The sequence below is a fragment of the Haladaptatus caseinilyticus genome, from assembly GCF_026248685.1.
Lineage (GTDB): Archaea > Halobacteriota > Halobacteria > Halobacteriales > Haladaptataceae > Haladaptatus > Haladaptatus caseinilyticus.
This window is the reverse complement of sequence record NZ_CP111036.1, coordinates 440,212-495,617: the sequence shown is the minus strand read 5'-3', so window position 1 is coordinate 495,617 and position 55,406 is coordinate 440,212. Positions and strand designations below refer to the sequence as shown.

Sequence of the window (55,406 nt, the reverse complement as noted above, 5' to 3'; positions counted from 1 at the left end):
CCGTTCTGTGCGACGAAGTTCTTCGCAGCCTCCGATCCGGAGAGTCCGGCCTGTTGAGCGAGGAATTCGAGGAACTCCCCGTTGTTGACGGCCAGCACGATGACGACCACAACCAGCGCGTAGATGACCGTAACGAAGCCCATGCTGATGAAGATGGCACGGGGGATGTTCTCGCTCGGCTTCTCGATTTCCTCGGCGTTGGTTGCGATAGCTTCGAAGCCGAAGAAGGTGATGAACACCAGTGCGGTCGTCAGGCCGAGTTGGCGCAGGTCGTTCAGGTTATCCGTCATGGACGATGTGACGACGGAGGCATCGAACCCTTGGAGGCCACCGTAGAGGAAGAGGATAATGAGGGCGACCTTCAGCCCGGTGACGACGATTTGGAAGAGACCCGTCTCCTCGGTCCCTTTGAGGTTCACCCCGACGAGCAGGGCGAGGACGACGAGTCCCGCAATCCAGTAGGGTATCGCCTGTGGAATCGACAGCGCCGGGTAGATGAACCGGTAGAACCAGTCGGAGAAGCTAGCGAGATAGAAGGCGGCGCTCGCGGGATAGCCGAGGATCATCGACCACCCGACGATGTAGGTCAGATCGGTATCGAACACGTTGGCAACGTACATGTAGCCGCCACCGCTTTCGGGATAGATGGCCGCGAACTCCGCGTAGGCGAACGCGGTGAAACTCGCCACCAGCGCGGCCGCGAGAAACGAGACGATGGCGGCCGCGCCGACGTTGCTCACCGCCAACCCGGAGAGGACGAAGATGCCCGCCGCGATCATCGTCCCGACGCCGAGCGCAACCGCGCCGACGAGACCGATGTCGCGGTCGAGTTCGGTCTGAATATCCGCAGAGTCGGTCGTAGTTTCGGTAGAACTGTCAGTCATCATCCGAGCTAAAGGATGGGTGTACGAAAGGTTTGGTGGCCCGCGATAGCTATTGGAAATTTGTCGGTCGCACCGTTGCTTGCACATTCAGCCCCAACGTTTCTTTAACCCGATACGGTACGCTTCCGGATATGGTAGAACATACCCGTACGTTGGGATTCCGTGTCGCCTTCGCGATAGGACTGGGGACGATGATTGCCGCGGGTATTTTCTCGCTTTCCGGAACTGCTGTCGCGGCGATCGGCAGTAACGCTATCATCTCGTTCGTCATCGCGGCGGCCATCGCGGGGGTGACGGCGGCCTCGTATTCCGAGTTCGCCTCCATCTACGCCGAAAACGGCGGTGGATACCTGTTTTCGTCGCGCACGTTCGAGGACGACCGCCTGCTCTTCGCGGTCGGCGCCTCCCTGTTTTTGGGGTATTCCGCGACGACCGCGTTCTACCTCGCCACGATGGGCGAGTGGTTTCACCAGTTCATCATCCCGCATGGAATCTCGATTCCGCACGGGACGGTTGCCATCGCCACCGCAATCCTCCTCGGGGTGTTGAACGCCCGTGGAACCGAGGAGAGCGGGACGTTTCAGGTACTCGTCACGGGCGCGAAAGTCGCCGTCCTGCTCGCGTTCATCGGTGGTGCGCTCGCCTATCAAGCACCGGCCGAAACGGTCGATACCTTCGTCGGTGGCTTCGCGAAGGGGAGTCCGACGGGAATCGTCTCCATCGCCGCCGTCGCGTTCATCACGTTCTTCGGGTTCTCGGCCATCGCGGCCAGCGCGGGTGAGATCATCGATCCAAAGGAGACGGTGCCGAAAGCGATCGGCGCGAGCATTGTGACCGTCACCGTGCTGTACATCTTCGTCATCGTGGCGATGATGAACTCGCCGACGGATCCGCAGATCATCGCCAATCAGGGCGAAACCGCGATGGGGAAGGTCGCGGCGGATTTCCTCGGTTCGTTCGGAAAATGGCTCATCGTTGCTGGAGCCATCTTCAGCATGGTTAGCGCCTCGAACGCCTCGATTCTCGCGGCCAGCGGAATCGGGTCACTGATGGGGCGACAGGGACAGGCACCTCGGAAGTTCTCGCGCATCCATCCCGAGTACGGGACGCCGCTTTGGAGCGTCGCCGCCTGTACGGGGACTATCGTCGCGCTCGTGCTGACGTTCATCGCGCTGTTTCCGGCCGACGGTGGATTCGGTCCACTCCATCTGGGTCTCGAAGCACTGACCGGATTTGCCAACCTGAACCTGCTCGCGCCGCTTGCGGTCGTCAACGTCGCGCTCATCCTCTCCCGGCGTCGGTTCCCGGAGATGGAACGACCGCTCGAAGTGCCGTTCGTCCCGTGGTTGCCGATACTCGGCGTGTTGGCGAACCTCGCGCTCATCACGAACCTTCCGCCTCGCGGAATTGCGGTCGGCATCGCCATCGAGGCGCTCCTCGTCGTGGCGTATCTCGCCTGGGGCGGCGCGCCGAACGTGGACGAGATGATCTCGCGAACCGTTCCCGCGCGTTCGCCGACGACGAACGGCGGGGAATCCGACGACGACAGATATCGCGTTCTCGTCCCCGTCGAGCGAATGCACCGTGCGCCCGAACACGTGCGTTTGGCCGGACGAGTCGGGTCCCTCCGCGGCGAGAACCCCGTCGTTCAAATCGTCAACGTCACGCAAATCCCCGAACAGACCCCGGGCGAGAGCGTCGAGGACGTCGCCGACGCACGGGCGGACCGACTGCTCGAAATCATGGACGACGCCGACGTGGACGTGGAGTACACCGTCGAAGGGCACATCTGTCGGAGCGTCTCCTTCGACATCCTCCACACTGCCCGCGAGGACGACGCCGACCTGATTCTGATGGGATATCCGGACGAACACGAGGACATCGCCGAGGAAGTCGAGTACGATTCGCCCTGCGACGTGCTGTTCGTGGACGGGTTCACGGCCGAGTCGTCGCTCGACACCGTCACCGTCGGTGCTGGCGGTGGTCCACACCACAGCACGGCGCTTTCCCTCGTTAACGAACTCGGACGAAGCGGGTCCGACGTTCACGTCGTCAGCGTCACGCCTGGTGGAGAAGGTGGCACTGCGGAGGACATCGAGGAGACGCTCTCGGAACTCGGAGACGTTCCGTCGGTACACAGTCACGAAACGTCGTCCGATACGGTTGCGGAAGGACTCGTCGCGGAAACCGCGGAGCGCGGCGGCGTCCTCGTTATCGGGGCGTCACGCACCCGCCTACTGAAACGATGGGTCTTCGGCAGTACGCCCGACCGCGTCGTCTCGTACGCCAAACTCGCGGGTGTTCCCGTTATCGTCTGCTCGCACCCGACTGGCGTCTCCGGACGGTTGGAAGATGCGCTGTTTCCACTCTACCGGACGCTCCGTAAGTTCGGACGCGATCGCACAAAAGAAGCCGAGCCGAGTTCGAGTTAAATCTCCTCGTGAATCCAGTAGTGGGCGATATGGTTCGCGTCCACCCAGTGGATTTCGTCGTCGGCCTCGATTTTGATGTACGGTTCTTCCTCGAACTCGACGTTGTGGGTGTGGAGTTCGAGTTCCTCGCCACCAGCCGTCTTCACCATGATTTCGCCTTTCTTCTCCAACTCCGCTTCCAGTCGCTGGTAGATTTCCGTCATCGGTCTGTCCTCCATCGGAAGGAACCGTGGGAACGACGAAAAATTTTGTTGCCAACGCCGTCAGGAAATCGATACAAAAGACGAACGAAAGGGGAGATGGGAATCGGTTGGGATGGACCGCGGCTGCTGCGGTGGGGCGACGGTCGTATCGGAGTCGGCAGTCCCCACCGACGACACCGTATCGGTATCGAACCACGATTTTCGCTCCTCGTGTCGATGGCGAAGGTTGATTAATGGCGGATTCCAAAACCCACCTAATGGCACGGACAGCGCAGAAAGTGGAATCGCTCATCGCCGAGGACGCGGCGATGGCCGACGCCCTCTCGGTCGTGTACGAACACACCGACGAAGGATCGGACGAGGTCGAGTGGAGCGACGTGAGCGACGACATCACGAGCGGCCAGTGGGGTCGCATGATAGAGAAGGGTATCCTCGTGGATGGCGACCGCGGATTCGAACTCGCCGACCCCGACGCGGTCGGAAGCGCGCTCGACGGTTCGAGCGGGGGTACCACGTCCACGTCATCCACCGACGTGGACGACGTGGAAGGGACGACGTGGTCGAAATGGGACAAACTCGCGGCGGTGGCCAGTATCGGCCTGTTCGCGGGCTACTCCATCAATTCGGTTCGGAACGTCGTCGGCGGTGCGGTCGATGTCTTCTTGGGTCCGGTCGAGTCGACGCTTCCGTTCTACGTCGTCATCATGATCCTCGCCATGCTGACTGGACTCTACTCCACGCTCTTGCAGGACAACCTGATGAACATGGAGAAGATGGGCGCGTACCAGGAACGGATGAAGGACATCCAAAAGCGCCAGAAGGAGGCCAAAGAGCGCGGCGACGAGCAGGCGATGGAGCGCATCCGCGAGGAGCAGATGGAAGCCATGGGCGACCAGGCGGGCATGTTCAAGGAGCAGTTCCGCCCGATGGTCTGGACGATGTTCATCACCATCCCCGTCTTCCTCTGGATGTACTGGCGGATCAGCGACAAGACGGGGTCGGTCCTCCCGACGAAGATCGTTCTTCCATTCGTAGGCGAAGCAGGGTGGCAAACCGGCGTCATCGGCCCGATGCAGGCGTGGATCGTCTGGTACTTCCTCTGCTCGATGGCGTTCACGCAACTCATCCGCAAGGCGTTGAACATCCAGACGACGCCGACGTAAGTTCAAAACCTCTTTCTTGGTTCCCGTTCGAGAGGGAATATGCTACTGACAGTCTCCGGTCCACCGGGGAGTGGGAAGAGTACGACCGCCGAGGGACTCGCCGAGATTTTCGGACTCGAACACGTGAGCGGCGGCGATATCTTTCGCGAACTCGCCGCGGAGCGCGACCTCACGCCGCTGGAGTTCAACAAACTCGCCGAAGAAGACGAGGAGATCGACCGCGATTTGGACAGACGACTCCGCGAAATCGCCGTCGAACGCGACGATGTCGTCCTCGAATCCCGCCTCGCGGGATGGCTCGCCGGGGAGCACGCCGATTTCCGGATCTGGCTGGACGCTCCGCTCGACGTTCGTGCGGCTCGAATCGCCGACCGAGAGGAGAAAGCCGTCGAACAGGCGGCGACCGAAACCCGTGCTCGTGCGGGCAGTGAGGCACAGCGATACGATGAGTATTACAACATCGACATCACCGACCTCACCATCTACGACCTGAGTATCAACACCGCGCGGTGGGACCCCGAGGACGTGCTCGACATGCTGACGACCGCCGTCGAGGATTACGACCCGTCGGCAGACGAAGGCAAGTACCCGATTACCGGCGTCTCGTACGACTTCTAATGACGCTTCGCGCCCCACCAGACGACCGTTCGCCCGAGGAACTCCTCGAATTCGGCGTCATCAACCTCGACAAATCGCCCGGTCCGTCCGCCCATCAGGTCGCGGCATGGGTTCGTGACCGCTGTGACGTGGAGCAGGCGGCCCACGCCGGGACCCTCGACCCCAAGGTAACGGGTTGTTTGCCGGTGCTGACCGGCGTCGCAACTCGTGTCTCACAGGTGTTTCTCGAAGGGGCGAAGGAGTACGTCTCCGTGCTCGAACTGCACGACGAACCGCCGGGCGACATCGAAGCCATCGTCGAAGAGTTCGAAGCCCCGCTGTATCAGAAACCACCGCGAAAGAGCGCCGTCTCCCGCCGACTTCGCGTGCGCGAGATTTACGAACTGGACGTGCTCGAAGTCCGCGACAGACAGGCGCTCTTGCGGATTCGCTGTGAAAGTGGTACCTACATCCGAAAGCTCAGTCACGACATCGGACTCGCGCTTGGTACCGGCGCACACATGGGGCATCTCCGCCGAACCGGAACCGACCCCTTCGACGACACCGACCTCGTTACCCTACACGACCTCTCGGACGCCCTCGAACGATGGCGGGAAACGGGGAAGGACGACTGGCTGCGCGAAATCGTCCACCCGGCGGAGCGCGCGCTGACACACCTCCCGTCGGTAACCATCGCTCCGAACGCGGCCGTCCAGGTCGCAAACGGCGCACCGGTGTACGCACCCGGCGTAATCGACGCGGACGATGCGGAACGCGACCAACTCGTCGCCTGTTTTACGCCGAACGGCACGGCAGTCTGTCTCGGACGGATGGTCGGCGATGCCGACGCGGAGACGGACGAAGTCGTCGCGCTGGAGCGCGTGCTGGTGTGATCACCCCGGGTTCCATACTGTCGAAAAATCATCGTTTGTCTAACTATTTTGTCAATAAATGCCCCATGGCTTCCACAAAAGGGGTTTATCTATATATCTTCTCAGTGATGCTATGGACCGGCGGACGTCCTTCGCTGGATTTTCTTCCGTGAATATGGCGACCGTCGGCTTGCGCAGCATCGGTGCGCTCACGACGGTGACGTCCGAGAACCGAGGGCCACCGATTTCGAGGGAAAACCTCGACGCGTACGATTCGGTATTCGGTCGGACTTTTTCACGACACGGAACGGGTGTGATACATCGACGGTGGAAACGACGTCGGAGGGGTCGAGTTAAGGACGACGTCGACGGTCCCCTCAATCCGTGCTGTCGAACTCCTCCCGGGGGTGTCAAAAACCTGGGCACATCACCGGTTCGTTTCCCTCTCACTGCCGCTACACGCGATTTTTTACTTCCGGCCGAGAACCTCCGGGTATGAAAATCGGCACCGCGGAATCCTCCCCCGGCGAACTCGCCACCGGATGGTTCGACGTTACCGACCTCCCGACCGGCACTCCGGAACGACTCCCCGTACTCATCGCGGAGGGCGAAGAGGACGGCCCAACGCTCTGGATTACGGCTTCGATTCACGGCAACGAAGTGACCGCACTCGCCACCGCACAGGACGTGATGAAAGAGCGCCTCGAATCCCGGATTCGAGGCACTGTCGTCTGTCTTCCGAACCTCAACCCCGCCGGTCTGCGGCAGACGTCCCGAACGTCCCCCTATCACGGTGACGACCCGAACAGATACTTTCCGGACCCGGACGCCGATAGCTCACGCCCACCGCGCGTACAGGAACTCATCGACGGGCGGATTTACGACGCGTTCGAGGATTCCGCCGACGTGCTTATCGACCTCCACACAGCCCAAGTCGGGTCGATTCCGTTCGTGATTCGGGACCGGGTTCTCCACGGCAGCGAGCGAACCGAGGACGAAGCAAATCGACTCGTCGACGAACTCGAACGGCTGGTAGACGCCTACGACTTCCCGGTCATCAACGAGTACGCCGCCGAGGAGTACGTCGAACAGAATCTCCAGCGCTCGACAGCGGGGGCCGCCCTCAACAACGCCGGAATCCCGGCCTTCACCGTCGAACTCGGCGGGTTCGAGGTTGTAGCGGAGGATATCCGCGAACACGGCGTGACTGGGCTACTGAACGTCATGCGCGAACTCGACATGCTCCCGGGTGGTCCGGATCCGACCGGTCTCGACGCGCCCGTCGATTACCCGGTCAAGCGGGCGGTCCATCCTCACACCGACACGGCCGGAATCGTCCGCCATCGTGTCGAGGCGGGTGATTCCTTCGAGCAGGGTGACGTTATCGCGGACATCGTAACGCCCCACGGCGACACGAAAACGTCGATAGAGAGCGACCACGACGGCTACGTCGTTGGCCGATATCACGGCGTTTCGGCCTACGAAAACGACCCCGTAGCCAGTCTTGCGGTGCGTGACGATGGTGACCTCGTCGTTCCGAGAGAGCAGGAGTGAAGCGAAGGGCTTAACTCACGCACTCGCCTTTTCCGAAATGCCGCGGGACCGTGGGGTAGTGGTATCCTCTGCGGATGGGGTCCGTAGGACTCGAGTTCGACTCTCGGCGGTCCCACTTTTTGCGAAACACGGACGTAAGGGAAAAATCCAACCGAATGCCGAGTGCCGCATAGCGCAACGCACATGAACGAAGTGGGCGGAAGCGTCCCGGATACCGACCATCTCCTTCGGCGCACACCACTCCCGAACGACGAACAACGACCCGTACTGGGCGAACGTCGGTATCTCGTACCATCGATTTGGCTTCGTTCGAACGGCAATAAGCGAACCATCGTCGTTTCGGGGTTACCGAATCTTACGAACGTTACTGATGTCCAATCCGTCGTCTTGAATCTCGATTTCGAAGCGAATGATATCTTCCTCTTCGATTCGAGAGAGGACGCCCCGGAACTCACGAACGAACATCGTTCGCGCGCGTTCGTTGCCGCCGCGCTCCCATTCGAAACTGATGGTTCCATCGGTCGCACCCATCAGTTCGCCTATCTGCGTGCTCGTCAGACTTTCCTGGTCGAGAAGCACGAGAATCAGGCCGTTCCACGACTGCGAGGCCTTTTTCATTCCCTTCAACAGCATCGGAATCTCGTGCCAGTCAACCTGCTCGTCAGGGAGGGACACGAGATCGGTAAGCGAGTCGATGACGACGAGGTTGTCGGATGCGTGCTTCGTGAGATACTCACCGAGGGCTTCGAGGATGTCCCGGCGGTCGTGGCTCCTCCCGAGGTCGGCGATGGTACGTCGCCGTTCGACGTACCAGTCGTGGGGAATCGGACTCAGCTGAAAATATTCGGTCGAGAGATCTTCGAACCGAACCGCCTCGAACGCGGGCGACACGAGTTCCTCGTCGATGGTATGCGTGACCTCTGCGTGAATCTCCCTAGAGCTGGCGGTAAATGAAATATAATGGACCGCTCGTGGAAGCGTGGCACGCGAATCGACTGCTCCGTAATGAAGGTCGAAAAGGGTCGAGTTCGCGTGTCCGAGGGCGTTCATCATCGCGCTGGTGTACGCGAACTCGCGCGCACCCGCCCCGGCATCACCTGCCAAGAGAACGACGCTTCCAGGTGGGGACCCCCCGCCGACGAGCGAATCGAACTGTGAAACGCCGAACGGAATTCTGTTCATGTGGGTGACAATCGGGCCTACTGCTTACCGTTTACGCTCGCGCCGCTGTTCCGTGGCCGAGCAACCAGCACGTCGCCGCCGACCCCCGCCGAATCGAGCGCCAGTTGTGCGACTTCGACCGCTCTGTCCGCCCGATTTCGCGTCGTCACGCCGTATACGGCAGGTCCCCACGAGGACTGACCCGCACCGAAAATCGCGGGGGATTCTTCCATCAGCGTCACGAGTTCACCGACCGGCGGACGATAGACACCACCCTGTTCGTCGGCGTACCAAGCACCGTTCAACCGGCCGATTTCGGCCACTGCATTCCCGAATTCCACGGGGTCGTCGCGTGCGATTGCCGGAAGCGCTCGCCGAAGGAGCACTACGGAAATGTCGTTCGCGATGGTGGGGTCCGCCCGCTCGACGACGGTACGCATGCTCTCGTCCTCCTCGTCGCCGCTTCTCCCCGGTTCGGACTCGGGAAGCACGATGACGAATCGCCACTCCGGGGGAATCGGTCGACGGGCCACGATTGGTGGCACTGACCACTCGCCGCGACGAGGGCGGGCAGTCGTGAACCGCTCCGTCGGATGGCCCGCATCGACGACGAACCCGCCTCGCTCGAACGTCGAAACGCCGACGCCGCTTCTCCCGCCACGGTCGAGTTCGGGTGCGTTCTCGTGGATCATCGGCTGGCGGTCGTACGCCCGCGCAACTGCGGCGAGGACCGTGAGCGCGAGCTGTGTTCCACTACCGAGTCCGACGTGGCTTGGCAGGGTTTCGTGCACTCGCAGATTCACGCCCGGAACGCCCAAAATATCCGTGGCACAGCGAGCGTACTCCCGTGCGCGGGAATCGTCGCATCGTAGCTCGTTTGCTGGATTTGCCTCGACTGAGACGATCGGTGATTCGAGCGCGACTCCAAGCCCGCCGTACAGTCGCTCGTGGGCGAGCGAGAGGTTCTGGAATCCGAAGTGGAGTCGCGCCCCGACCGTCACCTGTACCATACGTACACGTCAGTGGAAGGGAAAAAGCCGATTTCGGCAGTGGCAAATTACCGTGGTATCGCGTGTTTGCTACTCCATGTGGTTGAGCACGAACTCCGCGGCCCGCTTCGCACCGTTTTCGTGACTGGGTGCTTCCGGTGGATGGCGCACCGCCCGCAGGATGTGTGGAGTCGAGTGTTCGACCTGGAAGCCGCGAAGGCCTCTGCGTTCGATGACCCGTGAGACACCGTGTTGTTCGTCGGTGAAGGGGTAGATGATACACGGCGTTCCGGCGACGGCGGCCTCCATGACCGTGGAGTAGCCCGAACAGACGACCATGTCTGCTGACCGAATCCACGGAAGGAGCGACGCAGCACATTCCCAGTCGTCGTCGCCGACGAGCGTCACTGTGTGGCCCTCTTCCCGGAGCATTCGCGCGAGCTCACCGAAGTTCGTGGAGTAGGTACTCGGAACCACGAGAACGCCGACGTCGTCCGGCGCTTGTGCGCCGTTGGGTTCGAGTGCGATCGGTGGGATATGAACGACGCCTGGCGGGTCACCCTGGTCCGGCGGCCAGACGGCAGGATAGAGGAACGCACGGGCGACCGAGAGTTGATACTGATTCAACAACCACGTGAACGCTTCTTGGATCGCGGCGTCGTAGTAGGACGCGGCGTTGTGCGTGAGCACGTACAGTGGCGTGGCAGTGAACTGGGCCGCCATCGCGGCGAACATGTCGTCGGTAACGAGCGCTGCGGGGTCTTCCCGACGAAGCCATCGAGCAAAATCGAACACCCGTTTGAGACTGTTTGGAACGCTCCTCGTGACGACATCGAGAATCGACCCACCTTGATAGTCGCCGATATAATCGACTGTCGCCGGGCGGTACACTTCGTATCCGTTGTACTCGATAAACCGTGACCCGGGGCCACCACCGGCGAGAACGACGTCGGTTTCCGGCCCTTCCAGTGCCTGTGCCACGGCGAGCATCCGGGTCGCGTGACCAGCACCCTCCGGATAATGTGCGACGGCGACGGTCCGACTCATGGGGAACTCTCTACGGTGCCGCGGCAAGTATATTTGGATTTTGTGTTTGTAGTGGATAAATAGCAGACAGTAGAACACGACTGAATCCGAACGACGAGAGGTAACGTGCACCCCGAACGTAATGAATCGGTTGGAGGAGTCCGTACTGGGAGCGGTTTGTCAGCAGCGAACGAACCGGGTACCAGTTGCAATCAGGCGCAATCGATGACGAGGATGTCGCTGGCACCGCGTTGGAACTCGAACGGAACTGCCTTGATTTCGACGCCGTGGCCGTCTTCCTCTAACGCATCGAGAATTTCGTCCAATCGCGCGTACGGTGTTCCTTCGAAATCCGCAAGCGGGTAAACTCGAACCTCGTTTTCGGTTACCCGTGCGAGCTCACGGAGGGATTCGACGTGGAATTCGTGGCTCAGTCGGTCGGCGTAGAGCAACAGCAAATGCGCCGAGAGTGTGAGGGTGAACTCGTCATCCTCGAACGGAAGGCTCGGGAGTTTGGCGGGAACGTACCGTTCGGAGGCAAGACCGGCGGGGTAATCGTCGATGAACGTTTCGTATGCGTTCGTCCAGCGTTCTCGGACGCCGTCCACATTGCCGTAGAACTCCCATTCGAACAGGTCTTCGACGCCGTCGAAACCCTCAAGCGCCATCTCGATATCGACCTCGCCGCGTTCGTCGAGGTCGTCGTAATCCGATCGGTACATCACGTCCGCCCCGACCGCTGAAATTCCACGCTTCGTCGCTTCGGCGACGAAAGCGCAGGCCCCCGATGGACAGTCGAGAATCGAGGCGTCAGCGAGGTCGTCGAGGTCGAGGTCGAACATACGTACGTACTCATCGAGTGTGCGACCGATGAACGCCACATCCTCGATTTCATACGTCTCGGGCGATGAGTCGGGTTTTGTCAGTTTGTCTTCTATATTCATATGATAGTATAAATCATAATATATAATAAGAGTATGGGAAGAACTATACGAGACTCATAGTCCGATGACTGTAATTTCGACAGGGATTTTCGGAAGAAAGAGATCGCTATCGGTTGGTTGATCGAAATGAATCATCTATCCGCATAATTATATAGTTTGATAATAGTAAGATATTTAATATGGCTATCTGAACGGATATTTCATGGCGCAGACAATGACGGCAGATGCAGAAGTAAAGGGTGACTCGCTCTCCTCCATCGTCGAGGGTGTATCTCGACTCTCGGGTGCGTACCGAACCCGTGTTATCGATGTTCTCGAAAGTCACGGTATTCCGGAACCACAACAAGGCGAATGGTATTCGCTCGAAAACGCACTCGCCGCACTCGACGAACTCGTGGACTCTATCGGCCCACAAACGGTGAAGACGATCGGCAAGGAGATTCCGGAAACCGTCGAGTGGCCGCCGGCCATCGACAGCGTCGAAGCCGCATTGAACAGCCTCGATGACGTGTATCAAATGCACCACAAAGGCGATGTCGGCTATTACGAGTTCGAGAAGACCGGCGAGACGGGGGGACGAATGGTGTGTGATACGCCATACCCGTTGTCGATGGACCAGGGTATCGTCGAGGGAATTGCCAAGAAGTTCAACAGTAACGGCGCGTTCGTCGAAGTCGAGGAAGACGAGACGACGAACGAACGGACGTTCGACGTTTCTTGGTAGAACTCGATTCTCCTTCGAATCGTCCGATACTGAACTAACCAAGCGCGGCGTCAGGAAGGTGACCGGATCGGTCTCGTGGATGTACCAAGACAAATCGAATCGATTCCAGTTCCCTATCCGTCGATTCGAGTCGGTGTGTGGACGAGAAATTCCATTCTGGGACAGTATCGAACGCGGGGGCTCGCTTCCGGTTCGGTCAGTCCAACCGACTCGAACAGCGAATTCGCGCGTACATCGGCGGTGGTGGGGTACAGATACCAGGGGTCGTGTTCGATACGTGTCGTGAGTCCCGCCTGCGGGACGAACAGGCGGTAACGTTCCGCGAGGAAACTCCCGAGCGACCCCGAATTCGACGTGTATGCCGACCCTTCGGTGTCGTAGGTCGCCTCGAATTCCATCGGCGGTGCGCCCGGTTGAATACGCTGACTTCGAACGTGATAGTCGGTATCCACCTCCGTGGTGATATTCGCGTGATAGTACGGCAGTCGGTACGCTGTTCGTGCGATGCGAGTTGCGAGCCGACTGGCGGCATCGAGGCTTAGAAAGTAGACCCCCGGCGTGTGACCTAGCCGGACGTAGGTTCGGAAGTTGACCTGCGGAAACGTCAGTCCGAGTCGCGCTGGTACGCCCGGCGGTCGAGCCCGCTCGACAGTGGACGCGAGGGCGCTGACCCACGCTTGACCATCGTACGTGTCGAGTGCGAGCGAGTCCGGAACGGCGGTTCGAAGCGTGTCACGTTCGATCGGCCAGTGAACGAAGAGGCAGTCCCGCCACGCGAACTGGAGTGCACGCATGACGTTACGCCTGCAAAGAGCGCCAGCACGCGAGACAACAGAACGAAACGCTGGCCGACGTACCGATCGTAGCCATCGAAAGCAACGGAAAGAGTTCGGCACCGCCGACGGAAACCCCGAGACGCGAAAGCGTTCCGGATACGACTGCGTCCGCGAATGGAACCGTTCCCGCGAACAAAGAAACCAGGACGAATGCTTGCACTGCACGACCAGGTGGGAGAATGTTTCGAACCGTCTTCGTCTGCATTACTCGTCCCGTTATTATCACAATAAATTAATGTTGTGGCCGAGAACCGACGACTTAATAAGATGAACACCGAGTTTAATAAACATGGCACGACTGTCTCGAATCGGTCTTCTCGGATTCGGTACGCTCGTCATTCTCTCGGGCGTTGCGCTCTCGGTGGGGCTGTACAAGGTTCTCGCCGTTGCATGGGTCGCGTTCGGTGCGATGGCGGGTGCCGCCGTCCTCGGTTCACGAGCGGGTGAATCTACGCACGCGAGAAAGCTCGTCTGGGCGTTTGGACTGGCCAGCGGCGCGATGATAACTAGCGCCGCCGTTTTCCTCGTCCCTGGCGCGATCGGACACCATCCGGAATTCGGCGGTTTCGGTATCGCGTTCGGTATTTTAACCGGCTTCGGGGCGCACACCATCGGCCACCGACTGATGCACTTGGACGTTCCCTTCGACCACGCCGCGCTCGAACTGACCGCACATTCGCTTACCGCAGGGGCCATCATCGGACTCGTGTACGGTAACATGCCGGACCTCGGCCTACTGCTCGGACTCGCCATCGTTTCCCACAAGGGCCCCGCTGGCTACGTCGCCGCTCACCGCCTCCAACGCGCGGGCAAACCAGCCTCGGTTCTCCTCCTTCCCGCGGCCGGTGTCGGCATCACAGCCATCCTCTCTGGACTTCTCGACCTCCCCTCGACCGACGCGGTTAACGGTCTCGTGTTCGGCTTTGCGGCGGGCGTCTTCCTCCACGTCGCGATGGATTTCCTCCCGCGTTGTGAACTCGGCGGCGAAATCTACGAGGTCGCCCAACTCTCCGACGATGCACATCACCTCCTCGATAAACTCAGGACGCATGCGGTCGCCAGCACGACGCTCGGCGGTGCTGTCGTCTTCTTCTTCTGGTTGACTATCGCGCAACCCTGAGCGATACCGGTTTTTCGATCACGTCCGTAACGTTTGTCGTGGAGGTGTTATCCCGTGTTTTTCATCCCCGCCGCCACACCCGTCACCGTGAGCCTGAGTGCTCTGCGCTCCGTCTCGGTGAGATGCGTTTGTCGAAGGAGGTTCACCTGCAGGAGGTTGAGTGGGTCAACGTACGGATTTCGTCGGCCGAGGCTGTTTCGAAGCCATTCTCGTTCGAGCAGTTCGTCGCGTTCCGTGATGTCCGTAACGAGTTCGACACAACGTTCGTACTCCGCTTCCAACTGCGGGAAAAACGCCTCTCGAAGGTCGTCCGACGCGAGCGTGGCGTACTCTCGTGCGATTTCGAGATCCGTACGGGCGAGGGCCAGGGTCGCGTTGTCGAGCGTCGTCCGGAAGAACGGCCATTCTTCGTACATTTCCCGGAGGGTGTCGATCTCGCCGTCTTCGATCGCGGCATCGAGTCCAACGGCGAGGGCATACCACCCCGGGAGAATACAGCGGGACTGCGTCCACGAGAACACCCATGGAATCGCACGGAGGTCTTCCACGGTTCGTTCGCCGGACCGCGAGGCGGGGCGCGACCCGAGGTTGAGGTCCTCGATGACCTGTATCGGCGTCGTCTGCTCGAAATAGGTGACGAACCCCTCGGAGCCGAGGAGGTCGCGGTATGCATCACGGGCGGCGTCCGCGGCGATATCCATGAGGTTCGACCACTCGTCGGGCACCTCCTCACGGTCCCGTTGAAGCGATTCGTAGCGAGCCCGTATTTGGGCGTCCAGCATCTGTTCGACGTTGCGTTCTGCGATCGCGGGATTGGCGTACTTCTCCGCGATGGCTTCGCCCTGTTCGGTGAATTTCACCTGCCCGGACACGGTTTCGCGCGGAAGCGCGAGCAGCGCTTCGTTCATTGGACCACCGCCGCGGGAAATCGATCCGCCACGTCCGTGAAACAGGCGGAGCGCCACGTCGTACTCGGACGCGATTTCGGCGAGCCGTTTCTGATTCTTGTAGAGGCTCCAGTTCGCGGCGAGGAACCCGTTCTCCTTGTTCGAATCGGAGTAGCCGAGCATGATTTCTTGCGTCCATCCTCGGGCGTCGAGTGCGGCAGTGTAGGCTTCGTTCTCGAACAGCGTCCCGATGATCCGTCGAGCGCCCGAGAGGGCGTACTCGGTTTCGAGCAGTGGAACGACGTCCAGTCCACAGTACCCCGGCAAATCGACGATTCCGGCTTGATCGGCGAGAAACAGCACTTCGAGGACGTGACTCGCTTCTTCCGTCATGCTGATGCAGTAGGTGTCGATGGCTGACTGGCCGTACTCCCGCTGCCAATCGGCGGTTTCGGAAAACAGCGTCAGCACTCGTCCCGCGGTATCGGAGAGTCCGTCCGGGTCGAGGTCGATAATCGATTCGTCTTGCAAAATCGCATCGCTGAGCAGTTCGACACGTTCGTCCTCGTCCATCGAGTCGTAATCGAACCCTTCGCGGGCTAACGCCTCTGCGATCGCCGTCGTGTGATTCTCCTGATGGTCGCGCAAATCGAGCGATGCGAGCGAAAATCCGAACGTTTCGACGCATCGCAAAAGCGGATCGACTTCCGTTTCGACGACCGCCTCGCCGCCGTTTTGCCGGAGGCTGTCGGCAATCAGGGTGACATCTGCGAGCAGTTCGTCGGCATCGCCGTAACCGCCGGGTCGCACGTCGCCCACGCGGTCGATTCGTACACGCATCAACGCGAGCTTTTGCCGATACGGTTCGTCCGGATACCGTTCAGTCGCGGTTTTGGCGATGACGGGAAACCGTTCCCGGTCGCTGTCCAAACTCGCATCGAATCGATCGCCCGTCTCGACTCGGTCGCCGTCCTGACTGAGAACGCCGGACAGTCGTTTCAACTCGTCGCGGTACCGTTCCAGTACGACCTCGCGCTGCCGTTCGAGCGTCTCTGCCGTGATTTCCGGTGTAACGTACGGGTTGCCGTCGCGGTCGCTCCCGGCCCACGAGCGAAACGAGAACAGTTCCGGCACGTCGGCATCGAACGCCTCGCCAACCGTGTGGTCGAGTTCGTCGTACACTTCGCCGACGATGTCGAACAGGACGTTTTCGAGGTACCAGAGGACGTTTCTCGCTTCGTCCGTCACGTCCGGTCGTCGTTTTCTGACTTGTCGCGTCTCCCAGAGACCAGCGACCTCACTCTCCAGTTTTCGCTCCAACCGGGCTTGCTCCTGGTCGGTCAGTCTGCGCTCGTCCAGCTCGGCGAGCAGGGTTGCAACCGACCGAAGTTTCGCCTTTACGGTTTTCCGCCGTGCTTCCGTCGGATGAGCGGTGAACGTCGGAACGACACACACGTCGTTCAGTACCTGCTGAACGGTTTCCGGGTCGGCACCCTCCTCGGCTAGCGTTTCGGCTGTCGCACAGAGGCTATCGTCCAACGTTCCCTCCTGTGTTCCTTCGCGGATCGCCCGAACACGCTGGCGCTCTTCGGCTAGGTTGATGAGTTCGAAGTACGTCGCGAACGCTCGGGCGACGTGTCCCGCCAACTCCGGCGAGAGCTGGCTGATCTCGTCTCGAATCTCGTTCCGTGAACTCGTCTTACCGCGGCGATAATCGATGGATCCGGCACGCAGGGTCTCCACCGCCTCGAACGCTTCTTCCGACCCGAGGCGAGAGAGTACGTCGCCAAGCAGACCGCCGAGTTCGTGGACGTCTTGGCTTACGTCACGGGTATGTAATCGCATACCATATAGTGGTGGTCCCGACACCTAAAACGTCGGTCTGAAGTCAAAAACTGCGACTGTCAGTTGTACTCCCGCCAGCGGTAGCCACACTCCTTACATTTGAAAAAGCGCGTCGGCGGTTCGTCGGCGGAAGCGGTCTGTTTGATGGTGTACCACGCTTCGCCGTGGCCGCATTTGTCACAGGTGATGTCGGTTGCGGTCGGTTTCCCCTCGAAATCCGCGCCCTCTTCGGTTTCGATGACTTCCGAGTCGCCTTGTTCCTCGGTGGAGACGAACTCCTTCGCGCGCTCTTCGTCCTTTTCGGTCGTCGCCTGACAGTCGTCGTTCGCACAGACCATCTTCGATCCCATGGATTTCATCATGGACCCGCAGTCGTCGCAGAATTGCATGTCCGCGGATAGCGGGCCGAGACTCAAAAACACCACGTACTACGAAAGCACGAAAAGCATGTGAAGTAGATCGTCCCGGCCGACATACACTAATCCCGTAACTGCGACGTTGAATAGGAGCGCGCCGACCGTCGTGTAGACGACGAACTTCCAAAATCGCATCTCGGCGAAGCCCGCAAGAATCGAGATGATCGAACGAAGGACTGGCAGAAGACGACCCCAGAGGACGGAGTGTTCGCCCCATTTGCGAAACCAGCGACTCGCACGGTCTACCTCGTCGTCCGAAATCCGCAGATAGTCGCCGTACGTGTCGAGCGCTTCGTGTCCCCCGTGGCCGACGAGGTACGGGAAGAGACTGCCGACGGTCGTGCCAACCGTCATGGCGAGGACGAACAGGACGAACGAAACAGGGTCGCGAACCAACACGCCCGCCGCGGCGGGAACGACGAGTTCACTGGGTAGAAACGGAAACAACATCGAAGACTCTAGAAACGCGAATACGAAGACGGCGAGAAAGCCGTACTGGTGGATGAGAGAGATAGCCGTTTCAGTGAATCCGTTCATCTGGTGAGTGTAGTATCCTCGTCCACGACCATCGGGCAATCGGCCACGCGGAACTGCTCAGTGTCGACCATCGTAATGATATTTGTTCCCTCGTGCAGACAGTGAACGGTCGGCGGGTCGCCGAAATGTGGACAACCGTGACAGGTGGCTTTCGGAATCGTCCGAACGTCCCGGTCGTCCTCGCTCTCCTCGCGTGGTGCGGAGACGACGAGGTCACCGCTGTCTTCCGCCTCCAAGTCGGCCCACAGGTCGTCTGTGTCTTCTACGGTGGTTTCGGTGAAGACGTCGTCGAACTCCCCGGCGGTCCCCCCGCTATGTCGCCGTGATTCCGCTTCCGCCGCGAGCCTCGCGAGCGGTTCGTCGCTCCCCGCTGTGTCCCTCCTTTCAGTCTCCGCTCCGTCGGTCATTTCTCTGCTACCTCGTCCAGTAACTCGTCCACGGTAGTATCGAACGTGTCACCCTCCAACGCGGGTGGGCGACCGACGACCAACCGGTTCGAGCCGAAAAATCCCTGTTTCGGCTCGATATCCTCGAACGTCGCGTCGCAGTGCGGGCACGACGGTTCGGGTAGCAGTGAGACGGTGACGCTCGTCCCGCAGTCGCCGCAGTTGGCGCGTTCGACTCCGTGCCGATTCGCAGTGCGAGCGAGTTCGGCAACGGCAACCTGTGCCATGTTACGTGTGGCGAGGGTTCGCGTTTGGTCGCGAACCGAGACGAGTGCACGGGCGAGCACGTCGAGTCTGGTTTCCAGTTCGTCGGTCGTCTCGATTACGTAATCGAGCACCGATTCGTAGTTCTCGAACCCGCCGTCCATGCGTTCACGATTTTCGGCAACCCGTTCGCCGAGTGCATCGAGAGTTTCGACAGCCTGCTGAATCTCGTCCAGTTGTGCCTGCAGAACGGGATGGTCGTGGTCGGCGGGCGCTTTTTCGTCCGTTTCGCGTTTGACTTGCACGACGCGTTCGCGCACATCGATCAGTTTCGACATGAACTCGTCGCGCGGTGCGTCGAGTTCGCCGTCTCCTTCGCCGTCTTCGTCGAGTGTTCGATGAGCGACGAGCAAGTCCGAGAGCAGTTGCTGGCGGGAGCGTCCAAGTTCGGTTGCTTTCTCGTTTAGCCACTGCGATACCGAGTCGGGAAGCTCCGGCGTGACCGTCCGTCCTCCATCGTCACTCGCCATCGGATAGACTCCTTTTCTCACACATTTGACTTAACGTTTCGGCTCTACCCGATACCGAGAGTTGGCCGAAATATAAATAAGTTGAAAGATAAAACGATGGAACCATCGACGTGGTTTGCGGTTCTCGTTTACGGTCCCGTCTCGCTGAAGCGGACCATAGCGTCACGATGGAACGGTGTGCGCGTTGCAGCGCCGGACTCGGCTGCTTTCTCCGGCGTCTACCGTTCGCCGACGAAACCGACCGCGTTTTCTCGAATCCGCTACCGCGTCGCTTGTCGCCACTCCTTCAAGTCAACGATCTCACCGTTCACGCCCTCTGCCTCCGTCGCTACCCAAACGAACATTTCGGCGACCGCTTCGGGGTCTCGACCGTCTTCTCCCATCATTTCCGTGGCAACCACACCGGGGTCCAGTCCGACGACTGTCTGGTCGATTTCCGCCGAAAATCCGCGAACCAACGCCTCCACTCCCGCTTTCGATACGGCATATGAACCGTATCCCGCCATCGTTTTATGACCGATTCCGCCCGTCGGAACCACGACGCGAGCGTCTTCCGTGAGATGTGGCAACGACTCCCGAACCGTCGCAAACACTCCTCGACAGTTCGTCCGGAGCGTATCGTCGAAGGACGCGTATGCCTCGGACGTAAGTGGTGTTTCGCCCGGCGTTCCATGGTAGACGCCCGCGTTTGCTACGACTATGTCGATGCCTCCGTTGCCGACCCGGGCCGCGGTTTCCATCAGTCGCTCCGTGTCGTACTCGTCGCGCACGTCGCCCCGGAGTCCGACCGCGGTTCCACCCATCGCTTCGATATCCTCGACGGCCGCGTCTACCGCATCCGCGTTACGTCCGCAGAGCGCGACGCTCGCGCCTTTTCCGGCGAACGCACGCGATACCTGCAGCCCGATTCCTCGTGTTCCACCCGTGACGACCGCCGTCAATCCGTCCATGCGGGGTCAAACGGGTGGGCGTGTAAAACAGGTTTCCGTCGGGATTAACCGGATTCGACTCGTGGCGTACCCATGTACCGGCCGGGTCATTACGGTGTCGCGCTCGCGCTCTATGCGCCGATCGGCGGCGTTCTCGTCGCAGTTGGCCTCTTAGACCTCGCGCTCCTCGGTGGGAGTGGAGTTCTCGTTCTAACGATGCTCCCCGACCTCGATTCGAAGACGACCCGACTCGACCATCGTGGACCGACACACTCCCTCCTGTTCGCCCTTCTCGTCGGACTGGTTGCTGGTATCGTTGGTGGTCTTTTCGCCGGATTCACGAATGGGTTCCCCGCTGGTATGTGGTGTGCCCTGTTCGGGCTACTGATCGGTACGCTCGCTATCGTCTCTCATCTCCTCGCCGATGTGATAACTCCGATGGGAATTCGACCGTTCTGGCCCGTCTCCGACCGCCACTATACGCTCGCTATCACGCTATCGAGCGACCCGACGGCGAACTATCTGCTCTTCGCCGTCGGGGTGATGCTCGCAACGAGTGCCTGGGTTCTCGGCCGTAGTTTCGGTTAAGCCGTCGCGTCTTCCACGTTTTCCCGCATTTCGTCTTCGGCCGCGAATCGTAGACACCGTTTGAGACGTCGCGGTAATGGGTTCGGCTCGACGATGTTCGTTTCTCGGTCGTAGTTTACCAATGAAAACTGTTCGAGCTTTGGAAGATGGACGTGGTGCAGAGTTGTGACGAGCTGTTCCCGGCAAACGACGTCGCCTCCGCTGCAGTTTGCCGTCGCTACCCGTTTTCCCAACTCGGAAACGTTCATCGGGTTCGGATACTGACACAGAACGTACAATATTGCCCGTCGTTGGGGAGAGGTGAGGACTTCGAAGACATCGTCGAGCGATACGATTTCGTTTTGCCCCTCGGACGTACCACATTGATTCCGTTCGTCCACAGTTTGTACCATGTTCCTATACTAAAATACAAGACATAGGTATATAAAATTAACACTCTTTGCCGAAGTGATTCTCAGTGGTTGTCATTCCGATAGGTGTTCGTCAAGGAACGCAATCTCGTAGCCTACCACCGAGTCGAGTGTCGAGTCGTACACCTCGAAATGCCCGCCGGGAAGTTCGATATAGGGTGCGTCGGCTTTCTCCGCCGCCTCCTCGACCGAGGCTGCAGAAACGATTTCGTCGTCCCGCTCTGCCACGAAGAGTATCGGACACGGGACGTCCTCGACCACCGAAATCGGTCGGTAACGCGGAATATCGAAAAACACGCGCGCCGGAACCTCGTTTTCCCACACCGGTGGGTCGGGAACGAGATGCATCATACCCGCTTTCGCACCGGGCGTATTCATTACGGCGAACTCGCCCGTGTCGCCGACGACCGGTACGGTGTACGGACTCCGAAAAGTGTATTTCCGAACGATGTCGCGGATACCGGCAACCATCCCTTTCAGTAGCGTCTTCACTCCCGCATTCCGAGCAACCGTTCGTCCATCCACGAAGGGAACTTGCGCGATGACGGCGGTAATTCGGTGGTCTCCTGCCGCCGCTTCGATAACGTGACCACCGCTGTAGGATGTCCCCCACAATGCGATATTTCGCCGATCGATTGCGTCGAGACTGCGAACGTGATCGATGGCCGATTCCCAGTCGGCGACGTGCCGAGTCGAGCTCACGAGGTTTCTGGGTTCCCCGTCGCTATCCCCGAAGTTCCGATAGTCGAAGAGAAAGACCGCAATCCCGCTGGCGACGAACCGCTTTGCAATCGTCGGTAGACCGAACGTCCGCTCCCCGGCAAAGCCGTGCGCCATCACGACGACGGGTGGTTTCGTTTCGCCTTCCGGCGTGTACAGCCATCCCGCACATCGCGTGCCGTTGCTCTCGAAGTCAGCGTTGTTCTTCGCGTACCGCAGACGCGACAGTTCGCGCGTCTCCGACGACTCCTCGAACGCTTCGCCCGCCCGTGTACTCGTCATTGGGTTTCACCACGACGACGAGCGACATAAAACTCGGTTACCAGTTCATGAACGACAGTTCCTCCTTCTTTCCAGTCACTGCCCGCATCATACAGCCACGACATACCCACAGCTCCCCTGTGCGGCCGACTAACTTCGTCCCATTCGATTTGCGCGTTTCGCAGATGTCACAAACCCCCATACACGTCAGTCAACCTCGGTGACCATGACTCTCATGCCCATTCGACGGCGGGGTTTTTGTCGTCTCGATTCGTTTGATAGGACGACTCGAAGGCCATGTTGGAACAGTTGTTCGTCGAAGTCGTCGGACATAACCGCACTCTCTGGGGACTGGCTGGGGGCATCATCATCGCGGTGTTGAACACTCTCGGCGCACTCCTCGTCCTCATCTGGCAGAACCCTTCCGAACGCTCGCTGGACTCGGCACTGGGATTTGCCGCGGGCGTCATGCTATCCGCGAGTTTCACGAGCCTCATTCTCCCCGGTATCGACGCCGGTGGTATCGTTCCCGTCGTCGTCGGGTTCGCGCTCGGCGTCCTCGTTCTCGACCGGGCGGACCGGTGGGTACCCCATGTCCACGTCGTTATCACGGGCGACGTTCGATCGAACGGTACCAACGACCCCAGGACTGCCTCCATCCTCCTGTTCATCGTCGCCATCACGCTTCACAACATGCCCGAGGGACTCGCCGTCGGCGTCGGATTCGGGGGCGGCAATCTCGGGGATGCGCTCGCGCTGACGCTCGCGATCGGGATTCAAAACATTCCGGAAGGACTCGCAGTCGCCGTCGCCGCACGAAACGCCGGGCTGGGGTCGCTGTTCTACGCGTCGGTCGCGGGCATTCGGGCCGGACTGGTCGAGATTCCCCTCGCCGTCTTCGGTGCTCTCGCGGTACAGGTCGCGATGCCGATCCTCCCCTACGCGATGGGGTTCGCCGCTGGCGGTATGCTGTTCGTCATCAGCGACGAAATCGTCCCCGAGACACACGCTCGCGGAAACGAGCGTGCGGCGACTCTCGGAATGATGGTCGGTATCGTCGTGATGCTCTATCTCGACGTGACGCTCGGATCACTGTAGGACGGAGGGAGGTCGATTTCGTAACACTCACGACACGAACGTTCACTCGAAATATCCGGTCAGTTTCGCCTCGGGGTCGTCCGTTCCCCATGGCGGGTCGAACTCCTCGATGCTGAGTTGTGGGATGTGTTTCGCACAGTGGATGTACGCTTCCTCGACTTCGAGGACGACCCATCCCTTCAGTCGATCCGTCTTCGGGGGGTTCTCGATTTCGGGCACCTCCTCACGGAGCGAGGCGCGACCGTTGACGTGGAGTCCGACGGTGGTGTCCCACCAGTCGATGAAGAGCATCGTCGCGTGGGGGTTTTCCTCGATATTGCCCAACGAGGCGTGGACGCCGTTGCCGCGAAACTCGGGATACGCGAGTCGGTTCTCGTCTAATACGTGAACGAACCCTTCGGGTCCGATCCGCGGCGAACAGTCCGTTTCGCCGTTTCCATCCGCCGTCGAAAGGAAGAACATGATGCGGTCGTCGATGAACTCCTGCATCGTCCCGTTGACGTGGTCGTGCATGCTGTTTTCGTAAAACGCGAGCGCACGTTCCGCCGTTTCGAACTCCTCCTGCAGTTCGTGCTCCCCGTCGCTTCCCGGTCGTTTCGTCTCCCCCTCCGACGACTCGTTATCGTCTCCCGGCCGCCGCTGCTCGTCTTCCGGCCGCCTTCGTTCGTTTCTCGATCGCTTGCCGCCGTCCCCTAAACCCTTCCTGTCGCCGTTTTCTGGCGATTCCATAGCCGTTACTCGGGCGCATCGACGCAAATGGGTTGTCATTGTTCCGCCTCCTCGTCGGTCAGCACGAGGCCGCTGGTGTCCGTCGTCTCCGGTCGATTCCGTCGACCGTGAGGAAAACGTATCCCAGCGACGTGACTGAACGAGGGAAATCGCGCTTATGTTCCGGACCGTCGTCTACCGGGCGAGGATACGGAATCCGTTCGGCGGTGCAACTATCCTCGGTGGGGGACACAGATGACGCAATTGGAGGATTGGTTCGTTCGGGATACGGGGTTGAACGCCACACTGTCGTGGTTACTGCTCGGAATCGTCGCTTCGCTTGCCACAATAACTATCCTGTCCGACCAGTTGGTCGTGGCGGGGTTCGCGATAGCGATCGTCGCGGTGGGAATCGCTCCGGCCGTCGCCAGTCGGTCGTGGCGGGAGATGCTTCCGTTTCCGTTCCTCCTGGTTGCAGCCCTCCCACTTGCGGTGAGCGTTTTTCGCCCGGATGTCGCCACGGAGTTCGTCTCCGCGCTTTCCATCGCTACGCTGGCTCTGCTGCTCGTCGTGGATCTCCATCTGCTTACCGCCGTTCGGATGACGCCGGGGTTTGCGGTGTTTTTCGTCGTTATCACGACGATGGCAGTAGCCGGGTTCTGGGCGGTCGGTGCCGGCTTTGCACACGATATGTGGGGGACGCCGTTCGTGCGAACGAACGATCAGTTGATGTACGTTTTCATCGCAGCGACCGTGGGCGGACTTATCGCTGGGGGCGTTTTCCGCTGGTACTTCCGGCGACGGGAACGCGCCGACGCTCGTTTCGCGGAGGAGGTGGAGTACGCATGAAAATACGCGAACGGCTCCGCCTTTCGAAGGAGCGACAGGGCCAACTCGTCCGCGTGATGCAGATCGGACTCGTCGGAATCCTCGTCGCGGGGATTTGGCAGGGGAACACCGGGATTATCGTCAACGCGTTCCTCGGACTGGTCGTCACGCAACTGCCCGCGCTGTTGAAACGTGATTACGGCATCACGATGGATGTCGGCCTCGTCCTGTGGATTACCACCGCGATGTTCCTCCACGCGTTCGGCACGCTCCAGATTCCGGGAATCATCGACCTGAGTGCGTACAAGTCGGTGTGGTGGTGGGACCATATGACTCACGCGCTCTCCTCGTCGCTCGTCGCCGCGGCCGCGTACGCCACAGCACGCGCGATCGACGAGTATACCGATGGGCTGAACCTGACACCACGGTTCATGTTCATCTACCTGCTCGTGTTCGTCATGGCCTTCGGCGTCGTCTGGGAACTCATCGAGTTCCTCACGGCCGAAATCGGCCGTCTTCTCGACATCGGCAAAATCCTCACACAGTACGGATTGGACGACACGGTGCTCGATCTCTTCTACAACACGATGGGGGCGCTCATCGTCGCCATCTGGGGAACTGCGTACCTCTCCGGCGTAAGCAAACAGCTATCGGAGACGCTGTCGGGACGGACCGCGGAGTAACGTTTCGCTTCGAATGGTGAGAAAACCGGGTGGCAGATACCCTTTCGATGCTACTCAGTCGTCGCTGGTCACGTTGGGTTTCGAATGTTGTTTCGATCCCGGCTTCGCGGAGATGTTCTTGCGCTTCGCGTCTATCTCCGAGAACGCATAGACCAGTCCGAACAGCACCACGATTCCCAACGGAAGGAGCACGAGTGGACTGAGGTTCGTGAGCCCGTACAGCAGGTAGATAACCGCCGTCGCGATGAGGACGGTTCCTGCGTAGTACATCTGCGTGCGGACGTGGTCGATGTGGTCGGACCCCGCGAACGTCGATGCGAGGATGGTGGTGTCCGAAATTGGCGAACAGTTGTCACCGAAGATGGCACCGCTGAACATCGCACCGACGGCGACGGCGATGAACGATGGCGAATTGCCACCGATGTTCCATGCCAGTGGTATCACGATCGGCGTCATGATCGACATCGTTCCCCACGACGTACCGATGGCGAGGGAAATGAACGCCGAGGTGAGGAAGATGATGGCGGGGAGCTGTATCGGTGAGACGACTCCCTTGGCGAGTCCCGTGACGAATTGGCCGGTGCCGAGCGCGCTGGCAACGGAACCGATCGACCACGCCAGCACGAGGATACTGACCGCCGGAAGCATCGTTGCAAATCCGTCCAGAACCGTGTCCATCGTTTCATCGAGACTCATCGCATCGTGAACCTGCGACAGCACGATGGATGTCGCGACCATCCCGAACGAACCCCACACGAGTGCACCCGCGATGTCCGTGTTCTCGAATATCTGCACGAGATTTCGATCCGGAGCATACCCGGTTACCGCCGCACCGGTGATAACGGTGGCGACCAGCACGGATACTGGGAGGAAGAACATCCGAAGGGGTGCGTTGTCCAGTACGGGTTCTCCCAAGTCCTCTTTGATACTTTGGAGCGGATTCGCCTCTTCACGGATGACGTTTCCGGTGCGCTGTGCGCGGTTTTCGGCGTCGAGCATTTCGCCGAAATCCCGCTGTGTGACGACGATGATACCGACCATCGCCAACGCGAGTATCGAGTACATATTGAACGGGATACTCTGCAGGAACGTCGTGGCCGCAGTGGGTGTTTCCCCTTGGATGCCGAGTTCCTTGTACTGGTTCCTGATAAGGCCGATTTCGAACGCGACCCAGCTGGACAGCCCGATGGTCGCCATCGGCGCGGCGGTCGAGTCGAGGATGTACGCCAGCTTCTCGCGGGACATCCGCATCTCGTCGGCGATGTCCTTCATCGAACTGCCGACGATGGCGTTGTTGGCGTAATCGTCGAAGTTCCAGAGGAGTCCGAGCAACCACGTCGTAATGCCAGCTCTGCGGTGTGAATCGATTTTACGGGTGGCAAAGCGCGTAATCGCGAACGCACCACCTAACCGCCAAATAAGCGCGATGCCGGCCCCTAACAGCAGGGTAAACACGAGGATTTTCGCGTTGAACGTGCTCGCGCCGATGGAATCGATAATCCAGTCGAACATCTGTGCGACGCCGATACTGCCGGAGTAGATGATGCCACCGACCCAGACGCCGATGAACAGCGACAGCATTGCTCGGCGCGTGGCGATGGCCAATACGATAGCCAACAGCGGCGGTAACAGCGACAGTGCTCCGAAATCTGATGCCATGCTAAGCGGATACACACACCACACTAAAATCGGTTATTCATAATATATTTACCAGTTCAAAATAAATTAATAAGTTTGATTTAGAATAGAGCGTCTCAACGAGGATATCGCCATCGTCGAACCGGTCGTCTACGAACTCCGAGTGAAACGAGCTACCGGTCGGCGCACGTAGTTATCGACCGTCGAAGCCGAGCAAACCCGGGTAATCGGCGATGATTCCATCCACGCCAGCATCACGCAGCTGGGTCGCTTGATACCCCGTTCCGACGGTCCACGTGTTTGCCGTGCGTCCCTCTTCGTGTGCGACTTCGATGAGATCGATATCGGCAAACGGGCCGGAAAGGTAGTATTCGTCGCCGAAAAACGGAGTGTCTCGAATCATGTTCCACGGCGGATGGAGCGCTTCACAGTCGTACTTTCGTGTTATCTCCAACCCCTCTTCGATGGAGTCCCAAAACAGGAATGCCGTCGGTAGCGACGGGTCGGTCTCCCGGACCGTTGCCAGCGCGGCCTCGTAGAACGAGGAGACGAGTACGTCGTTTTCGAACCCCGACACGATATCGAGCACGCGCTCGGTGAACGGTCGCCAGATGGCTTTCTGCTCGTCGAGTTCGTCTTCGGATAGTTTTCCGCGAATCGAAGGTCGGACGAACCTGGGTTCTTGAACTCGACGTTTACACCGACGTGGGATGGCACCGCGGACATGAGTTCCGACAGCAGCGGTACCGTCTCCCCGCTTTCGAGCACTTCCGCCCGACGGACGACTTCGGACGGGGTCTCCCACACGAGTCCGCTTTTATCAGTGAGGCCACGCTCGCCGCCGTCGCGCTCGCTGAGCCCCGAATCGTGAAAGACGACGACTTCCCCGTCCTTACAGGGAACCACGTCGATTTCCACCATGTCTGCGGCAGGGCGAATTCCCTTTCCGTGACCGCCGCGGGAGGCAGACCGAACCGCACCGACGGTGTTCTCGGGATTCATTCCGGCGAACCCCCGGTGCGCGATAACGTTCAGCTGGTTGCAGTCGTCGTCTTCTTCCATCCTGTCGTCCGCCTCGTCCGCATGTTCGCGGCCTCCCACGGTACCTGTCGCGGAGACGACGGTTGCGGCGGCAGTGCTGTGCAGGAAGGTTCGACGTCCGACGTTCGGTAGGCTCGGTGACATCGTTCGAGTATTTGAAAGCAATTTGTCAAATAGTATCATAATTGGAGTCAATTGACCCGTAGTGCGATATATATTTGCCACCGAGACGCATCTCCCGGCGCGCTGTGAGTCGAAAACGGGTTCTATCGGGACGAAAACGGCCGCTCCGTGGAAGCAACGTTGCAAGTCGAGGCGAAACTCGAAACGAAATCGGTTCCGATGTCGGTGCGCGAAGCGTGCCGAGCGGACTCGGCGGAGTCAGTCTTCGCCGGGGTCGTAGACCCACAGCATATTGTTCTCGTGGATACCGCTGTCTTCACCGATGACGACACGGCCGTCGGGCATGACGACGATGTTATCGGGATTGGCGATGGTGTTCTCGGGATCCATCAAGGAGCCGTTTTTCAGCGCGGCCATGCCGGTACCCGAGTCGCCGTCCTCGTCCTTCTTCGGGTTGTGCGCGCAGCTCTGACACACCGTGCTTTTCGAGTTCGGCGCGGCGTCGTACGGACAGCCACCACAGACGTTGGCATCCGGGCCACCCGTGAGGACGGGTTCCATTCGGGAAACGTCGTACCCCGATTCGAGTCGCATCCGGTAGACTGCGCCGTAGTCGTTCCCTTTGAGTTCGATATCGTCCTGCGAGTCGTCGAACTCGTCGGTCGCTTCGTTAGACAGCATCGTCTCGTTGAGTTCGGACATCGCCATATACATGTAATCGCCCGGCTCGGCGTTCGACGGAACGTTGACGCCCTCCATCTTTCGGAATTCGTCGGTCGCGCCCTTCGCCGCAGCGGCCTTTCGCGACTCGAGGAACGCGACGCGGTCGTCGTCGGCCTTCCCGGCGGCCCAGATTCGTACGTCCTCGTCCGTGATGTACTGCGGGTCGTCCTCTGGGTTCTGGCCGTCGTATTCGGCGATCCACGACTCGACTTCGTCGTCGCTCGCACTGGCGAGTTCTACCCACTCGATGTCGAAGCCGACCGCGTTCGGATCGCTCCCACCGTCCTGGTTCGCCTTCGCCGCGTACAGCGTTCCGGCGGAGAGGTCGCCCGCGCGGTCGGCGACGAACTTGAAAAAGACGGTTCCGGTCCCGTCATCGCTCATGTAGGCCGTCTTCCGGTCGGGCATCACGACGGCGTTCTCGTGGGAGAACCGACCCATTGCGAACCGCTTTTCGGGTGACGGCTCGCCGGTCGGGTCGTCGATCTCCACGACATATCCGTAGCGATAGGCGTTGCCGAAGTAGCCGAGGTAATCTTCGAACGCCGATTCGGCGTTGCCGTAGGTCTGCTGGTCCGGTTCGAACCACGCCTCCGCGCTGGGTTCGTACTCCTCGGAAGTCAGTGGGGTCTGCCATGGTGTGACCGTACCGAAGCAGTTGTTCCAGGTGCCCTCGACGCCGCCGAAATCGACGTTCATCTTTTCGATGACTTCCCACGCACCGTTTTTGCCCCGTTGACGGATGTGAAGGCGACTAACCATACCGGGCTGTGTTTCCCAATTCGTGAACAGGTATCCCTCTCGGTTTCCTTTCCCTGCCGATTTCGCGGTCTTTGCGCATCGGTCGGCCGGGACGAACCCGTTAAAGTCCGGGTTGTCGCCCGCCGTCATCGGTTCGCCCGACTTCGTGTACGGAATACCGAGGCCGGTACCGTCGACCGTCACGTCGCCGCCGTTGGCGAGCGGTTGATGTTGGCCGACAGCCGTTCGAACCACGTTTTTCTGGCGCTCGTTTTTCGGCACTTGCACGCTCGAAAACTCCCGTGGGAGTTCGTACATGTTCGCGCCGACGAGCGCGCCGACGGTCCCCTCGTCGTAGGGAGTACGGTTGTCCGGCCACGGGTGCTGAACGTTGAAGAACAGTCGTCCGTCGTCCGTGAGAAACAGGCCGGTGAACTCCGCACCCGAAACGGTTGTGGCGAGACGGGTAAGCGTCGGACCACCATCCGCGTGCTCGCTTTCCTGTGCTTTGACCCTCGTCGAGGTCCCCCTCGCGGTGGTCGTCCCTTCGTCTTCCTCCTCATCGTAACTGGCCCATACGCTACTGGCGAAAACCAGTTCGAGCACGTCCCTGCGACCGAGTACGTCGAGCATCACTCGTTGTGTTCAACGCGGTCATTATCACTGTATCTAATAGCGATATATTTAGATACCGGTACATATGATCCCTCGAAACTCGTCGGTTCGGGTATATATTTCACGTCCAGAAAAGTATATATGATATCGGAATTGTCTTGTCCGTTATTTTTTGCCACGTGCTGCGAGTTGATACGCGAGTACTGTCCGCATTCCCTCGACGAACGAGTCCAGATCCACGCTGTCGGCTCGTTCCTGTCGTTCCTTTACCGCTTCGTACCGCTCTTCCCACTCACTGATGAACCGATCTTCGATACCGTGTGACCGGATCTGTTCGGTCACTCGCTTGATAGCGTTCTCGTCGTCCGGATTCAGATCCTCCATCGAGATGAGGCCCTCTTGGAGGCTGTAGATGACCGGTCCAGCAGTGTAATCACCCTCGCCGAGTTCACGCTCCCACGTCGTCGTCCAGTTTCCGATTCTCGCCATTCGTTGTAGTTCCCAGATAACCGACCGTACTGTCGAAAGGTCACTATCGTCGAACGATGGCGAGAACATCAGATCGACACCTGCATACGGGAACATCAACATGTTGTGCGGGTCATAATGCTCTATTCCGGCCATGTTGGCAATTTCGACGTGGTCGTTCAACACCCGGGAGTATTCGATACCGATGAGCGTCTGGCGCAAGTCACAGTCGAAAATATCCCTGTAGTCGTCGTGTTTCGGTGCGTCCTGAATACCGTCCTCGAACGCGGACCAAACCCGCTGAATATATCGCAACTGCTCCGTGTCGACTCCCTTCCGGTCGGGATTCACCGTTTCGGGCCGATACGGGATTTGACACGCTTCCTCTAACGTCTTTTGATCGTGACCCTTTTCCGCCAAGTCGTCCAGGAGCGTCACGAACATCGTGAGAATCGTCTTCTGGATTCGAGCGGGCTCCGCATATTCCGCAGATACCGACGAGAGCGTAAACGATGGAAACAACGTGTATATCCACTGCCAAAGAAACTGGTCGCGGTCGCCAACCACCCTGTCGTACTCATCCGAGAGCTCGGCAACCGGTTCCGGGAGCGTCGCTGTCACGATCTCTGTCAGATGGTCCGGGGGAATCGGTAGCTCGTCGATGAGCTGTTGACGTGGCATTCTCGTATGGCCTTTTACTGTATGGATAATAAAAACATTTCTGCTACATATTCTAGAAACTGTCTAGAATGGTATTTTGTTCTCGTTAATAATATATCCCTTGAATTAAGAATAGGTGTAGAGACATGGATAGTACCGATCCGACCATCTACAAGACCGCGTTTCGGCAGACGAGAAATCCTGCTATTATTACTGACACGAACTTCATCGTGCAGGACGTAAACGAGGCGTGCGTTGATTTCACCGGTTATAGCAGGGACGAACTCGTCGGCGATACACCACTCGAACTGTTCAGCGAACCTGAAATATATGGTGAAATGATAGAATCGCTCGCCGTTGGTGAGCCGTGGGTGGGTGGGTTCGAGACGACGACGAAGGATGGGCGAATGATCTACGGGCGCGGTTCGTGCGTTCCCGTCCGAATTGACGGGGAACTCCGTGGATACGCCGGGTTTTTCTCCGACCTCACCGAGCGACGACAGTACGAACAGAGTCTACGAATTCTGAATCGCGTCCTCCGACACAACCTTCGAAACGACGCGCACGTCGTCCTCGGCCACGTCGATATCGTCGCCGACGAACTCGACGACGAAGCGCTGACAGAATCGCTCGCGACTGCCCGAAAACGGATCGATTCCATCATCAAATACGCCGAAACCGCTCGAAATTTGGACGAACTCCTCTCCCAACGAACCGACCCGTCGCTCGTGCCTGTTCGCCTCAACGACTTGCTGCGGAACAAACTCGATGAAGTTCGAGAACGATATCCGAACGCCGAGTTCGATGCCGAATTCGGCATCGAACCAGCCGTGGTAGTCGCCGATGATGCTATCGGAACTGCGATCGACGCCGTCTTCGAGAACGCCGTCGAACACAACGATTCGTCCGTTCCGCACGTAACGGTTCGTCTCGATCTCGAGGATACACTCGTCACCTTGACAGTGGCGGACAACGGCCCTGGAATCCCGCCGAACGAACACGACCTCATCTTCGGACGTGAAGAGGTCAGTCCGCTCCATCACGGTCACGGCCTCGACCTCTTTTTCGTCGATCGTCTGCTCGAAAAGTACGGCGGCGATATCTGGGTCGAAAACGACGACGACGGTGCCGCATTCAAACTCCGCTTTCGCACGGTTGCACACCCCGATGGCGAGATAGACGGCAGTTCCGAGTAGTTCCCGTTTACCAACCATCTAACCTGAGTTGTGGAGACGATACTCGTCGATAGCGACATTCCTATTTCGACCGTCATCGTCGGTTGTCACGTGACCCGGTACGACAAACTCGTCCGTGACCGAATACCGACTATCATCGAAGCGAACGGTGAGGATCCGACGACACACGTCGCGGACGATGCTGAATACCCCCGCCGACTCCGCGAAAAACTGAACGAGGAAGTCGCCGAGTTCCACGAATCGGCCGACCCGCAGGAACTGGCCGATATTCTCGAAGTCGTCTATGCGTTGGCCGACCATGCGGGGTTTTCGCCCGACGAACTGGAACGACTCCGCTCCGAGAAAGCGGACGAGCGCGGCGGTTTCGAGGACGGTATCGTTCTGGAACGAGTCGAATAAAAACGACCTGCGCATGCAACCCTGCCGCGGATAGATGCGTGCAGTGAAGCGATTGGTATGTCACTTACGACGTACACCCTCATCGTTCGGGAAAACGAATCCACGGACGAAATCGTCGCGGAAGTTCGAAGCGATGGCACCATCGAGAACTCGACCCGACTTTCGTACACCGATTACGGGCTCACCGCGGTTCGGGACGGTTGGGTCCCCGACGAACGGCGCGACGAAGTCACCGCGGACGTGATGACGACCAGACTCCAGACCGAACGGGTCGGCGACGGGTTTCTGTTCCGGCTCCTCGGTGACGGCGAGACGCTCACCGAACAGCGCGTGACCGACGACGAGTGGAACGTCGTGACGGTCGAGTGAGTTAGAGAAAAAGCGCCGGAACCGTTTTCGAGAATATCTTCAGCGAGACGGCGAGCAGGACGGCGACGACGAGCCAGTTGAATCGCCGTTCGTCGATCTCGATTCGTCTGAGGTACGTTCCAGCGAACAGGCCGACGAGCGTGACGACGGCGATGGTGGACCCCAGCCAGAGGTGATAGGCAGTCATCACGCCCGTCGCCAACATCTGGACGATTCTCGCGGTAAAAACGAGGCCGAGAACCATCGACAAACCGCCGATGTAGCGCTCCGTGTCCCGTTCAAAGGTGTGGAGATAGGCGGGAAGGAGCGGACCGAGATTGGCCGCGCCGAGGAGAAACCCTTCGAGCAGTCCGACGACGCCGAGCGCGAATGGGTGGTGTGCACCCTTGACGGCGACGAAACTCTGCCCGACTTGGAACAGAACGTATCCAAACAACACGACGCCGATGAGGAACGTGATGAGCGCGCTCGTCTGGAACGCCGAGAAGAAGACGACGCCGGCGACGCTCCCGACGAGTGCTAACGCGAGAAGCGACCACTCCCTGCGGACGAAATCGAGACCGGTGTCGGTTTCTCCTATCTGAAAGACGTTTATCATCCACGGTGGCACTGCGAGGACGATGACCGCGAGTTCGACGTTCATTACGGTCGCCGCGAGCGGAGTAGCGATGAGTGCGAATCCAAACCCGACCATCCCTTTCACCATTGCGGCGAGGACGATCATGGCGAGAAAGAGGAGGAGGTCGGTCGTGGTCGCGTTCGCTTTTACCCCGTCCGCAACGCTTGCGGTGCCGGGAAAGAGTCCAATAGCGCCGGTGACGACGGCGAGCGTCGCTATCGCCATCAGCAGCTCGCGGTATCGGAATCGGCGTAAATTCTGGACGAACTCGTCAGGGCGAATGGCGGATTCCCCGGACATCAGGACGTCCCCCATGTCGTTTTCGCCGGTGTACTCATACCCACCGTTATGACTCGACGTAGTTAGGGGATCGAAATGGGGTAATCCTGTCCGAAAGGGAGGACGGGTTTCTCGGAGGCAACTCGTCGTACGGCACTCAGCGGTTACGATATCGGAACGATGCATCCGCTGTCATCGTCCGAGGAACCGGCGACTGTTGCCACGCGCCCCCACGACAGTTCCGAGGGAGGACGTTCAGACGGAAAGCCGAATCACGTCGTCGCCGATGTCGGCGATGAATTGGCGGTCCAGTTCGTGACTCGACTGGTGAACGACTCCATCCCATCCGAGCTCGGCGGCAGTGTCCACGTTCGCATCGGAATCGACGTCCACGTACAGCGTTCCGTTCCGAACCTCATTTACCGTTCCAACTTCGGTTCCATCGGCGGCGACGACGGACTTGCCGACCTGTTCGTCGGTGAAATCTGCGTTCGGATCCATCGATACTCGTTCGGGTTCGAAACACGAACCTGTTCCGGCTATCGCAAACAAAAGGCATACGCCGCTCGCACGAGCAGATTTCGAAAATGAGCTACGACGCGGTGTTGTTCGACAACGACGGTGTATTGGTAAAACCGCCGGATGGGACCGTGCTACGGGAGGCCGCGCTATCCGCGTTCGCCGAGTTCGGGGTGGAACCCGACGCCGACCAGCTCGATGCTGTCGCGCGTAGTGTGACCCCCAAGGACCTTCGGTCGGTTTGTGACGCCCACGATTTCGACCCCGCCGAGTTCTGGGAAGCCCGCGACATCGCCGCCTCCGAGGCGCAACTACACGAACTTCGAGCGGGCCGAACCACGACGTACGACGACGTGGACGCGCTGGAATCGGTCGACCGTCCGCTTGGTCTCGTTAGCTCCAACCAGCACGCGACCATCGAGTTCATGCTCGACCACTTCGACCTCAGGGAACAGTTCGAAACCTACTACGGCAGACCGCCGACGCTCGACGCGTTCCATCGGAAGAAGCCCGAACCGTACTATCTCGAACGGGCACTCGACGACATCGGGACCGACTCCGCGCTATTCGTCGGTGACAGCGAAAGTGACATCGTCGCGGCCCACAACGCCGACCTCGACTCGGCGTTTATTCGCAGACCACATCGAGAAGCATACGAGCTTTCGGTTACCCCGACCTACGAAATCGACGGACTTCGTGAACTGCGCTCGGTATTGCGTACGTGATTCGACAGCACTCGATCGAACTCGATACCACGTGAACTGCTTTCACGACGCTTCTGCCGCTCAATTTTGTCCCTAGCTATTCGTGGCTGGAGACACAACTCGTCCGCATGGCATACACGTGGCAGTACTACGACCTCGTCCTGTTCGGTATCGCCGCGAGTATGAGCATCGGTGCCGGTATCGGGATACTGACTTCGGTATCCCTTCCGATGGCGATCATCGCGGCGGGGATCGTCGCGAGCGCCATCATCGGCCACGGTCTGTTCGTGAACGGTCCCGTCGATGAACCGCGGGATTTGGCGAACGAAGTGGACGTGTTGAACTGAAACGACGTCCGTCTCGGATTCGATCCGAACGCTGCACACCTACTCGACCCGATGACGGTCGAGAAACGTCTCACGTTCCGCGTTCGACTGCAGTCGAATCACGGCCGTTTCCTCGCCAGCCGTGCGAACGTTCGTTCCATCGCAGGGATCTTTTGCACCGGGAAGTTCCAGACGTACCGTAGAAATTCGAGATCGACTTTCTCCTCACAGCCCTCGGCCATGTCCGGGCGCGCCTGACCGTCGTTCCGAAGCCACCGCCTGATAACCCGGAAGAGGCAGACGTATCGCGATACGATGAGCAAAATCACGGTGTCCGCGGCGTCGAAGGTGCTCCCGTAATTGCCATCCAGTATCCGCTCCAATTCCCCGATGAACGTTCTATGCGTTCTCTCCCACTCGTCGCTATCAGGCTTTTCCCACCCCGGTTCCCAGAAATGGGCATCGAGGTGGGTGACCGGTCTGTCCAGTGCATCTCCCAACCGTTTGGCGAAGGTGGATTTCCCCGTTCCCGGCCGAATTATCCGCATCAGCCGACTGGAACCACCGTTCGATGTGAGTGCATAACTCGGCGAAACCGGTCTCCACGGAAAAACAGCCAAAAATACGCAACCCCAACGTGGGAAAAATTGCGACGTCGTGGGCTAGTAGTCGGCGTCCTTGATGTCTTCGTCCAGGTCCTCGAACGTGTCCAAGTGGACCTGACGCTCGGTACGCAGGTTCTCCAATTCCGACTCGTAGTCGGCGACGTTGTCGGCCACGCCGAACTCCTGGATATCGATTCCGGGTACCGAACTCGGGACGGTGAGGCCCGTGGCCTCGTCCTCGGTCCATTCGACCGTCCCGCGGGCGATCTCTCGGAGGAGGGTCACCGATTCGGTGACCCCGATATCTTTCCCGCCGAGGTGGCCCGTGTTGAGGACGAAACAGTCCACACCGAGGTCGTCGATGAGGTTACGGAAGCGGTTTCCTTCCTCGCCTTTCGATCCGACGATGAACGGGTTGGTGCCGACGACGCGAATGGACTCGCCGGCTTTCGAGGGGTCACCGGCGCTGGTTTCGATGGACTCGCCCAGCATGAACGCCGCCGCGGCCTCCTCGGACGAAAGTTTGGCGACCGGCGGCATGATCGGGTTCCGGGTGATGAAGAATATTTGGTCCACCCCATCGAGGTCGATATCCTCGCCCGCGGACGACAGATGGTCGCGGAGGATGATGGCTCGCCCGTTGGACGTGTGGCGGTCACTGTCGAAATCCACGGTTCCGTCGTCCGCTACATCGACGTTTTCGAGCACGGCCGATTCGTGGGTCACGGCGTCGTACATCGAGGGCTGTTCCTCGGCATCCAGTCCGATAGTCTTGACGTACAGGCCGTTGCCTTCGCTCCCCGCGATAGAGCCGTCGGGAAGGAGGGCACAAACGTCGTCCTGAAGCATCGTTGCCGTTTCGCCGTCCTCCTCGTCCAGCCAGAGGCCGTGAGCGGTCAGCGTCGATTTTCCGGTCGCGGAGAGACCGAGGAACGCCTGTCCGACGTTCTGGAGGTCACCGTCGGTGTCACGCAGCGTGACTCGTTTGCTTCCCGCGTGGAGACCGAGACCACCGTTTCGCTTGGCGTGAAACATGAACAGTCGGAGGAACGACTTCTTCGCTTCGCCGGTGTAGTCGCTTCCCAGAACCGCGGTGAGTCCCTCTTCGGGGAGGATTCGAACCGCGATTTCCTCCCAGTCGGGCACTTGGACGGTGACGAAATCGGGCTCACCTTCACCGTTCACGGGTTCGAACAGTTTCGCCCACGCGAGGGCGATTCGCCCGTATTCTTTCGGGACGTACAACCGGCACCGGTAGGAGTGTTCGGAATGACGGCCCATTTGGCGGTCCACACAGAGGATTTCGTTGTCCATCGCGTATTCGAGGGCGTCCTCGAGGTGTGCATAATCCTCCGCGCCAAACTCGTCGTCGATGGCGTTTTTCGTCTTGTCCGCGTTGCGCGAGCGTTCGCGGCTCACGTAGGACGGGGAACCGAACTCCGCCGTGGTTTCGAACTCGCGCGAGAACTCGCGGAGTTCTTCGAGTGACGGATTATAGATGACATTGTCTGCCTCTGTCGGATTAGGGAGCGTCTCTTTCAGGGGTCGGACTGCCTGCCCACTGTCTGACATCGTACTCATGAGAGGTACGTAGACGCCTATAATTATGCACGGTTTACAGCGCCCTTAGTGGTGTCATAACACGATTTTTGGCGGAATCGTGATTTCGGAACTGAGTAAATAATTTCCCGATTTGGGATCCGAATTCGATTTCTCGAACCGAGCCGTCGCCGATCACGCTCCGGAAGGGGCCACCTGATTGGTTCCCGAGACGGGGGTTTTGTCCCCTTCCAGCGCCGATTGCAGCCCGTTCGATTCGCCTCGGGTTGTCGGGCCTTCAGCTACCGCGTAATCGGCTCGAATGAGGTGAACACGAACGCCATAAACGCCCATCCGCCCGTGCGTTCCGCTTACTGTCGTGAGTCGTACTCCTGATAGATGACGTGCCCGCACGCCTTACAGTGAGATGCATCCGGGTCGTGATATGAAAGCCCGCATTGGGGGCACGTCACATTGACTTTCTCCCTATGTGCCCATTCGCGCACTATCTTCCCGGCCTGCCACGGAATGAGGATGATGGCGGTGAGAACCCCGGCCACCGTCACCCAGCGTCCCGCTTGAGTCACCGGAATTATGTCACCGAACCCGACGGTCGTGAGCGTGACGACCGTGTAGTAAAACGCGTCGCCGAAGTTGTCGACGGCGGGGTTCGCCCGGTGTTCGAAGTTATAGAACAGACCGGCGGAGACGAAGAAAATGACTAGTACGGTCAGGAGAAGTTTCATGGCCCGGAGGGTGCTGACGGACACGGTACCGAAAAAGAACTCCTCGTCCTGCGTGAACCGATAAAACCGCAACACTCGGACGATACGAAGGACTCGTAAGAATCCGACGTTGACGATGACGACCGAGACGGGAAGGAATATCACGGATAGGGTCGGAAGCACCGAAAGCAGATCCACCATCGTGTACGGATTGGTAAACTCAGTCACTCGATTTGGGGCACCGTACAGTCGGAGTACGTACTCCACCACGAACACGAGCGCGATGCCGACCTCGATGCGCCACAGCCACGCTTCCGTAGTCGCCGAAACGGAGTAGGTCTGTGCCACGAAAACACCGACGAACACCAAATTGAGCACCAGTAGCCAGATGTCGATTGCTTTTCCAAGCGGTGTCCGATGATCTAAGAGATAGAACTCCACCCGCTCCCGGAAATCGTGTGGTACTCGTGGCGATGCGTGACTACCCATACGTCGTATTGACGGGCGACCAGTAAAGAGTCTCACCGGTCGATTCCACGTTCTCTCGGTGTGGAACGGAGTGCATTGCCGATTCTCCATTCGTACGGTTCAGCAGTGACGTTCGCTACGTAGCTACTGCTCGCGGTAAGTTATCTCGCTGAAAAAGGGTGTTTCGTCGTGTCGCTCCGTGCGACAGTACGAGAATTTAGTTACGAACGACGTTCGTCGCGCGTGGCCCCTTCGGAGCCTGTTCGATATCGAATTCGATTTCAGTGCCTTCCGTCAGATCCTCGCCGCCAACGTCTTCCATGTGGAAGAAAACGTCCTCGTCAGCATCCTCAGTCGAAATGAAACCGTAGCCGCCTGTGTCGTTGAAGAAATCAACTTTACCGTTTGCCATTACGATTATACACAGATGAAGTACACGGATAAGAGTTCCGCATCTGTCCGCAAAAAACAGCTATTTTTAGACAAACCTCTTCACCATGGTTGTTCTAATGGATATTTGGCTACGTATACGTGGTTTCATTTGGAATCGATGGTTGATTCGTCGGAATCGTCCCGGGCTTCCGTAGTATCTCCATATCTCGACCGGACATCCAACCGTGTGCTCGTTTTGCACTGCTTGCTCGTACCGACGAACATCCGATGAATCCGCCTCTCGAACGATCTCCGACCTCGTCTACCTGCCGGTGGTAGCTTTCTGAAAAAGGTGATCGGCGCTTTCGTAAGCAGTTGGCCTCGGCACTCATAGGGTTCCTCACAACCAGCCGCCAGACTAGTTCAGAACACGTGTCTCGTCATCGGCCGTTTCGACCTACACATCGGAGCACAAAAAGTCACGCCAAAGCACTTGTCTTCATCCACCGTTTTCTAGGGCATGACGAACGCGCTCCCCGACGAAGCCGAAACCCTCCTATCGGAAGAATCGGTAATGGCCCACCTCGCAACCAGTTCGAACGACCATCCACACGTTGCCCCGGTCTGGTATCACTACGACGATGGAGTGATTTCGATTCTAACCGGCGGCCGAAAACTCGCGAACATTCGGGACAACCCGCGCGTCGCCGTTTCGTTCCAGCAGGATACCGACGGAAAAGCGGAGTGGATGATGACAGTGCAAGGGACGGCCACCGTCATCGAGGATGACGAAGAAACGAGAGCGGCCGCCACCCGCATCAATCCCCGTTACGGGGCTGGCGCAACTGCATATCCGGAGAACACGCTCGTCGAGATCGAGATCGGGTCGGGAACGTTCACCCGATACTGAGTTGGGCTACTCGATACGTTCCCGTGCCGCCGCGACGACGAGCGGAAGCGTAATCGTCGCGTCGGCGTACACGGACACGTTGCGTGCCGCCTTCTCCAACTTCCCCCACGACCGCGCCTCATCCAGCGTTGCACCCGAAAGGCCGCCGGTTTCCGGCGGATCCATCGTCAGTTGAACGCCGTAATCGTACGCGCTCGGGGAGACGAGCATCGTCTGGAGGACGTAGTTTTTCGGCACGCCGCCGCCGACGACCATCGCGCCGGACTTGTCGGCCTCGAACGCGAGGTCGGTCAGGTGGGTCATGTCCTTCAGGGCGTCTAGCGTGAAGTCGCTGGTCTGGGAGTACATCCACGCTTGCAGACCGAGGACGGAGTCCTGCACCGCGGGACAGTAGATCGGAACGCCGTTTTCATAGGCCGCGGCGGCGATTCCGGCGTCCTCTTCGATACCCTCACGCTCGTTGACTTCGCTGTTGGCACGGCCCAATTCTTCGGTCATGCGCTGGATGCTGACGGTTTCCTCGATGGAAGGGAAGACTTCCGAGCGAAGGTGAGATTCGAACAGCGCGAAATGCTCCTGTGGAAGGTAGACGTTGTAAATCCGATCTACCTCCTCGTCACGCAGTTGCTCGTCGTGCTCGCGCATCGATTTTCCATTCTGTTCGTCGCGTCCGTGGTGGTGTTTGCCGCCGATGCCTTCGATGGCGTCGTGCGTGAGGTTCGCACCGGTCGTCACCAGCGCGTCGATGTGACCGTCGCGGATGAGGTCGGTGACGATCTTTCGCATTCCCGTCGGAACCATGGCTCCGGCGAGGCCGAAGAAGTTGGTCACGTCGTCGCCCAACATTTCGGCGTAGATGTCCACGGCTTTGTGAAGGTTCGCCGCGCCGACCCCTGCGGAACCGTACTCGTCCGCCAGTTCGCCGACCGTCATTCCCGCCCGGACTTCCGCGTGGGCGATGGGGTCATGGTGGAACTCCTCGCGGTGAACGTGATGTTCGTCGTGGTCGCCGTGTGTCTCGTCTCCCTGCTCGTCGTGACTATCGTCCATATCCAACTCTGTCGCATGCAGGTGGTTCAATGCCCCGATTAGAAGCTGTGTTGCCGACTGCCACAAGGGCGCACGTAACGCGGAGTCGAACGTCAGCGGTGCTTCGATTAGCCGCAACCAGAGGGCTCGGCTATCGGGGCCGGTCGGCGGCGGCCCGTGTCCGGCGAGACCGAGACGTGACTCCGGTGGTCTCGGCGGTCCTCTCGGGCCGTTGAAACCCGCAGGACACATTCACCTTTTTGTCGTTCCCCCTTTTAATACCTCCTGTTTCTATGAAATCGTATGACGATTCCGGAAAAATCAGTGTGAACAATCGGGTAGTTCATCGCTGTGGAGTAAGTAGTTCAGTACCGTCGATTCGGTAGTTACAGCCCCGTCGGTACATCGATGAACGTCGTCTCCACGTCCCATTCCTCGGTGAGCGATTGGAGGGACTGCACACCGAACGTTTCGGTGGCGTAGTGCCCCGCGAGAAAGACGTTGATGCCTGCCTCTCGCGCCTCGTGGAACACCTTCTGTTTTCCTTCGCCGGTGATCAGCGCGTCCGCACCGACGGACACTGCTTCGTCCAGCCAATCCACGCCGCTTCCGGTGACGATGGCCACGTCCTCGACTGTTTCGGGGCCGAAATCGAACACCTGTACCTCCTGTCCACCCGTGTCGAGTTCGGCGGCCAGTCGGTCGTGTATTTTCGGGACGGTGAACTCCCCGCGTCCGCGCTGGCCGATATGCTCCGGTCCCATCCGTCCGAACGGCTCTCTGGAATCGAGCCCGAGTACGTCGGCAACTCCTGCCGCATTGCCCAGGTCCGGATGCGCATCGAGCGGCAAATGTGAGACGTACAGCGCCATATCGCTCCGGATGAGCGGCGCGATTCGGCGATAGTCGCGCCCGGTCACGCGCTCGATGCCCCCCCACGACACGCCGTGGTGAGCGACCAGCGCGTCCGCACCCCACGCTGAGGCTTCCTCGATGGTTTGCTCCGCCGCGTCCACGGCGAAGGCGACGCGTTCGATTTCCGCCTCGTCCGGACCGACTTGGAGTCCGTTCGCGCTCGCATCCACGTCCGCGAAATCGCCAGTTCGGAGCCGTTCGTCGTACCTCTCGGCGAGGTCTGTGAGATTCATATCTCTCCATCGAGTAGCTGTCGGCTTGTATGTCCCGGCTTTCGTGGCACCTGCCATCACGGTTAAGACCGATGCCGGCCTATTTTTATTCCCCTTTCCGGGGACGAGCGGTAATCGAGGTGTAAAACCATGGGCAAGTTCCGAAAGGCGATGTACACGTGGCGACGCCTGCCACGACGGTTCAGGCGACGTATCGTGAGCAAACTTCGGCGCGTGCTCAGGGTCTAACCCTGCGCCGCTCAGTTTCGATCGCGGACTACTTGCAGTTCCTGATTCGGTTTTTGCAAAGCGACGTGAGCGGATTTCGGTTAGCAGTTGCCCCGGCGTGAGTAGCGTTTGTCCCATACATCGGATAGAAGTCGCGGTGAGCGCTGGTGTGGGCCGAGGACATCACGTCCGAGGCCTGCACTGAAGTCGCGTGAGGGACGACACTACCCGAAAAGTCGCAGCCACTGCCGGCGAAGCGTAGAACACCAAACTCGTCCCCGTTCTTTCACCTATTTTTGTGCGTCCGAAAAAACGAATTCCCGCATCAACTTTCCGCCGAGTGACGCCGACTGTCCGTCGTCTCGGTCGTTGACCTCGACGACGTCGAATCCGACAACGTCGCTTTCCTCGGTTACGTCACGTACCACGTCGCGTATCTCCCGTGGCGAGAGGCCGAACGGTTCCATGGTGCCGGTTCCGGGGGCGAATCCAGGGTCCGCGCCGTCGATATCCACGCTGAGGTACGTCGTTCCCTCGAAATCGGGTTCCCAATCGGCTACCTCTTCGGGTGGAACGACTGTCACGTCGGATTCTGCGGCGCGCTCCCATTCATCCTCGCTTCCGGTTCGAGCACCAAGAATGACGGCGTGGTCGGCGATGTCGAGGACGTGCCGTGTAACGGTTGCGTGGCTCAAGGGATTGCCGTCGTAGGCGTCTCGCAAATCGAGGTGGGCATCGAGACAGACGAAGGTGTCCGGCTCGGTTGCTCGGACCCCTGCCAGTGTGACGGTGTGTTCGCCGCCGAGGAGGAGCGGACGGGCGTCGTCCCAGACGATGTCGGTGAGAACGCCTTCGACGTAGTCGAGATACTCCTCTGCGTCGTCCCATGCGTAAACGTCGCCGTGGTCGTGCACTGCGAGATCGGAAAAGAACTGCCCGGTTCGGTGGTCGTAATCGTCGAACGTTCGGGCGAATCGCCTGATCCGTTCGGGACCGAACCGCGTACCGGGCTGAAACGTGGTGGACACGTCGAGCGGCGCACCCACCACCACGAAATCCGCACTGTCGCGGTTAGTGGACGCGCCGGGAAACATTTTAACGGACGATCTTGCGTTGTTCGTCCATCTCGAGGTACTCTATCTCGTCGTCCGGCGAGATTCCCATCTCCTCGGGCGTCTGGATGGTGATGGTCTCGTAGGTTTCGAGGTCCATGACCTGCGCGACGGTGTCGCTCTCGACGCTGACGACCTGACCTTGTTTCCGGTTGATGATCGGCACCCAGATCTTCGCGTCGACGGGCTGGCTGAGGCTGCGTTTTTTGCCGTCGAACACGCCTTTGCCCTCGATACGGGCTTTGGCGCTGCCGTGTTTACCTGGCTTTGCGGTGCTGTAGGCGTTGATGACACATGCGGCGTCGTCCATCATGACGTAGTTGCCTTCCTGAAGTTCGCGGACTTCCTTTTGCTCTTTCGCCATACCGCGGGATTGCGTTCGCTCCGGTATAAACCGTTTGGAACTCGTGCGCAGTCGCTCGTCGGCGTATAACAGTAAGAACGGCACAAAAGCCACGAATAGAACCCGGACGAGAGACGTTTTCCACGTCTCGTACGACCCTGCTGGTTTCCACCAGTTTCACGAACGCCGTTTTCACGTCGTCCGTTACTTGGTCTTGACAATCGTCTTGATCGACGATTACTGAGACGTTGCGGTTCTCCGTCGGAGCGTTGACCTCGTGGCCGTTTGACCGACCGCTTGGTTTTTGCTCCGCGTCTACATCCAATCGATGTAGGCCGTCCGGTTTGTCCCCGTGGCTCCTGCGACAGTTAGTAGTTAGTCATCGATCGTTATGAACGTTTTTCAGCGGTTCCGACATGAGTGATGTGAACAAATAACATGCAAGGGCTTTTGTCTTCTCCCGCGAATCACTAATCATGCCGGAACACCCGCTTAAACAGCGGTTCGTGCTCGATACGTCGGTTTTTCTTACGGAGGAGATACGTGACGACGACGAGGATTTGGAGTCGGCCATCGACCGCCTGCTCGATTCGATCGCGACGGCGAAACTGTCGCTCAACATCTCCTGTTACATCCCGCCCTCGGTCCACAACGAACTCACGGTCATCCTCCGCGAACGCGGCATTTCGGAATCCGTCCTGTCGAAACTGGAGACGTGGGTCATCAAGAAAAACCCCGCCCGATTCGAGGTGATGATTCCCGCCGAACTCGTCTATCGGTTTATCGACGAGATGAGCGGCCGGGTAGACAGGGGGTTACGCGTCTCCGAGAACGCGGTCCGAGAGGCCTTCGACGGCGGCGAAGCGAACGTCGGCGAAGTCATCTCCGACCTCCGAAGCGAGTATCGTTCGACGCTCCGTCGCGGCGTTCTCGACTCCCGCGAGGATTTCGACCTGCTCGTTCTCGCCAGCGAACTCGATGCCGGGGTCGTGACCGAGGATACCGGCATCGTCAATTGGGCCGAGGATTTCGGCCTGCGCTACCTCCGCGGGCGCGACTTTCCACCCTTGCTCGAAAAATATCTCGAAGCCAGTGACGGAGTGTGAACGACGAAATCCCAGGACATTCCTCAGGCGCGCGAGAAACGCACAGAGGGACGACTGAAACGAGCGTCAGCGAGTGAGGGAACCGGTTGCGGAGGATGTAGTGTTGCGGGGATGGTGCGCTTTGATTGGAAGCTATCCCCTAAGGAGTTGGCTCCAGCGGGAAATCCTCGTACTCTGTAAGTTACAACACCGCCAACCGACGTGCCTGAAATATTCCATTTCATTTTTACCGGTCAAGAAACGCCGAAACCCGCTCCAATCCATCCTCCAACTCCGCAGCAGGCAATCCGAATCCGATTCTGAAGTACTGGTCGTAGCCGAACAAATCGCCCGGAGCCAGCACCACGCTCTCTTCTTCCACGACGCTGCGACAGAACTCCGTTCCGTTCTCGAATCCGTCCGGAATCGAGACGAAGCCGTTGACGCCGACCGGGTCGTACCAGTCGAGGCCGTGCCCGTCCACGAACTCACGGACCCGGTCCCGATTTCGTTCCGCCAACGCGCGGTTTTCGGCGAGGATATCGTCTTCCTGCTCGTCCAGTGCCTGCCGAGCGACGTGCTGGTCGATGATGCCCGGCGAGATGGTCGTGTAGTCCTTCCACTCCCACGCACCGTTTACGACTTCCTCAGCACCGACCATCCACCCAAAACGCAATCCTGCGAGTCCGTATGCTTTCGTGAGGCTCGTCGTGCTGATGCCGTGTTCGCCCATGCTCGCCACGGGCGGCAGTGGGTCCTCCGCGAGCAGACGGTACACTTCATCGCAGAGCAGGTACGCCCCGGCGTCCCTCGCGAGGTCGTAGAGCGCTTCGACTTTCTCCTGTGGGTGATAGCGACCGGTCGGATTGTTCGGGTTGTTCAGCACGACGACCCGCGTCTCGTCCCGAATCGCCTCGGCCACGGCTTCCACGTCCAGTTCCCACTCCGGCGGTTCGAGCCACACTCGACTGACATCGCCCAGCGACTCCGGCACGGCGTGGAGGGCTTGGTAGGTCGGCGTCACGACGACAGCATGGCAACCTTCGCCCAGTAGGCTCAGAAACGCGAGAAAGTTGGCTTCCTGCGTCCCACAGGTGAAAAGCACTTCGTCGGCGGTTCGGTCGTAGCGCTCGCCGACTTCGGCCCGAAAGTCGGGGTCGCCGTTCGTCGGGATGACGTAGCCTAACTCGCCGGGGTTCGTGTCGAAGCGGTCGGTGTCGAGGCTTCGGATGCCGCTCTCGGCCAACATGATGTCCGCCTCGTGTTCGTACTCGGCGAACCAGCGCTCCAGTTTGAACGGTTCGATTTGCATACGAACCCCTTGGTCACCGGGAGTCGAAAAGCTACGGAACGTGGCAAATCCGGGTGTAAAAACGAAAACGGACGATTACGGCACCCCGACGTATTCGTGTCGCCGGTACAGGTACAGCAGACCGAACGGAATGCCGACGCCGAACCACATGGCGATTCCGAGGAGAACGTACTCCGACCGTGGTTCCCACGACGACACCGACGCGACGTACTGGCGGTCGAAGTGTATCCCGATAGCGACGATGGCTGGCGCCGTCAGGACCGCAACCCCGAACACGAACCTGATGGGTGCCGGAAGCACCGAGAGGGCGGCCACGGACGTATCGAAAACGGCGGATGTGACTGCCGTACCGATGGTCGTGACTAAGCCGGGCAGGATGAGCAACCACCAGCGACTCCCTTTTTCAGTTGCCGTGACGGAAGACCGAACGTTGGAGGACATGTTCGAACTATCCAGTTAGCATCGTGAAAAGTCGTTTGGAATACGGATGACACGTTGGTCGGCGAGCCACTACACCGGCTCCGACCTCATTTTCCACCGCGCCGTTCCCGCAAGTTCTGCCGCGTGAACTGCGGCGTCGCTCGAATCCCCCTGCGCTTGCGGAACGACCGATAGAGGAGGCCGACGATGATCAGCGAAATCACGCCCGAAATCGCGGCAGCGGGAACCGCCTCCGCCGCGTACAACACCGCTGTCGTCAGGCCGCCGAACGCGAGGAGGATGCCGTAGATGAGCCGCTTCGCTAGCAGGTCGAAGACGTCGTTGTCGTCCTCGATGCTGACGCGGGCGTACAGGTCGTCACGGTCGATGCGGTCCAGCGTCCGCTCCAGTTTCGGCGGCGTTCTGACGAGTGACTGGGCGGAGGCTTGCAGTTGGTCGCCAGTCTCGGAGACGTACTTCTTGATGGATTCTTCGCGGTAGCCTTCCTCGGTCAGATACTCCGTCGCAACGGCGATGAAGTCGAACCCTGGGTCCAAGGTAACACAAACGCCTTCGACCACCGTCGCGACCCGGAGGACGAGCGCAAGGTTCGAGGGAAGCCGGAGCGGGAACTCGTAAATCGTATCTTCGACCTGTTCGACGATTTGCTGGACGCGGTAGGTCTCGATGTCCTCGCCACGGGCGTCTTCGATGGCGAGTTCCATCACGCTCCCCATCGTGGCGCGGTCTGCCTCCGGGCTGAGGGTCCCCATTTCGATGAGCGCATCGAGAATTCCGTCGATGTCCTGGTTCGCGACCGCGATGTAGAAATCCACGATTTTGCGCTGAATGAAGTCGTCTACGTGTCCACTCATACCGAAATCGTAGAAAACGATGGTACCGTCGTCTTCGACCGCCAGATTTCCGGGATGTGGGTCGGCGTGGAAGACGCCGTCCTGAATTATCATCTGGAGGTAGGCCCGTTGGAGCGTCGTCGCCAATTCGTGCCGGTCGATTCCCTTCTCGTCCAGTTCATCGACGCGGTTGATTTTCGTCCCGCCGATGAACTCCATCGTGAGGACGCGTGGTCCGGAGTGACTCTCGATGACGCGGGGAATGGCGATATCGTCTTCGTCCTCGAAGTTCGACCGAATCTCCTCGAGCATCGAGGCCTCCCGGTCGTAATCCATCTCCTCTCGAATCGTCCGGGCGAACTCGTCGGCGAGGTTTTCGAGCGAGAACGCCCGTCCCTGTCCGATAAACCGCATCAAGATGGGAAGCGACCAGCGGATGACCCGCAGGTCCGCTTCGACCAACTCCTCGATACCGGGGCGGCGAACCTTCACCGCGACTCGCTCGCCATCGACCCGTGCGGAGTACACCTGCCCGAGACTCGCGCCGCTAATCGCACTCGTGTCGAACTCCTCGAAGTTGCTATCGACCGGGCCGAGTTCGGCTTCGAGCACTTTCTCCGCCTTTCCCCACTCGGCGGGCGGAACCTCGTCTTGGAGTTTCGAGAGTTCGTCCACGTACTCCGGTGGGAGGATATCCGGCCGGGTCGAGAGCAGTTGGCCGAGTTTGATGAACGTCGGCCCCAAGGTCAACAACGATTCGAGTAGCGTGTTCGCCCGTTCGATTCGGGTTTCACTATCGACCTGCCGGGAGGGACCGAACACCAGAAACCGGTTTCGATCACGGGCGTAGCTAAGCAGGAGCGGCAGGAAGTGCCATGCGACGACGAAGAACCGTCGATATGCGCGGAGGGATGCCAGAGAGACCACCTGGACTATCGACCTTTGATAGGCACGGATTGGTCCGGTGTCGCCGACCGCTTCGGAAGCGTGATTTCGAGCACACCGCGCGCGACGGTGGCCTCCGCTCCTGACCCGGTGGCGTCCGGTGGGAGGGGGAGTTCGGCGTCGAGGAACAGCGGACGCTCCTCACTCAGGTAGTCGAACTCCATCGGAACGTCCTTCTCGCGCCGCGCTTCGATTTGTAGGCGGCCATCTGTCACGTCGATATCGATAGTTTCCTCGGTGACGCCGGGCATGTCGATGACGAGGAGGTACGCATCCTCGCTCTCCAGTAGGTCTGCGAACACGGCGTCCGGGAGTTCTCGCAACGCATCGCGCAGCGCTGACATGGTTTCGTTTTGGGAGGCAAAGGCGAAAAAGGGTGCGGTATGGAGGGTGGGTGACTACGAACCTTTATACATATGTTGGGTATATCATATATGTTCATGTACTTATTGGGGTTTTAGCTATTCCTATGACCTGTGTACTCAGTGGCACCTATCTATCCAGATAGTCGGGGAGGTCATACCGGAACTGTTGTCGATTTCACGACACGTGTCCCCGCTTCCTTTTTGCTCGCCGACTCGAAGGATGGGATATGAGCGACCACCAACCGGACAGAAAGCAGTCCGGGTTCAAGGAGACGACTCGCGTGGCGGATGCCCGCAGGCGGCTCCGTGAAACGGTAACCGGGCACGACCGCACCGAAGTCGTCTCCCTCGATTCGGCGGACGGACGAGTGCTCGCCAAGGGAGTCGTCGCCCCGCGAAACGTTCCGCATTACTCGCGGGCGGCGATGGACGGGTTCGCGGTGCGAGCGCAGGACACCTTCGGCGCGAGCGGACGGTCGCCCGAAATCTTGCGACAGGGTGACGATATGGCACCAAACACCGCGGTCCGAGTCCACACCGGAAGCGACCTTCCCGACGGCGCGGACGCCGTCGTGATGATCGAACAGACCGACGAGTTCGGCGGGGAAATCGAGGTGTTCGACGCCGTCGCGGAGGGCGAAAACGTCGCCCCAGTCGGGGAGGACGTAGAAGAAGGACAGTCGCTCTACGAACCCGGTCACCGACTCAGGCCATCGGACCTCGGAATGTTGAAATCGGTCGGCATCCGCGAACTGACGGTGTACGACCGCCCCCGTGTCGCCGTAATTCCGACGGGCGAGGAACTGGTCGAGTCCGACCCCGAACCGGGCGAAGTCGTCGAAACGAACGGGTTGACCGTCTCGCGGTTCGTCGAACGCTGGGGCGGCACGGCCACCTATCACGACGTCGTCACGGACGATGAAGACGCCCTCGGCGACGCCATCGAATCGAATCTCGACCACGATGTCATCGTCACCACTGGGGGGTCCTCCGTGGGCGAGCGTGACTTGTTGCCGGAAGTCGTCTCGGAACTCGGCGAACTCCTCGTTCACGGTGTCGCCCTCAAACCGGGGCATCCAGTCGCACTCGGTGACGTCGCGAACACCCCAGTCGTGATGCTTCCGGGCTATCCCGTCGCCTGCATCATCAACGCGGTGCAGTTCCTCCGTCCCGCGGTGAAGTGGACGGGCCACCTCCCGCTCGAATCCATGCCCACGACGACGGCGGAACTCGGCAGAAAAATCCGGAGCGAGCCAGGTGTTCGCTCGTTCGTCCGGGTCACGCTGGACGATGGCGAAGCGACCCCGACACGTGCCAGCGGTTCCGGCGTGCTCTCCAGCGTCGCGCTGGCCGACGGTTGGGTCGAAGTGCCCGAAAAACGGGAGGGGATTCCCGAGGGCGAAACGGTTGCCGTGGCGAACTGGGAGTGGTCCGCATGACCGAACGCAAGGAATTCCGTGACCTCGCGGAACCCGAGGACGCTCACGAAGCCATCGAATCGCTCGATTTGATCCCCGAAGCTGAACGCGTCTCGCTGACGGAGGCGAGGGGCCGAGCGCTGGCCGAACGATTGGATGCCGACCGCGACGTACCGGGGTTCGACCGTGCGAGCATGGACGGCTACGCGGTAAAAGCGCGAGACACGTTCGGCGCGGACGAAGCCGACCCAGTGGTTCTCGACCTCGTCGGCGAAGTTCACGCGGGCGAGGAACCCGGCGTCGAAGTCGATGAGGGTGAAGCCGTCGAAATTTCGACCGGTGCCGTGATGCCGCCGGGTGCGGACGCGGTGGTGATGGTCGAACGGACGGACGAACGCGAGCCGCCAAACGATTCGGAACTGACGAACGGTGAAGCCGTGAGCGGCGTCGAAATTCGGACCGCGCTCGCACCCGGCGACCACGTGATGCTCGCTGGGGCGGACGTTTCCGCGGGGCAACGCGCCCTCGGCCCGGGAACACGACTCACGGCGCGTGAAATCGGCCTGCTGTCCGCGCTCGGCGTGGACGAAGTACCGGTTCGCGGGAAACCCCGTGTCGGTATCATTTCGACCGGGGACGAGCTCGTTCGTCCCGGAAATCCGCTTTCCGACCAGTCCGGCCAGATCTACGACGTCAACAGTTACACCATCGCCACGGCGGTCGAAGAGGCAGGTGGCGAACCGGTTCTCTATCCCCACGCGGGCGACGATTATGACGAGATGGAGCGCCTGCTGTTGGAGGCCGCCGAGGACTGCGACCTCGTGCTCTCCTCGGGGTCTACCAGCGCGAGTGCGGTGGACGTAATCTACCGAGTCATCGAATCGCGGGGCGAACTCCTCCTTCACGGGGTCGCCGTTAAACCCGGGAAACCGATGCTCGTCGGCCGGTTTCCGAACTCGGCGTACGTCGGCCTTCCGGGATATCCCGTCTCCGCGTTGACCATCTTTCGGACGTTCGTTGCGCCTGCGATCCGGGACGCGGCGGGCGTTCCGGAACCGACCACGGCGACTATCGATGCTCGAATGGCCGTGGAAGAACGGTACGGGGAGGGACGAATGCGACTCATGCCGACAGGGCTGGTCGAAGACGAACACGGTCGCGTACTCGCCTACCCAGTCGATAAGGGAAGCGGCGCGACGACCAGCCTCGTAGAGGCCGACGGCGTGGTGACCGTCGCGCCGGACACCGCTTACCTCGCGGAAGGAGAACCGGTCGAGGTGCGCCTGTTTTCACCCGACGTGCGCCCACCCTCCGTTTTCGGCGTCGGCGAGGACGACCCCGCACTATCGCGCCTTCTCGACCGCCTCGATTCACCTCGGTATCTCGCATTCGGCAGTCGGGAGGGACTACGACGGCTACGAAACGGCGTGCCGGACTTCGCGGTGGCAACGAATGACGAGCGGCGTTCGTCACCCGATTCGCAAGCAAGCACACCCATCGACGCGAGTGCGGGAACGGAAATCGCATCCTACGTCAGGGACTGGGGTCTGGTCGTCCCCGACGGAAATCCCGCGGAAATCGAGGGACTTTCCGACCTGGTCGAGCGCGACCTTCGGTTCATCAACCGTGGCACCGACTCCGGTTTGCGAACCACGCTCGGGAACGCCATCGCCGACCTCGCCGACGAGCGTGGGACGACTCGCCACGAACTCGTGGAGTCGATATCGGGCTTCGAGCTGACGGTGAAAGCTCACGAAAGCCCGGCACGGAAGGTGGCTTCCGGGTCGGCGGACGCGGGACTCGGATTGCGTGCGACTGCGGAACAGTTAGGTTTGGGGTTCGTTCCACTCGGCGAGGAACGCGTTCATGTGTTGATGAATCCGGAACGCGAATCGAAGGCCGGCGTCGAAGCGTTGGCTGACGCGTTCGATTCCGATCTAGTCGGTATACTCGATGGCCTTCCCGGGGTTCGACCATAGCTCGTCGAAGCTGTTCACTCGGTAATCGCCGAGAACGCACTGATTTCGACGGTGCGGATCGTGTCGTTCGACGTGAACCGCGTCGAGACCCGCGTTCCACGCCGCGCCGATGTCGCTCGATCCGTCACCCGCGAGAACTCCGTGGGCGGCGTTTTCGACGCCCATATCGGCCATCGCGTACTCGATCGGCGCCGGGTCGGGTTTCCATCCCAACCGCTCGTCGCAGCAGACGATGGTGTCGAACCAGTCCCGAATATCGAGGCGGTCGATGACGGGGTCGGTGAGGAACTGCTGACAGTGTGTGACCAACCCGACGGGACAGTTCAGGTCGGCGACGAAGGCGGCGTCGTCGTAGAGGAACGTGTGCTCGGCCCGCACTTGTGGGTCCTCTATCGAGTGGAAGGCATCCCAGAACGTCGGTGGGTCGATACCCCACTCACGCAGTTGGGAATCACGCGACCCGCCAAGCCCGTGCCAGATTATTTCGGATTCGTATTCGGTAAACGTCCGTCCGAGGCGGTCGCTCACGCGGTCGAATACCGAGCGAACGTACGTCGGTTCGATATCGATGAGAGTACCGTCCAGATCGAGAAGCCAGAAATCATACTCGCCGGCGACCATTGGGGTTACTATAGTAGTGCCTCTTCGCTTATAACTCTTCGTCCGATATCGTCGGCGAATTCGGCGCGTCGATACTACCGAAAAACGAGAGTTCGAGATCCGTGTCGGTTAATCAGCCGACGACTCTATTTCCCCTTCACCCTCCGATTGGATCGGCTCCGGTTGGTCATAGAGATGACACGCGGCGGGGTGTTCGCGATTCTGGAGCACCGGCCGTTGACGTTCACAAATGCTCTCGAATCGGTCCCGCATCACCGCGATTGCACCCTCGTGGTCGCCGGACACGAACCGATCGAACGATTCAGCGACCGTGGCTCGGTTTTCACCCTCTAGCTGGTGGTTGAAGAGTTCGTTCCATAGCTCCGCTTTGAGCGACTCCTCGTCCAGTTCGGCCGGGTCTTCGTCCGGTCCGGCGGCCAGTTCGCGCACACTCTGGACGCTGAGTTCGTCGGATTCGAGACGGTCGCGGTAATCCATCACCTCGCGGTACGCGGACTGGTTGATGTCCACGTTCTGTGGCGGGATGACGTTCGGACAACGCGTCCGGAAATGACAGCCCGACGGCGGATTTCGTGGCGATGGCACGTCGCCCGAAAGCGTGTGGATATCCCGTTCCTGTTCGCTGGTGTCGGCGCGCGGAACGCTCTCCAACAACGCCCGTGTGTACGGATGCTGTGGGTCGGTGAAGATTTCGTCTACCGGTCCGACCTCCACGATTTCGCCGAGGTACATCACCGCCACACGGTCGGAGATATGACGAACAACGGAGAGGTCGTGGGCGATGAACAGATATGTCAGGCCGAACTCGTCCTGCAAATCCTGCAGGAGGTTGAGCACCTGCGCCTGTACCGACACGTCCAGTGCGGACACCGGTTCGTCTAACACGACGAAATCGGGTTCCAGTGCGAGTGCTCGCGCGATTCCGATTCGCTGGCGCTGGCCGCCGGAGAACTCGTTTGGATACCGGTCGATTTGCCCGGCCGAGAGACCGACGCGTTCCATGAGGTCCTGGACGCGTTCTCTGCGTTCTCCCCGCGACCCGATGCCGTGAACGTCCAGCGGTTCGCGGATGATTTCGCCCGCCGTCATTCGCGGATCGAGACTGGAGAAGGGGTCCTGAAAGACCACTTGTGCGCGCTTCCTGAACTCGGTCAAATCGTCCATCTCGTAGACGTTTTGGCCGTCGAACTCGACCCGGCCGCTGGTCGGTTCGCGTAGGCTTAGCAGCGTTTCGCCGGTGGTCGATTTTCCGCAGCCCGATTCGCCGACGAGGCCAAGCGTTTCGCCCTCTTGTATCCCGAACGAGATACCATCGACCGCTTTCACGCTTTTCGGCTCCCGTCCGAGCAGACGGTCGGTCAACGTGTCCCGTTCGAAGTAGTACTTCTGTAAGTCTTCGACGCGTAGGAGTGGCTCAGTCATGATTCGTCACCTCCGTTTTCGGCAGCTGTGTCGCGGTCGAACCGGTCGCTCGACAGCGCGCGCGATTCGTCGTACTCCATTTGGGTGAGCACGCAGCGCGCTTCGTGTTCGTCGCTTCCACCCGCGTCGTACATCGGTGGATGGGAGAGGCAATCCTCCATCGCCTTCGGACAGCGGTCGGCGAAGTAGCAGCGGTCTTCCATCTCCGAATCCAGCAGGTCGGGGACGTTCCCCTCGATCGGTTGTAGTCGCGGGTCGGGTTCTTCCAAGTCCGGAAGCGACCCGAGTAGTCCCTGCGTGTACGGATGTACCGGCGTGTCGAACACGTCTTCGAGCGTTCCGCGCTCGACCAGCTCCCCGGCGTACATCACGCCGACGCGGTCGCACATCCTGGCGACGACGCCGAGGTTGTGCGTGATGAGCATGATGCTCATGCCGGTGTCCTCCTGCAAGTCCCGCAGGAGGTCCAATATTTGGGCCTGGATCGTCACGTCCAGCGCCGTCGTCGGTTC

At 59.7% G+C, this 55,406-nt stretch carries 58 protein-coding genes, 1 tRNA gene and 1 pseudogene (2 of these 60 only partly in view); 22 read left to right on the top strand and 38 right to left on the bottom strand.

Features of this window, described 5'->3' with window-relative positions; translation table 11 throughout:
* Nucleotides 1-884, bottom strand: partial view of an amino acid permease gene (locus tag OOF89_RS02765; RefSeq protein WP_266078228.1) — the start only. Its footprint begins 1,537 nt before the window's first position; 884 of the gene's 2,421 nt are visible here — the first part of the coding sequence; it begins with the start codon at nt 882-884; the stop codon falls past the left edge of the window.
* Nucleotides 885-1,015: 131 nt separating this feature from the next.
* Here OOF89_RS02765 and OOF89_RS02760 point away from each other — a divergent pair, with 131 nt between their 5' ends.
* Nucleotides 1,016-3,316, top strand: a complete 2,301-nt coding sequence (locus tag OOF89_RS02760) for an amino acid permease (RefSeq protein WP_266078226.1) — start codon at nt 1,016-1,018, stop codon at nt 3,314-3,316.
* On the opposite strand, the gene OOF89_RS02755 is transcribed toward OOF89_RS02760, so the two are convergent.
* Nucleotides 3,313-3,519, bottom strand: a complete 207-nt coding sequence (locus OOF89_RS02755; protein WP_266078224.1) for a hypothetical protein — start codon at nt 3,517-3,519, stop codon at nt 3,313-3,315. The two genes, OOF89_RS02760 and OOF89_RS02755, sit on opposite strands and share 4 nt — an antisense overlap.
* Nucleotides 3,520-3,776: 257 nt before the next feature.
* Between OOF89_RS02755 and OOF89_RS02750 the strand changes: the two genes are divergently transcribed.
* The 5 genes from OOF89_RS02750 (at nt 3,777) to OOF89_RS02730 (ending at nt 7,820) form a co-directional block, all read left to right on the top strand.
* Nucleotides 3,777-4,682, top strand: a complete 906-nt coding sequence (locus OOF89_RS02750) for a DUF106 domain-containing protein (RefSeq protein ID WP_266078223.1) — start codon at nt 3,777-3,779, stop codon at nt 4,680-4,682.
* Between the two features lie 39 nt (nt 4,683-4,721).
* A complete protein-coding gene (cmk, locus tag OOF89_RS02745; protein ID WP_266078221.1) occupies nt 4,722-5,300 on the top strand; it encodes a (d)CMP kinase in 579 nt (192 codons plus the stop codon).
* On the top strand, nt 5,300-6,172 hold the full coding sequence (locus OOF89_RS02740) for an RNA-guided pseudouridylation complex pseudouridine synthase subunit Cbf5 (RefSeq protein ID WP_266078219.1): 873 nt from the start codon (nt 5,300-5,302) through the stop codon (nt 6,170-6,172). Before cmk ends, OOF89_RS02740 begins: the two co-directional genes overlap by 1 nt.
* Nucleotides 6,173-6,646: 474 nt before the next feature.
* Entirely contained in the window at nt 6,647-7,705 is a 1,059-nt protein-coding gene (locus tag OOF89_RS02735) for a succinylglutamate desuccinylase/aspartoacylase family protein (protein WP_266078217.1), read from the top strand.
* Nucleotides 7,706-7,749: 44 nt separating this feature from the next.
* Nucleotides 7,750-7,820 (top strand) — tRNA-Pro (locus OOF89_RS02730).
* 230 nt (nt 7,821-8,050) lie between these two features.
* Here the strand turns inward: OOF89_RS02730 and OOF89_RS02725 are convergent.
* From OOF89_RS02725 to OOF89_RS02710, 4 genes are all read right to left on the bottom strand, one after another.
* On the bottom strand, nt 8,051-8,887 hold the full coding sequence (locus tag OOF89_RS02725; protein ID WP_266078215.1) for an RAD55 family ATPase: 837 nt from the start codon (nt 8,885-8,887) through the stop codon (nt 8,051-8,053).
* A gap of 17 nt (nt 8,888-8,904) precedes the next feature.
* Complete coding sequence (locus OOF89_RS02720; RefSeq protein ID WP_266078213.1) at nt 8,905-9,876, bottom strand: beta-ribofuranosylaminobenzene 5'-phosphate synthase family protein; 972 nt, start codon at nt 9,874-9,876, stop codon at nt 8,905-8,907.
* Nucleotides 9,877-9,945: 69 nt separating this feature from the next.
* The gene (locus OOF89_RS02715; protein ID WP_266078211.1) at nt 9,946-10,902 is read right to left on the bottom strand and encodes a glycosyltransferase; all 957 of its coding nucleotides are present in this window, start codon (nt 10,900-10,902) and stop codon (nt 9,946-9,948) included.
* 191 nt (nt 10,903-11,093) lie between these two features.
* Entirely contained in the window at nt 11,094-11,825 is a 732-nt protein-coding gene (locus tag OOF89_RS02710) for a hypothetical protein (RefSeq protein ID WP_266078209.1), read from the bottom strand.
* Nucleotides 11,826-12,027: 202 nt separating this feature from the next.
* Here OOF89_RS02710 and OOF89_RS02705 point away from each other — a divergent pair, with 202 nt between their 5' ends.
* A complete protein-coding gene (locus tag OOF89_RS02705; protein ID WP_266078207.1) occupies nt 12,028-12,549 on the top strand; it encodes a hypothetical protein in 522 nt (173 codons plus the stop codon).
* Between the two features lie 113 nt (nt 12,550-12,662).
* Here the strand turns inward: OOF89_RS02705 and OOF89_RS02700 are convergent, their stop codons facing one another.
* The gene (locus OOF89_RS02700; RefSeq protein WP_266078205.1) at nt 12,663-13,343 is read right to left on the bottom strand and encodes a YqjF family protein; all 681 of its coding nucleotides are present in this window, start codon (nt 13,341-13,343) and stop codon (nt 12,663-12,665) included.
* 4 nt (nt 13,344-13,347) lie between these two features.
* Entirely contained in the window at nt 13,348-13,590 is a 243-nt protein-coding gene (locus OOF89_RS02695) for a hypothetical protein (RefSeq protein WP_266078203.1), read from the bottom strand.
* 84 nt (nt 13,591-13,674) lie between these two features.
* Here OOF89_RS02695 and OOF89_RS02690 point away from each other — a divergent pair, with 84 nt between their 5' ends.
* Entirely contained in the window at nt 13,675-14,505 is an 831-nt protein-coding gene (locus OOF89_RS02690; RefSeq protein WP_266078201.1) for a ZIP family metal transporter, read from the top strand.
* A gap of 47 nt (nt 14,506-14,552) precedes the next feature.
* On the opposite strand, the gene ppc is transcribed toward OOF89_RS02690, so the two are convergent.
* The 6 genes from ppc to OOF89_RS02660 form a co-directional block, all read right to left on the bottom strand.
* A complete protein-coding gene (gene ppc / locus OOF89_RS02685) occupies nt 14,553-17,237 on the bottom strand; it encodes a phosphoenolpyruvate carboxylase (RefSeq protein WP_266078199.1) in 2,685 nt (894 codons plus the stop codon).
* 59 nt (nt 17,238-17,296) lie between these two features.
* Nucleotides 17,297-17,626 (bottom strand): transcription factor S, encoded by a 330-nt coding sequence (locus OOF89_RS02680; protein WP_266078198.1) that lies wholly within the window; start codon nt 17,624-17,626, stop codon nt 17,297-17,299.
* Between the two features lie 39 nt (nt 17,627-17,665).
* A complete protein-coding gene (locus OOF89_RS02675) occupies nt 17,666-18,190 on the bottom strand; it encodes a DedA family protein (RefSeq protein WP_266078197.1) in 525 nt (174 codons plus the stop codon).
* Nucleotides 18,187-18,597, bottom strand: coding sequence for a hypothetical protein (locus tag OOF89_RS02670; protein ID WP_266078196.1), 411 nt, complete (start codon nt 18,595-18,597; stop codon nt 18,187-18,189). Before OOF89_RS02670 ends, OOF89_RS02675 begins: the two co-directional genes overlap by 4 nt.
* Nucleotides 18,594-19,370: a magnesium transporter CorA family protein gene (locus tag OOF89_RS02665; RefSeq protein WP_266078195.1), complete on the bottom strand. Its 777-nt coding sequence runs from the start codon at nt 19,368-19,370 to the stop codon at nt 18,594-18,596. Before OOF89_RS02665 ends, OOF89_RS02670 begins: the two co-directional genes overlap by 4 nt.
* A 260-nt stretch (nt 19,371-19,630) precedes the next feature.
* A complete protein-coding gene (locus OOF89_RS02660; RefSeq protein ID WP_266078194.1) occupies nt 19,631-20,320 on the bottom strand; it encodes an SDR family NAD(P)-dependent oxidoreductase in 690 nt (229 codons plus the stop codon).
* A 72-nt stretch (nt 20,321-20,392) separates the two neighbouring features.
* Here OOF89_RS02660 and OOF89_RS02655 point away from each other — a divergent pair, with 72 nt between their 5' ends.
* A complete protein-coding gene (locus OOF89_RS02655; RefSeq protein ID WP_266078193.1) occupies nt 20,393-20,887 on the top strand; it encodes a metal-dependent hydrolase in 495 nt (164 codons plus the stop codon).
* On the opposite strand, the gene OOF89_RS02650 is transcribed toward OOF89_RS02655, so the two are convergent.
* Both OOF89_RS02650 and OOF89_RS02645 read right to left on the bottom strand, forming a co-directional pair.
* Entirely contained in the window at nt 20,884-21,279 is a 396-nt protein-coding gene (locus tag OOF89_RS02650; RefSeq protein ID WP_266078191.1) for a DUF7344 domain-containing protein, read from the bottom strand. The genes OOF89_RS02655 and OOF89_RS02650 overlap by 4 nt on opposite strands.
* A 72-nt stretch (nt 21,280-21,351) precedes the next feature.
* The gene (locus OOF89_RS02645) at nt 21,352-22,299 is read right to left on the bottom strand and encodes an alpha/beta hydrolase (protein ID WP_266078189.1); all 948 of its coding nucleotides are present in this window, start codon (nt 22,297-22,299) and stop codon (nt 21,352-21,354) included.
* A gap of 276 nt (nt 22,300-22,575) precedes the next feature.
* Between OOF89_RS02645 and OOF89_RS02640 the strand changes: the two genes are divergently transcribed.
* Entirely contained in the window at nt 22,576-23,376 is an 801-nt protein-coding gene (locus OOF89_RS02640) for a ZIP family metal transporter (RefSeq protein WP_266078187.1), read from the top strand.
* A 42-nt stretch (nt 23,377-23,418) separates the two neighbouring features.
* Here OOF89_RS02640 and OOF89_RS02635 read toward each other — a convergent pair whose 3' ends face one another.
* Nucleotides 23,419-24,105 (bottom strand): pyridoxamine 5'-phosphate oxidase family protein, encoded by a 687-nt coding sequence (locus OOF89_RS02635; protein ID WP_266078185.1) that lies wholly within the window; start codon nt 24,103-24,105, stop codon nt 23,419-23,421.
* A gap of 234 nt (nt 24,106-24,339) precedes the next feature.
* On the opposite strand from OOF89_RS02635, the gene OOF89_RS02630 reads away from it, so the two are divergent.
* A complete protein-coding gene (locus OOF89_RS02630) occupies nt 24,340-24,933 on the top strand; it encodes a hypothetical protein (protein WP_266078183.1) in 594 nt (197 codons plus the stop codon).
* A complete protein-coding gene (locus OOF89_RS02625) occupies nt 24,930-25,595 on the top strand; it encodes a hypothetical protein (protein WP_266078181.1) in 666 nt (221 codons plus the stop codon). The genes OOF89_RS02630 and OOF89_RS02625 overlap by 4 nt, the downstream gene beginning before the upstream one ends.
* A 54-nt stretch (nt 25,596-25,649) precedes the next feature.
* Here the strand turns inward: OOF89_RS02625 and OOF89_RS02620 are convergent, their stop codons facing one another.
* From OOF89_RS02620 to OOF89_RS02600, 4 genes and pseudogenes are all read right to left on the bottom strand, one after another.
* Nucleotides 25,650-27,254 carry a Na+/H+ antiporter NhaC family protein gene (locus OOF89_RS02620; protein ID WP_266078179.1) on the bottom strand — a complete coding sequence of 535 codons (1,605 nt, stop codon included), beginning with the start codon at nt 27,252-27,254 and terminating at the stop codon, nt 25,650-25,652.
* Between the two features lie 172 nt (nt 27,255-27,426).
* A pseudogene (locus OOF89_RS24605) lies at nt 27,427-28,418 on the bottom strand (glycerophosphodiester phosphodiesterase).
* Nucleotides 28,419-28,655: 237 nt separating this feature from the next.
* A complete protein-coding gene (locus OOF89_RS02605; RefSeq protein ID WP_266078175.1) occupies nt 28,656-30,494 on the bottom strand; it encodes a PhoX family protein in 1,839 nt (612 codons plus the stop codon).
* A gap of 147 nt (nt 30,495-30,641) precedes the next feature.
* Nucleotides 30,642-31,625, bottom strand: coding sequence for a hypothetical protein (locus tag OOF89_RS02600; protein WP_266078173.1), 984 nt, complete (start codon nt 31,623-31,625; stop codon nt 30,642-30,644).
* Nucleotides 31,626-31,750: 125 nt separating this feature from the next.
* On the opposite strand from OOF89_RS02600, the gene OOF89_RS02595 reads away from it, so the two are divergent.
* From OOF89_RS02595 to OOF89_RS02585, 3 genes are read left to right on the top strand one after another with little or no spacing between them, the layout of a single operon-like run.
* The gene (locus tag OOF89_RS02595; RefSeq protein ID WP_266078171.1) at nt 31,751-32,800 is read left to right on the top strand and encodes a sensor histidine kinase; all 1,050 of its coding nucleotides are present in this window, start codon (nt 31,751-31,753) and stop codon (nt 32,798-32,800) included.
* Nucleotides 32,801-32,839: 39 nt separating this feature from the next.
* Nucleotides 32,840-33,199 carry a hypothetical protein gene (locus tag OOF89_RS02590; protein ID WP_407661622.1) on the top strand — a complete coding sequence of 120 codons (360 nt, stop codon included), beginning with the start codon at nt 32,840-32,842 and terminating at the stop codon, nt 33,197-33,199.
* Between the two features lie 57 nt (nt 33,200-33,256).
* Nucleotides 33,257-33,568 carry a hypothetical protein gene (locus OOF89_RS02585; protein ID WP_266078167.1) on the top strand — a complete coding sequence of 104 codons (312 nt, stop codon included), beginning with the start codon at nt 33,257-33,259 and terminating at the stop codon, nt 33,566-33,568.
* A 1-nt stretch (nt 33,569) separates the two neighbouring features.
* Here OOF89_RS02585 and OOF89_RS02580 read toward each other — a convergent pair whose 3' ends face one another.
* Nucleotides 33,570-34,490, bottom strand: coding sequence for a TSUP family transporter (locus tag OOF89_RS02580; RefSeq protein WP_407661621.1), 921 nt, complete (start codon nt 34,488-34,490; stop codon nt 33,570-33,572).
* Between the two features lie 231 nt (nt 34,491-34,721).
* Nucleotides 34,722-34,967 carry a hypothetical protein gene (locus tag OOF89_RS02575; RefSeq protein ID WP_266078162.1) on the bottom strand — a complete coding sequence of 82 codons (246 nt, stop codon included), beginning with the start codon at nt 34,965-34,967 and terminating at the stop codon, nt 34,722-34,724.
* An 86-nt stretch (nt 34,968-35,053) separates the two neighbouring features.
* On the opposite strand from OOF89_RS02575, the gene OOF89_RS02570 reads away from it, so the two are divergent.
* Nucleotides 35,054-35,710, top strand: coding sequence for an HAD family hydrolase (locus OOF89_RS02570; RefSeq protein WP_266078160.1), 657 nt, complete (start codon nt 35,054-35,056; stop codon nt 35,708-35,710).
* Nucleotides 35,711-35,817: 107 nt separating this feature from the next.
* Entirely contained in the window at nt 35,818-36,036 is a 219-nt protein-coding gene (locus OOF89_RS02565) for a hypothetical protein (protein ID WP_266078158.1), read from the top strand.
* A gap of 98 nt (nt 36,037-36,134) precedes the next feature.
* Here OOF89_RS02565 and OOF89_RS02560 read toward each other — a convergent pair whose 3' ends face one another.
* From OOF89_RS02560 to OOF89_RS02545, 4 genes are all read right to left on the bottom strand, one after another.
* A complete protein-coding gene (locus tag OOF89_RS02560) occupies nt 36,135-36,563 on the bottom strand; it encodes a P-loop NTPase family protein (RefSeq protein WP_266078156.1) in 429 nt (142 codons plus the stop codon).
* A gap of 114 nt (nt 36,564-36,677) precedes the next feature.
* A complete protein-coding gene (locus tag OOF89_RS02555) occupies nt 36,678-38,192 on the bottom strand; it encodes a phosphoenolpyruvate carboxykinase (ATP) (protein WP_266078154.1) in 1,515 nt (504 codons plus the stop codon).
* Nucleotides 38,193-38,530: 338 nt separating this feature from the next.
* Nucleotides 38,531-39,373 (bottom strand): ion transporter, encoded by an 843-nt coding sequence (locus OOF89_RS02550; protein ID WP_266078152.1) that lies wholly within the window; start codon nt 39,371-39,373, stop codon nt 38,531-38,533.
* Between the two features lie 196 nt (nt 39,374-39,569).
* Complete coding sequence (locus tag OOF89_RS02545; protein ID WP_266078150.1) at nt 39,570-39,764, bottom strand: cold-shock protein; 195 nt, start codon at nt 39,762-39,764, stop codon at nt 39,570-39,572.
* 480 nt (nt 39,765-40,244) lie between these two features.
* Between OOF89_RS02545 and OOF89_RS02540 the strand changes: the two genes are divergently transcribed.
* Nucleotides 40,245-40,634, top strand: a complete 390-nt coding sequence (locus OOF89_RS02540) for a pyridoxamine 5'-phosphate oxidase family protein (RefSeq protein ID WP_266078148.1) — start codon at nt 40,245-40,247, stop codon at nt 40,632-40,634.
* A 6-nt stretch (nt 40,635-40,640) separates the two neighbouring features.
* On the opposite strand, the gene OOF89_RS02535 is transcribed toward OOF89_RS02540, so the two are convergent.
* Nucleotides 40,641-41,684, bottom strand: coding sequence for a deoxyhypusine synthase (locus tag OOF89_RS02535; RefSeq protein WP_266078146.1), 1,044 nt, complete (start codon nt 41,682-41,684; stop codon nt 40,641-40,643).
* A gap of 29 nt (nt 41,685-41,713) precedes the next feature.
* On the opposite strand from OOF89_RS02535, the gene OOF89_RS02530 reads away from it, so the two are divergent.
* Entirely contained in the window at nt 41,714-41,899 is a 186-nt protein-coding gene (locus OOF89_RS02530) for a hypothetical protein (protein ID WP_266078144.1), read from the top strand.
* Between the two features lie 150 nt (nt 41,900-42,049).
* Here OOF89_RS02530 and OOF89_RS02525 read toward each other — a convergent pair whose 3' ends face one another.
* From OOF89_RS02525 to OOF89_RS02515, 3 genes are all read right to left on the bottom strand, one after another.
* Nucleotides 42,050-42,811 carry a Nif3-like dinuclear metal center hexameric protein gene (locus OOF89_RS02525; RefSeq protein WP_266078142.1) on the bottom strand — a complete coding sequence of 254 codons (762 nt, stop codon included), beginning with the start codon at nt 42,809-42,811 and terminating at the stop codon, nt 42,050-42,052.
* A gap of 497 nt (nt 42,812-43,308) precedes the next feature.
* Nucleotides 43,309-44,112 (bottom strand): agmatinase, encoded by an 804-nt coding sequence (gene speB / locus OOF89_RS02520; RefSeq protein WP_266078140.1) that lies wholly within the window; start codon nt 44,110-44,112, stop codon nt 43,309-43,311.
* 1 nt (nt 44,113) lies between these two features.
* Nucleotides 44,114-44,494: a translation initiation factor IF-5A gene (locus OOF89_RS02515; RefSeq protein ID WP_266078139.1), complete on the bottom strand. Its 381-nt coding sequence runs from the start codon at nt 44,492-44,494 to the stop codon at nt 44,114-44,116.
* A 455-nt stretch (nt 44,495-44,949) separates the two neighbouring features.
* Between OOF89_RS02515 and OOF89_RS02510 the strand changes: the two genes are divergently transcribed.
* Complete coding sequence (locus tag OOF89_RS02510) at nt 44,950-45,579, top strand: RNA ligase partner protein (protein ID WP_266078138.1); 630 nt, start codon at nt 44,950-44,952, stop codon at nt 45,577-45,579.
* A gap of 226 nt (nt 45,580-45,805) precedes the next feature.
* Here OOF89_RS02510 and OOF89_RS02505 read toward each other — a convergent pair whose 3' ends face one another.
* The 4 genes from OOF89_RS02505 to OOF89_RS02490 all read right to left on the bottom strand — a co-directional run bounded on the left by OOF89_RS02505 (nt 45,806) and on the right by OOF89_RS02490 (nt 49,433).
* Nucleotides 45,806-46,870 carry an aminotransferase class I/II-fold pyridoxal phosphate-dependent enzyme gene (locus OOF89_RS02505; RefSeq protein ID WP_266078136.1) on the bottom strand — a complete coding sequence of 355 codons (1,065 nt, stop codon included), beginning with the start codon at nt 46,868-46,870 and terminating at the stop codon, nt 45,806-45,808.
* A gap of 75 nt (nt 46,871-46,945) precedes the next feature.
* Nucleotides 46,946-47,311 (bottom strand): hypothetical protein, encoded by a 366-nt coding sequence (locus tag OOF89_RS02500; RefSeq protein ID WP_266078134.1) that lies wholly within the window; start codon nt 47,309-47,311, stop codon nt 46,946-46,948.
* An 86-nt stretch (nt 47,312-47,397) separates the two neighbouring features.
* On the bottom strand, nt 47,398-49,071 hold the full coding sequence (locus OOF89_RS02495) for an ABC1 kinase family protein (protein WP_266078132.1): 1,674 nt from the start codon (nt 49,069-49,071) through the stop codon (nt 47,398-47,400).
* 5 nt (nt 49,072-49,076) lie between these two features.
* Entirely contained in the window at nt 49,077-49,433 is a 357-nt protein-coding gene (locus OOF89_RS02490; protein ID WP_266078130.1) for an Hsp20/alpha crystallin family protein, read from the bottom strand.
* A 248-nt stretch (nt 49,434-49,681) separates the two neighbouring features.
* Between OOF89_RS02490 and OOF89_RS02485 the strand changes: the two genes are divergently transcribed.
* Complete coding sequence (locus OOF89_RS02485) at nt 49,682-50,893, top strand: molybdopterin molybdotransferase MoeA (RefSeq protein ID WP_266078128.1); 1,212 nt, start codon at nt 49,682-49,684, stop codon at nt 50,891-50,893.
* On the top strand, nt 50,890-52,851 hold the full coding sequence (locus tag OOF89_RS02480; protein ID WP_266078127.1) for a molybdopterin biosynthesis protein: 1,962 nt from the start codon (nt 50,890-50,892) through the stop codon (nt 52,849-52,851). Before OOF89_RS02485 ends, OOF89_RS02480 begins: the two co-directional genes overlap by 4 nt.
* Here the strand turns inward: OOF89_RS02480 and OOF89_RS02475 are convergent.
* The 3 genes from OOF89_RS02475 to OOF89_RS02465 form a co-directional block, all read right to left on the bottom strand.
* A complete protein-coding gene (locus tag OOF89_RS02475; protein ID WP_266078125.1) occupies nt 52,810-53,472 on the bottom strand; it encodes an HAD family hydrolase in 663 nt (220 codons plus the stop codon). The two genes, OOF89_RS02480 and OOF89_RS02475, sit on opposite strands and share 42 nt — an antisense overlap.
* 108 nt (nt 53,473-53,580) lie before the next feature.
* Nucleotides 53,581-54,894, bottom strand: a complete 1,314-nt coding sequence (locus OOF89_RS02470; RefSeq protein ID WP_266078123.1) for an ABC transporter ATP-binding protein — start codon at nt 54,892-54,894, stop codon at nt 53,581-53,583.
* On the bottom strand, nt 54,891-55,406 hold the end of the coding sequence (locus OOF89_RS02465) for an ABC transporter ATP-binding protein (protein WP_266078121.1). It continues 684 nt past the right edge of the window; 516 of the gene's 1,200 nt are visible here — the last part of the coding sequence; its start codon lies beyond the right edge, outside the window — the gene reads right to left on this strand; its stop codon occupies nt 54,891-54,893. Before OOF89_RS02465 ends, OOF89_RS02470 begins: the two co-directional genes overlap by 4 nt.

What these genes read in the sequence shown, in the direction of transcription:
- OOF89_RS02695 (WP_266078203.1), bottom strand. Translation starts at nt 13,590, where the DNA reads ATGCAGACGAAGACGGTTCGAAACATTCTCCCACCTGGTCGTGCAGTG.
- OOF89_RS02700 (WP_266078205.1), bottom strand. Translation starts at nt 13,343, where the DNA reads ATGCGTGCACTCCAGTTCGCGTGGCGGGACTGCCTCTTCGTTCACTGG.
- OOF89_RS02470 (WP_266078123.1), bottom strand. Translation starts at nt 54,894, where the DNA reads ATGACTGAGCCACTCCTACGCGTCGAAGACTTACAGAAGTACTACTTC.
- OOF89_RS02660 (WP_266078194.1), bottom strand. Translation starts at nt 20,320, where the DNA reads ATGGACGGATTGACGGCGGTCGTCACGGGTGGAACACGAGGAATCGGG.
- OOF89_RS02600 (WP_266078173.1), bottom strand. Translation starts at nt 31,625, where the DNA reads ATGCCACGTCAACAGCTCATCGACGAGCTACCGATTCCCCCGGACCAT.
- OOF89_RS02565 (WP_266078158.1), top strand. Translation starts at nt 35,818, where the DNA reads ATGGCATACACGTGGCAGTACTACGACCTCGTCCTGTTCGGTATCGCC.
- OOF89_RS02545 (WP_266078150.1), bottom strand. Translation starts at nt 39,764, where the DNA reads ATGGCAAACGGTAAAGTTGATTTCTTCAACGACACAGGCGGCTACGGT.
- OOF89_RS02530 (WP_266078144.1), top strand. Translation starts at nt 41,714, where the DNA reads ATGCCCCGATTAGAAGCTGTGTTGCCGACTGCCACAAGGGCGCACGTA.
- OOF89_RS02500 (WP_266078134.1), bottom strand. Translation starts at nt 47,311, where the DNA reads ATGTCCTCCAACGTTCGGTCTTCCGTCACGGCAACTGAAAAAGGGAGT.
- OOF89_RS02475 (WP_266078125.1), bottom strand. Translation starts at nt 53,472, where the DNA reads ATGGTCGCCGGCGAGTATGATTTCTGGCTTCTCGATCTGGACGGTACT.
- OOF89_RS02760 (WP_266078226.1), top strand. Translation starts at nt 1,016, where the DNA reads ATGGTAGAACATACCCGTACGTTGGGATTCCGTGTCGCCTTCGCGATA.
- OOF89_RS02535 (WP_266078146.1), bottom strand. Translation starts at nt 41,684, where the DNA reads ATGGACGATAGTCACGACGAGCAGGGAGACGAGACACACGGCGACCAC.
- OOF89_RS02670 (WP_266078196.1), bottom strand. Translation starts at nt 18,597, where the DNA reads ATGACCGACGGAGCGGAGACTGAAAGGAGGGACACAGCGGGGAGCGAC.
- OOF89_RS02540 (WP_266078148.1), top strand. Translation starts at nt 40,245, where the DNA reads ATGACGAACGCGCTCCCCGACGAAGCCGAAACCCTCCTATCGGAAGAA.
- OOF89_RS02490 (WP_266078130.1), bottom strand. Translation starts at nt 49,433, where the DNA reads ATGTCAGCGCTGCGCGATGCGTTGCGAGAACTCCCGGACGCCGTGTTC.
- OOF89_RS02485 (WP_266078128.1), top strand. Translation starts at nt 49,682, where the DNA reads ATGAGCGACCACCAACCGGACAGAAAGCAGTCCGGGTTCAAGGAGACG.
- OOF89_RS02625 (WP_266078181.1), top strand. Translation starts at nt 24,930, where the DNA reads ATGAAAATACGCGAACGGCTCCGCCTTTCGAAGGAGCGACAGGGCCAA.
- OOF89_RS02620 (WP_266078179.1), bottom strand. Translation starts at nt 27,254, where the DNA reads ATGGCATCAGATTTCGGAGCACTGTCGCTGTTACCGCCGCTGTTGGCT.
- OOF89_RS02720 (WP_266078213.1), bottom strand. Translation starts at nt 9,876, where the DNA reads ATGGTACAGGTGACGGTCGGGGCGCGACTCCACTTCGGATTCCAGAAC.
- OOF89_RS02755 (WP_266078224.1), bottom strand. Translation starts at nt 3,519, where the DNA reads ATGACGGAAATCTACCAGCGACTGGAAGCGGAGTTGGAGAAGAAAGGC.
- OOF89_RS02640 (WP_266078187.1), top strand. Translation starts at nt 22,576, where the DNA reads ATGTTGGAACAGTTGTTCGTCGAAGTCGTCGGACATAACCGCACTCTC.
- OOF89_RS02515 (WP_266078139.1), bottom strand. Translation starts at nt 44,494, where the DNA reads ATGGCGAAAGAGCAAAAGGAAGTCCGCGAACTTCAGGAAGGCAACTAC.
- OOF89_RS02630 (WP_266078183.1), top strand. Translation starts at nt 24,340, where the DNA reads ATGACGCAATTGGAGGATTGGTTCGTTCGGGATACGGGGTTGAACGCC.
- OOF89_RS02675 (WP_266078197.1), bottom strand. Translation starts at nt 18,190, where the DNA reads ATGAACGGATTCACTGAAACGGCTATCTCTCTCATCCACCAGTACGGC.
- OOF89_RS02595 (WP_266078171.1), top strand. Translation starts at nt 31,751, where the DNA reads ATGGATAGTACCGATCCGACCATCTACAAGACCGCGTTTCGGCAGACG.
- OOF89_RS02505 (WP_266078136.1), bottom strand. Translation starts at nt 46,870, where the DNA reads ATGCAAATCGAACCGTTCAAACTGGAGCGCTGGTTCGCCGAGTACGAA.
- OOF89_RS02570 (WP_266078160.1), top strand. Translation starts at nt 35,054, where the DNA reads ATGAGCTACGACGCGGTGTTGTTCGACAACGACGGTGTATTGGTAAAA.
- OOF89_RS02665 (WP_266078195.1), bottom strand. Translation starts at nt 19,370, where the DNA reads ATGGCGAGTGACGATGGAGGACGGACGGTCACGCCGGAGCTTCCCGAC.
- OOF89_RS02725 (WP_266078215.1), bottom strand. Translation starts at nt 8,887, where the DNA reads ATGAACAGAATTCCGTTCGGCGTTTCACAGTTCGATTCGCTCGTCGGC.
- OOF89_RS02680 (WP_266078198.1), bottom strand. Translation starts at nt 17,626, where the DNA reads ATGCAATTCTGCGACGACTGCGGGTCCATGATGAAATCCATGGGATCG.
- OOF89_RS02480 (WP_266078127.1), top strand. Translation starts at nt 50,890, where the DNA reads ATGACCGAACGCAAGGAATTCCGTGACCTCGCGGAACCCGAGGACGCT.
- OOF89_RS02655 (WP_266078193.1), top strand. Translation starts at nt 20,393, where the DNA reads ATGTACCGGCCGGGTCATTACGGTGTCGCGCTCGCGCTCTATGCGCCG.
- OOF89_RS02690 (WP_266078201.1), top strand. Translation starts at nt 13,675, where the DNA reads ATGGCACGACTGTCTCGAATCGGTCTTCTCGGATTCGGTACGCTCGTC.
- OOF89_RS02750 (WP_266078223.1), top strand. Translation starts at nt 3,777, where the DNA reads ATGGCACGGACAGCGCAGAAAGTGGAATCGCTCATCGCCGAGGACGCG.
- OOF89_RS02715 (WP_266078211.1), bottom strand. Translation starts at nt 10,902, where the DNA reads ATGAGTCGGACCGTCGCCGTCGCACATTATCCGGAGGGTGCTGGTCAC.
- cmk (WP_266078221.1), top strand. Translation starts at nt 4,722, where the DNA reads ATGCTACTGACAGTCTCCGGTCCACCGGGGAGTGGGAAGAGTACGACC.
- OOF89_RS02710 (WP_266078209.1), bottom strand. Translation starts at nt 11,825, where the DNA reads ATGAATATAGAAGACAAACTGACAAAACCCGACTCATCGCCCGAGACG.
- OOF89_RS02705 (WP_266078207.1), top strand. Translation starts at nt 12,028, where the DNA reads ATGGCGCAGACAATGACGGCAGATGCAGAAGTAAAGGGTGACTCGCTC.
- OOF89_RS02645 (WP_266078189.1), bottom strand. Translation starts at nt 22,299, where the DNA reads ATGACGAGTACACGGGCGGGCGAAGCGTTCGAGGAGTCGTCGGAGACG.
- OOF89_RS02735 (WP_266078217.1), top strand. Translation starts at nt 6,647, where the DNA reads ATGAAAATCGGCACCGCGGAATCCTCCCCCGGCGAACTCGCCACCGGA.
- OOF89_RS02550 (WP_266078152.1), bottom strand. Translation starts at nt 39,373, where the DNA reads ATGGGTAGTCACGCATCGCCACGAGTACCACACGATTTCCGGGAGCGG.
- OOF89_RS02510 (WP_266078138.1), top strand. Translation starts at nt 44,950, where the DNA reads ATGCCGGAACACCCGCTTAAACAGCGGTTCGTGCTCGATACGTCGGTT.
- OOF89_RS02555 (WP_266078154.1), bottom strand. Translation starts at nt 38,192, where the DNA reads ATGTCAGACAGTGGGCAGGCAGTCCGACCCCTGAAAGAGACGCTCCCT.
- speB (WP_266078140.1), bottom strand. Translation starts at nt 44,112, where the DNA reads ATGTTTCCCGGCGCGTCCACTAACCGCGACAGTGCGGATTTCGTGGTG.
- OOF89_RS02605 (WP_266078175.1), bottom strand. Translation starts at nt 30,494, where the DNA reads ATGCTCGACGTACTCGGTCGCAGGGACGTGCTCGAACTGGTTTTCGCC.
- ppc (WP_266078199.1), bottom strand. Translation starts at nt 17,237, where the DNA reads ATGCGATTACATACCCGTGACGTAAGCCAAGACGTCCACGAACTCGGC.
- OOF89_RS02650 (WP_266078191.1), bottom strand. Translation starts at nt 21,279, where the DNA reads ATGGTACAAACTGTGGACGAACGGAATCAATGTGGTACGTCCGAGGGG.
- OOF89_RS02635 (WP_266078185.1), bottom strand. Translation starts at nt 24,105, where the DNA reads ATGGAATCGCCAGAAAACGGCGACAGGAAGGGTTTAGGGGACGGCGGC.
- OOF89_RS02740 (WP_266078219.1), top strand. Translation starts at nt 5,300, where the DNA reads ATGACGCTTCGCGCCCCACCAGACGACCGTTCGCCCGAGGAACTCCTC.
- OOF89_RS02585 (WP_266078167.1), top strand. Translation starts at nt 33,257, where the DNA reads ATGTCACTTACGACGTACACCCTCATCGTTCGGGAAAACGAATCCACG.
- OOF89_RS02560 (WP_266078156.1), bottom strand. Translation starts at nt 36,563, where the DNA reads ATGCGGATAATTCGGCCGGGAACGGGGAAATCCACCTTCGCCAAACGG.
- OOF89_RS02575 (WP_266078162.1), bottom strand. Translation starts at nt 34,967, where the DNA reads ATGGATCCGAACGCAGATTTCACCGACGAACAGGTCGGCAAGTCCGTC.
- OOF89_RS02525 (WP_266078142.1), bottom strand. Translation starts at nt 42,811, where the DNA reads ATGAATCTCACAGACCTCGCCGAGAGGTACGACGAACGGCTCCGAACT.